The following is a 57,671-nucleotide window of genomic DNA, read 5'->3' on the forward strand; positions in this document are numbered from 1 at the left end:
TCCCGCTTCCTTCAGACTTGCAGTTACCTGCAACGCCCTTGCGGCTTGCTAATGGTTCAGGGTTCCACCCCTGCCCATAAGGGACTTTCACCCTCAAGATTTATGACTTACATTCATGTAAGCCAAGGCACCCATGCCGGGCACACACATACAGAAATTTAGCAATCAACCCCCTTCTCTTAGTACTCCGGCTAATCGCGCACTGTTAAGATTTCATCCCACCGTGTTGTATACCTCGGGCTCAAAAATTGCTGCTTCATCTGCCAGGACTGATCAATACCCGATGAAGCTGCATGTACTGTACGATTGCCGAATTTTGAGTTAATCAGGTCGTAACTCTCCATCAGCGATCTGTTCCTACCCAAATCTTTTACTCCAAAAAAAAGATCGGTTTGAAATTCAGATTCCGGAACTAATCCAGTCAGCATCACCCACGCTTTTTTATATTTTCGCCCACCTTCAAATAGATGCACCGTACATTTTTTTGCAACGGTGATAATCTGAGTCAAATCGGATGTAGGTGTTTTCAGGTCAACACACACTCCAAACTTATAGGGGTTACCGGGGTCTTTATATTTATCCGTTACCAGGGTTACTGTAATCATCCCCGCAAGACTCTTTTGATTTCGAAGTTTTGACGATGCTCTCTCCGTAAATGATGAAACGGCTTCTATCAGATCATCTAATTTGTAAACAGGATTCCCAAACGATCGCGAACTTAAAATTCCTTTTCGTTGATCGAGCGTCTGTTCAATTTCAAGACAGGAGTGGCCGCGAAGTTCCCAAACGGTTCGGAGTCCGGTTACTTTCATTGTTCTGCGAATCCAAGAGTCCGGGCGATGAATCAAATCCCATGCTGTGTAAATCCCATGTTTCTTCAATGTTTTTGAGTAGTTCCTCCCTACTCCCCACACTTTATCAACTCCTGTAGATTCCAACAAACGCTGATGCTCATGTTTTGTCCGAAGTGCCATGACCCCGCCCGAATCAGGATTCGATTTTGCCGTTTCATTGGCCAGTTTCGCAAGAGTTTTTGTACGAGCCAAACCAACGGAGACGGGAATTCCGGTCCAGCGCAATACCTTTTCTCTGATCTCTCTCCCTCTTTGAATAATCTCTTCATGATTCCGCCCTGAAATCTCTGCAAACGCCTCGTCAATACTATAAACCTCCATATTGGGAGTAACCGTCCGGATTGTATTCATCACGCGCCGGCTCATATCTCCATAAAGCGCATAGTTTGATGACCGAACCTCAATGTTTTTTTCCCGAACCAGCTTGCGAATTTTGAACTCCGGAACCCCCATATCAACTCCGCACTCTTTCGCTTCATTTGAGCGGGCAATCACACAGCCATCATTATTTGAGAGAATTACAACAGGACGATTTTGGAGTGATGGATTAAACACCCGTTCGCAGGAGGCATAAAAGTTGTTGCAATCAATCAGGGCAAAAGAGGAGGGCATGATAGTGCAGCGAACAGTTTAAACAGAGTGAACTACGTGTGTTACCTTCCCCCAAATCACGGTCTCATTTTCATCAAAGTTAATCGGACGATTCCGGCCATCGCTAAAAACCAGCACCCAATTATTCGGACGTTTTGTAACCCGGCAGACAGAAATGTTGCCGTCTACAACAGCCAGAACCATCGAACCGTCTTTTGGCGCCAGTGATCTGTCAATGATTAAAATATCTCCATTCCCTATCCCAAAACTGTTTTCTGAGTCGCCATCAAACCGGGCAAAAAAAGTCGAGGCCGGACGTTTTATCAAGTGATTGTGGAGATTAAGTTCATTCTCCAGGTGATCGGTTGCCGGTGATGGGAATCCCGTTTCACCTCGTTTTGCAGGTTCGTGATCGTGCTGAATTTGAGACGGATATGCAATTGCTGTATTCATAGGGGTTGTTCATATAGGTTATATGTTCAATATATGTGTAAAGAAATTAAAATCACAACTCTCACGGCTATTTTTTTCAGAATGTATATTCCATTGGCAGAACAGTATTTAAGTTAACTCAATAAATTTCCGGCAAATTCTTTCTACAAAATCATTCATTCTAAGCCCGGAAATAGACAGACACGCTCTTCAGAGATTTTATGCGCAGTTCGCCCAGATTTACCCTATTTTTTGGCATCCCAGAAACACCAAACTCCAATCCACTACAATGTCTCTGCTGCTTGTTTCAAAAAACAGAAATCTGAAACCTTATAAAGAGGCTCTTCTCGAACTCGATCCCAATTTGGATGTTGACATCTGGCCGGGTATTCAAAATAAAGAACGGGTTCAGTTTGCTGTAGCTTGGCGTCATCCGGCTAATCTGTTTGATGGTTTTCCCAACCTGAAAGTGATCTCCTCTCTGGGTGCCGGCGTAGATCATCTGTTGAGCGATAATACCATCCCCGATGACATTCAGTTTACACGAATTGTGGCGCCATCCCTCTCCGGTCAACTGGCTGATTATGTGCTAACCGCCGTTTTGAACATTATTCGAAAGACAGACCGGTACCTTGATCAGCAGCGAAGAGCTATTTGGAGACCTCTCGATTCCATCAAAAAAGATGCGATAGCCGTTGGTGTTATGGGACTCGGAGCAATTGGGGAGAAAACTGCAACGAGGCTTCGTGATAACGGCTTTAACGTAAACGGCTGGTCTAAGTCGCAAAAACAGATTGATGGAGTAAACTGCTACCGTAAAGATCAGCTCGGTTCATTTCTGGCTCAAACAAATATTATTATCTGCCTGCTTCCGCTGACACCGGAGACGGAGGGAATCCTGGATCTGGAACTTTTCAAAAGCCTGAAAAAACCTTCATTTCTGATTAATGTTGCCCGGGGCGGACACCTTGTGGAAGAAGATTTAATTTATGCACTCGACACCGATTTGATCTCTCATGCTACACTGGATGTATTTTCAGAAGAGCCGTTACCTGAGTCCCATCCGTTCTGGGGTCGAGATAAAATCACCATCACACCGCACATTGCGTCCGTTACCGATCCCAAAGAGTCAGCAGAGTTAATTCTGGAGAATTATAAGCGTATGCTCTCAGGGATGGATCTGCTGCATCAAGTAGATCGGGAGGCGGGCTACTAGTTCCCATCAGAACGCTCCGAGCGGTCAGATGGGTTGATCAATTCCAACTCGTAGCACGACTTTAAGGCGTGCCACGAGTAATTAGTTTCGATCAGAGACATCCGCCTGACCCCGGGGAGCGGTCTGACGGGGCTTACTTTCTTCGAATCACTCCGGACGGCCTCTCTTCATTCGGTTCTCCGTTTTCGATTACCGGAACACCATTCACGAAAACCCAGTCGAAACCCTGAGCCGGCTGATGAGGTTCTTCAAAGGTTGCCATATCCTGAACCAGATTGGAATCAAAGAGAACCAGGTCCGCCGCAAAACCCTCTTTTATCAGTCCGCGTGGAGTATCCACTTTTTGTGAATCGCTTAACCCCAATAGTTCTGCCGATTGTCCCGTCATTTTATGGATGGCTTGTTCGAGCGTTAGCAGATCGCCCTCTACGGTATAATTTTGAATGATCTTTGCAAAGCTTCCGTAGCCGCGCGGATGACGCATCGTCGGGCTGCCGTCTGAGCTAACCATCACAAACGGATCCTGCAAAAAACGCTTCATCACATTCTCATTCATCACAAAGTAGGCGGCACTTGCTCCACCGGGTCCGATATCATCAATCAGAACATCTTCAAACGGTTTGTTTAAGGAGTCCGCCACTTCAGCTAACGTCATGCCTGCCCATGGTGCCGTCCCAAACAGAGTCGCTTCCGGCCCATTTCTCATATTGACACGATTTCTCAGATATTCAGCCAATTCATCCCGCCGCTCGGCAACTACCTGTTCAAAATCTCCTTCGGTTGCCCATGCAGGAAATAGAATCGAGATTCCGGTAAAACTCGCTGCATACGGATAGACATCTGCAGTAATCTCGAGTCCCTGGTCTCTGGCTTCATTCATGATATGCAGAACATCCTCAGCGCGGGAGGGATCGTTGGCATAAACTATTTTGATGTGTGATACGTGCACTTTCACTCCAGACTGTCTACCCTGTTCAATTAACTCCATGATTGAATCCTCAACTTTATCATCATCTTCATTTCGAACATGGCTCATCACAACCCCGTCAAATTCTGCAACCGTTCGGCCAAGTGCCGAAAGTTCATTCATGGTTGTGTACCGCCCGAAACTATACTCCAACCCGGTCGTCATTCCAAAAGATCCGGCTTCCATCGAACTTCTTAGCAGACTGACCATCTCCTGCAGTTTTTCATCAGAAAGATCGGGCTGCTGTGGTGTTTCCGTCACCCGCCGAAGTGTGCCATGCCCCTGAAAATGCAGCACATTTGGGCCGGTTTGAACGGAATCCACGCGATCCATCCATCCGGAGACATCATCTGTGTTTGGGCTTCCGCCATCCTGCCCAAGGCTGATGGTGGTTACGCCCATAGCCAGAAAATTGTCGAATCGGGGGGTTTTGAGAGGATCACCATGAGAGTGTAGATCGATAAAGCCCGGAGCCAATACACGTCCGGCAGCATCAATAACACGCGCATCCGGATAGCTGCCGGGATTTACGGCACCAACTTCATCGATCACTCCATTCCGTATGAGTAAATCGCCGCGAAAACGATCCTCACCGGATCCGTCAATTATGTCAGCATTTAGAATGACTGTAATCTCTCCGTCGGTTTGAACCTGGGAACAGGATACAGCCATAAAGCTTAAAGTGATAACAAGAGCCTTGAGTAGGGATGGATAAATTTTCATTTGGAAAATCCGGTTAATTGAAGCACAAAATTATGGTAAAAGAATATTAGATAATTCTCAGTCTATCGAAAGTAAAACCTTGGCCGCAAAATAGCTCTCATCATTTCAATGAAAAACAGAAAGTTGATGACAAGAAGTTAGAAACCGCTATGAATAAAATAGGTAGTTCTAACAGGTTCCCGGCAACTTTAAAAGTCGTAAATTGTACGAACTATTCATTCCTGGTTTCTCAACATTTCATCGCCATATTCAAATGATCAAGCAACACGATTTATTAGACCGGGCACTGGCCACCGCAAAAATTGGTGTGTGGACATATCAAAAAGAGACTTCTGTTGTTGAATTAAGCAAAAATGCGAGAGATATTTTTGGAATTGAGAGTGCCACTCTTCATGGCCTGGAAGTACTCTTTGGGCGTTTTTCATCGCAGCAAGACAGCGATCGGTTCAATGCATGTATGAATGATATTTTAGAGCATAATGAGGCAAAATCGGATATCTACCAGATTCGATGTAACTCAAAAGACTCTAAATGGATCCGCTGCATCGGTCAGCCGGATATCGACCCGGATTTAAATAAAGCAATTTTTGGCACGGTACAGGATATTACCGACCACATTGAGACTGAGCGTAAGCTTGCGGATACCCAGCGCAAGTACGAATTGATGGCAAAAAACTCTTCCGACGGAATTATTATCATAGAGAAGGAGCGGACGTCGTTTGTTTCCCCGGCATTTTTACGCATGATGCGCTATGAAACGTTTGAAGAGTATATCAATGACACAAAGGGGTCTCTTCGGCCGGTTATTCATCCTAATGACAAGGCAAGAATAAAGAAAGAGTTTTATGCAAAGTTGAACGAAAAAGCTGATAGCGGCACCTACCAGTTTCGGGCACGCACCGGCGACGGATCGTATATCTGGCGGGAAGATCATGTAAGCTACCAATATAACCGAGACGGCGACCTGGAGACAACCTATGCCGTTTGCCGTGATATCACCGACCGGAAAGCGTCTGAACAGAAACTTCAAAAACTTATTGAGGAGAAAGACTGGCTTGTCTCGACCATTGCGCACGATATTCGAAACCCAATTTCAGCGGCCGTATCGCTCAACAGTGTTCTCATTGAAGAAACGGAGAGTAAGGAACATCGTAACTTGATGATCGCAGCCAATCAAAAACTGGAATCTGCACTTGATCTGGCAGCAGAATTACTTGAACTGTCGGCTATGGAAAGTGAGGACTTTATTCTTGAGACAGAACCGACAAACTTGAGCAGTCTTTTGGATCGGGTTCAAAACTCCTTCAAAGTTCGTGCTGAGAAAAACAACATTGAGTTAACACTAAAGAGTGATCCGTGTCTCCCTGAAATCAGATTAAATCGGGATAAGATCATTCGGGTATTGAACAATCTAGTCTCCAACGCCATCAAGTTTACTCCGGATGGCGGTAGTGTGTCAGTTCATGCCAAGCGGGTCAACGAGCATGCCGTGTTTGAAGTTATTGATACCGGTATCGGGATATCTGAAGAGAAGTTCAAAACCCTGTTTGATAAATTTACGGAAGCGAAGCGTGAAGGCATCCGCGGTGAAACCACAACTGGCCTTGGGCTGGCTATCTCAAAACAGATTGTGGAACTTCATAAAGGTTTAATTACTGTAGACAGTAAACCAGGCGTGGGAAGTACATTCCGAATTGAATTGCCAATTCAGTAACTTCCGTCTGTTTACCGGAGACGTTCTCCATAAAATCCACTCAACAGATATGCTTCAAAAAACAGTACTGCTTACCACTGCTATATTTCTGATATGCGCCTGTACCCGCACGGACCTTGGCCCGGAACCCCTGCCCGATAATTACCAGGCACAGTTTGATGAATGGCAGGAGAGCCGAATGGAGAGCCTGACAAATCCAACAGGATGGATGCGGCTTGCCGGTATGTACTGGCTGCAAGAGGGAGAGAACAGTTTTGGCTCCGGAAATGAGGTGGATATAAAATTTCCTGAAGGCTCGATTCCGGAGTACGCCGGAGAATTTATTTTACATGAAGGAACCGTCTTACTGCAAGCAGCAAATGGAATTGAGTTCATCCAGAATGGTGAATCGTTTCGGCAAAAAGAGATTTATGATGGAGAAGAGGCTCTTTCTGTTGAGTACGGCTCTCTCGAGTGGCTGATCATCGAACGGGAAGAGCTGACCGGGATTCGCCTTTACAATAAGTCTAATCCAAAAGTAGATGCATTTACCGGGTTTGACCGCTATCCGCTCAATCCGGAATGGCATCTCAAAGCTAAATTTCTCCCAGCTGATGAGGGAGAGACGATCTCCATCGTAAACGTTCTTGGGCAGCAGGTGGATACCCCCAGTCCTGGGACAATTGAATTCATGAAAGACGGTAAGCTCTACACTTTAGACGCCCTGGAGGGTACCGATCAGATGTTTCTGATTGTGGGTGATCTGACGAACAGAACTGAAACCTATCAGGCCGGGCGATATATTTACATTGACTACCCGGAGGAAGGGAGTGAATACACAGTCATCGATTTCAACAAAATTTATAATCCACCCTGCTCCTACAACTTGTTTACTACTTGTCAGCTGCCACCCGTTCAAAACCGGCTGGAGCTGGAAATCACAGCCGGCGAAAAACGTCCTCAGGATTGGGACGGGCTTGAGTAGAAAGAGTTAGTTCTCCCCGGCAACTTCAAATCGTACCGAACGGTTTTTCTGCTGTCCGGTTACCATATCCTCAACTGCTACCTGAAGATCATAGAGTCCGGGAGACAGCTCAGCCGTTTCAATTTCAAGATCTTCCACTACCCTTCTGTACTCATTTACAAAGTTTAATGTGAGAACAAACTCTGTTTGATCCGTCAGAACCTGGCCAAATTCATCCACAGGCAAAATTCGGTATGTCAGCTCAAAATGGGTAAATCCATCCTCTCTTGGTGCAATGTTATACACTTCGAAATGGAGAACCAGCGTCTCTTCAAACGGCACCACTCTCTCGTTTGCAACAATAAACGGGAATGGCTCGGTAAACTGGCCTGTCTTCTGATATCCAAGAATCAGATCTGCCATCTCCAGCGAGTCGGCATGAGATACAAGCGGTTCCGGCTGCCGGATCTGAACTTTACCCAAACCCCGAAGAGCGGGTGTGAATGGGGTTTCGTAAACCGCTCGTGTATCAGGGTTGAAGTTCATCAACTCGGCAGATGATGTTACATATTGCCTGCCGGTATGATGGGTCTCGATAATGGTTCGGGAGCTGCTTCTGTTTTCGTTTCTGTCCAGAATCAGCGGCGGATTGTGAGACTCCGTTTGAAGTGTATTCCAAGAATCATCATACAATTTGAATGTATGGGTCAGCTCATAGTAGTTAAATATTTCGCTGATATCTTTCCCATTTGTAAGCATCGACTCATCAACATCGTACTGTCCGCGGTTTCGGTAGTAGTCGATCATAAACGCTTCACGGGCCGAACTTTCAATAAACGTCATGATTACCGGCTCCTGATCCTCATTCAAAAATCGATACTGGTACATCTCCATCGGAATTTCAGGAATTTTCTCAGAATAGGTGGATTTGGTAACCGGAGAGACACCCAGTCTGCTGTTTAGTAAATCTGCGCTTTCAGCCCTGAAATCCGTGTCGAGTCCGCGAAAAGCTTGCCTGCCCTGCTCCAAAATTCGATTCCTGAGAGTATTCAACCGACTCTGGAAATATTCGTCGGCAGATGCAAGCTGTTCATAATACATTAACTGAAGCATCAGCGCCGGCGTAATTCCGGCCCTGGTAAACTCAACTGAATCACCTGATCGCTCCCGCTCAGGGTTATAGGCTCGTTCCGGAATAAAACTTTCCACTCCACGCTGAAGCCTGAACTCTTCGCTCTCGACATCCGTCCCGAAGATAAAAATCAGCGGCTCACTGTTTCCCTCCGAAACGCCTTCATAAAACCAAATTTCATATTCGGGATACCGATGAAACTGATAGATGGCATCCTGAAGGCGGTCGATCTGAATGTTTTCGGCAAAATCCCGTTCATGTTCATCCTGCCCCGACATCTCCTCGCGTTCGGTGCGGCTGTATGGATTTACCTGGTTTTGCAGCCACTGCCGAATATTACTGGTCTGCAGTGTTAAAATTCCATTTCGGGTTCTGTCGGGCTCCCCATAACGAATGTAAATCAGCGCACGGTCATCCGTATTGAATACTGTATTTCTGTTTTTTCTAAAGTTCTCCTGTGCGTCAGCAATTCGCTGCCAATGTTCAATCAAACGCTCATTGGCTTGTCGTGACGGTGTTGGGTCTGCCTGAATCCAGAATCCCCTCATATCAACAGCAAGCTGAGGATCTTCATCACCCCACCACTCATTCCACTGGCGGTAAATTCCCTCACCAATGATCGGTCGCATACGGTCAATTTCCCGGCGGATGGCTACCCGGCTGTCCATGCCGCTTCCATTCGTAATTGCCCTGTAGTAAAGCTCCGTCGCCTGATCGAAATAGTCTTCAAGGTTCCGCTCAGTCACCGTTTTGATGAACTCAATTCCCACACGGGAGTCGACCGGCCCCTCATCCTCATACGCCTGATACCAGATATCGAGTGCGCGGGTTACATTATTCCTGTAGAGCTCCTCAAGTCCGCGCTCGTATGCCCGCTGCGGCTGCGCACTGATGGTTTCGGCCATTGCCATCAAAAAGAGAAAGGCCGTGGTTAAAAGTATGTATAAATTATTTTGTCCCATAAGGCTGCACAAATTAACGGATTTTCAATAAAATACCACCCTCGCAAACCGTTTTCACACTTTATTTACATACCGGCCGGGTTTGAAGTCCTTGCCGGCTTACAATGGAATATATTCCGACAAAAGTCTCAAATTTTGTACCTTTCATCGAAATTAAAAACGAGCATCCATGGCCGATAATTACCGCGCACTTACCCGAAAGTACAGACCTCAATCTTTTGATGATATTGTCTCACAGGATCATGTAAGCAGTACGCTCAAAAATGCGATCAAACAAAACCGTATTTCTCATGCTTACATGTTTAGCGGACCGCGGGGCGTGGGGAAAACCACGATGGCTCGAGTTCTGGCGCGCACCATCAACGAAATTGACAACTCTATTGATGGCGAGTCTCTTAATCAAACGCTCAACATTGTTGAAATTGATGCCGCTTCCAATAACAAGGTTGAGGATGTTCACCAGCTTCGTGAAACTGTGCGCATTCCGCCTCAAAACGGCCGCTACAAGGTTTTTATCGTTGATGAGGTTCACATGCTGAGTAAACAGGCGTTTAATGCCCTGCTTAAAACTCTGGAAGAACCGCCATCGTACGCCATTTTTATTTTTGCGACTACAGAACCACACAAGGTTCTGCCCACAATTCTATCCCGTGTGCAGCGGTTTGATTTTAAGCGAATCAGCGTGGAGGAAATTGTTGCGCGCCTGAAAACGATCTGTGCCGATGAAAACATCACCATTGATGATGAGTCGTTGCACGTTATTGCCAAAAAAGCAGACGGTGCGCTACGCGATGCTCTCGGGCTGATGGATCAGGCGATTGCCTTTTGCGGAACTACCATTCAGCATACAGAACTGCTGCAGGCGCTCAATGTTGTGGGGCACGATCAACTGTTCGAATATACCGAGGCCATTCAAACACGAGATGCTAAGACCGGGCTGAGCCTGATTAACCGCCTCATCCAAAACGGCGTGGATATTCAGGAGTTTCTGGTCTCTTTGACGGAGCATTTGCGAAACCTTTATGTTGCTCGGCAATCGAAACAGATGTTCTTGGTGGAAGCAACAGCCGAGACAAAAGATCGATACAGAGAAGCTGCTCAACACTTTACTGATGAAGATCTGATGCGAATGCTCCATTTGGTTAGTGACGCACAGCTCAAAATTCGTGATGTACAGCAGCCGCGCGTCCATTTTGAAATTTTGATGCTGAAGCTCATCCATATGAGCCGCACCAAGGAGCTTAGCATACTCATTGAAGGCCTGGAGCAGTTAAAAAAAAACGGCAGTAACCAGATAGAGTCCCCTGAACCGGACTCATCCGATTCTAAACCTGCTCCACATAAGTCGGCAGATAAAAAACCTGAGAAACATCAGGAAAAGCCGAAAACACCCAACACACCTGAACAATCACAGGCAACTCCCGGTGAAGTGAAGAGAGGCAGTGAAAACCTGACGACCAAAGCTGCTTCCGGCTCCGCCCAAACCGATGGAGCGCCACACCCCGCAGATACGGCAACTTCCACGATGGTTGAAGACCGGCCGGAGGAGGATGAAGAGGAGGACTTTTTGACCATTAAACCGGCCCTTGGCTATGTAAAGGGCATTAGCTCCTCAAACGGCGTAAAACCTCAAAACAAAAAGAAACCGAAAGAGCAGACAGAATCGGCAACCGGCCAGATCAAATCTCTGGAGGATGTGGAAGAGTGCTGGAAATCATTTCTCAACGTGGTGAAAGAGAGTGCCCCTCAAATGCTCTACTTTCAGATTTTACGGTTCAAACTGAAAGAGTTAAAAGGCTCTACCTTGATGGTTGCGGTGGATAATGAGTTCGCCACAAACCTTGTAGAGGAGAATCAGCAGCTTCTTTCTTCACTGTTTAAGAGAATGACGGGATCTTTTATCCGTTTTAAATGTACAGTAGAACACTCCGACGAGAAGAAGAAAGAGACGATCAGTCCTTATGAAAGGTTTAAGGAGATTCAGAAGGAGGACCCGCATCTGAAAAAGATCGTGGAACTTTTTGGGGCCGAACTGGAGTATTAAATATCATTTAACAAATAAACGGGCACCCGTAAAACATTTTCAGCCCGATATGTGTTATTTTTGAACAAATCGAGATCAAACAAAACGAATTTCTGTTATGAGTCAATTTAATATGGCCGACATGTTCGGCAAACTGAACGACATGCAAGCAAAAGTGAAAGAGGCCCAGGAAAAGCTGGGAGACGTAACCGTGGAAGCGGATGCCGGCGGCGGGATGGTGAAAGTGAAAGCCAACGGAAAACGGGAAGTGATTAGTATAGAGATAGACAAGGATGTAATTGACCCTGAAGACAAAGAGATGCTGGAAGATCTTGTGGTAGCCGGGGTAAATAAAGCATTGACGAAAGCTGAAGATGCCGGCAAACAAAAAATGCAGGATGTGTACAAAGATATGATGCCCGGCGGCGGTATTCCCGGCATGGACATGAGTAAATTTGGACTATAATCTGATGCTACCGAAAATCAATCGGGTCACTTTCACACTCTATTTTAGCTGATGCAAATTACCTCCGAAGTTTTAGAGCGGGTTATTGAGGAGCTGGCAAAACTGCCCGGCACCGGACGAAAATCTGCCCAGCGAATTGCTATCCACCTTCTCAAGCAATCCGATGAGCGTGTCATGACCTTGGCCGATGCGCTTGTACAACTGAAGAAGTCTGTGAAACGCTGCTCTGTCTGCGGAACCATCACCGATAATGACCCCTGCTCCATTTGCAGTAACCCTAAGAGAAAATCCGGAGTAATCTGCGTTGTTGAGGAGTTTCAAGATGTCTATATCATCGAAAAAACGAACGAGTTTCGGGGACGCTATCACGTTCTGGGCGGAACCATCTCCCCGCTCGACAACATCGGTCCTGATGACATACGAATTAAGGAGCTGTTGCAGCGGCTTGCCGATGAAGAAGAACCGGTGGATGAAGTGATTCTGGCACTGAATCCCGATGCCGAGGGAGAGGCAACTTCCTACTACATCAATAAACTGCTGCTTAATTACGACGTAAACGTTACCCGTATCGCTTACGGAATTCCGATGGGAACGGAGCTCGAATTTATTGATGAAGCCACATTAAGCCGTGCATTTGCCAGCCGCACCTCATTTTAACCAACTCAATCCAACACAAACCGTCTACCTATTACAAAACCTGATACGATCATGCTTAAATTCAAACTTTTACTCTCAGCCACTCTGCTATTTGCACTATTTATGCCAACCAAGTCGACTGCCCAAAAACATGGCTATTGGCAGCAGGCTGTTGATTACGAAATGGACATCGATTTTAATGTTGAAACCAATCGATATCAGGGATATCAGAAACTGACATACCACAACAACTCCCCCGATACACTGGACCGGGTTTTTTACCATCTCTTTTTTAATGCGTTTCAGCCAAACAGCATGATGGACAAACGCTCCAGAACCATTGCCGATCCCGACCGCAGAGTACGCGACAGAATTTATCACTATGATGAAACAGAGATCGGGTATCAAAAAATTGACTGGATCAAACAGAACGGAGAAAATGTTGAGTTTACCGTAAAAGGCACCATTCTGGAAGTTCACCTGAACGAGCCGATTGAACCGGGCGAAAGCGTTGTTTTTGAAATGGAACACGAAGCGCAGGTTCCGCTTCAAACTCGCCGATCAGGTCGAGATAATGCAGAGGGTGTTCGTTATTCCATGGCACAATGGTTCCCAAAAATTGCCGCTTATGATGAGTTCGGATGGCATCCAAACCCATATATTGGCCGGGAGTTTTACGCACCGTTTGGTACTTTTGATGTGAAAATTCATATCGACCGCGACTATGTTGTTGCAGCAGGTTCCATCCTCCAGAACCCCGAAGAGGTCGGTTATGGGTACGAAACTGCCGACATGCAGGTAAACCGTCCCGATGGAGAAAAACTGACCTGGCACTTTCAGTCTGAAAATGTTCACGACTTTATGTGGGCCGCAGATCCGGATTACACACACACCACAGCTCAGGTTCCCGGTGGCCCGCTTCTTCGATTTTTCTACCAGTCGGAAACTGTAGCTGAAAATGCTGATGAAGAGCGACAGAGTGAGCTCCTGGCAAACTGGGAAGCTCTGCCGGAGTACACCGTTAAAGGTTTTCAGTATATGAGCGAAAATTATGGAGATTATCCCTACGATGAGTACATCGTCATTCAGGGGGGAGACGGCGGTATGGAGTACACCATGGGTACGCTTATAACCGGTAACCGAAGTCTTTCCAGCCTGGTTGGAGTAACCGTTCACGAATTTGTACATGCATGGTACGAGGGAGTGGTGGCCAATGACGAGACGAAAGATCAGTGGATGGATGAAGGATTCACAAGCTATGCGTCTGCTTTTATCATGAACCACCTGTTTAATGATGGTGAAGGAGATCCGATGCTCTCACGTTACAATGGGTATTTCCGAACGGTTGAAGCGGGCATTGAAGAACCCATGCATATCCATGCCGATCACTATGTAACAAATGCCGCCTATGGAATGGCCAGCTACACAAAGGGTGCCATATTCCTGCATCAGCTGGGGTATGTCATCGGCGAAGATGTTTTAAAAAGCACACTGAACAAGTTTTATGAAGAGTGGAAATATAAACACCCAAGCGGATACGATTTTATCCGCATTGCAGAACGCGAAAGCGGAATGGTTCTGGACTGGTACTACGAATATTGGGTTGAAACCACAAAAACCATCGATTACGAAATTCAGTCCGTTCAGGATGGTGAAAACGGCGCCGTTGCAACCTTAGGCCGGGTTGGATTGATGCCGATGCCGCTTGATGTTGAAGTTGAGTTTACCGACGGCAGCTTGAAGCACTACTACATCCCGATGCGAATTATGTGGGGACAAAAAGAGAATGAATTTCCAAATATTAAACGTGATGTAGCTGAAGACTGGCCATGGGTGTTTCCGGAGTATGAGCTGTCTATCGATCGTCCGGTTTCTGAAATTTCCAGAATTGAGATTGATCCTTCGGGCCGTATGGCAGACATTGATCGCTCCAACAATACCTGGGAACTGAACAGCGATGAGTAGTTCCTTCTGATTCATTCTTACTCTCTAAAAATAACCGGAGAGGTATTTGACCTCTCCTTCAAATCCGCCTATTCATACATCAAAATTTTTAAATAAATCGTACAAAACTGCCCTTCAGGGGCAGAATGATTATGTCTAACAAAACAGAAGATTACGGGAAAAAATCAGTTGATGCGCATAAAAAATATGGTGGAAAAGTGGCCATACAATCCAAAATGCCGCTTGATACACAAGAAGATTTAAGCATCGCTTACACTCCCGGGGTAGCGCAGCCGTGCCTCGACATTTCGGAGAACAAAGAGCTGGCGTACGACTATACCAGTAAACAGAATACCGTAGCTGTAGTCAGTGATGGGTCAGCCGTGCTTGGCTTGGGCAACATCGGCCCGGAAGCCTCCATGCCGGTCATGGAAGGAAAGGCCGTTCTGTTTAAAAAGTTCGCAAATGTTGATGCCGTACCAATAGTCCTCTCCTCTCAAAATACAGAAGAGATCATCACTGCGGTTAAAATGATTGCTCCCACATTTGGCGGGATCAATCTCGAGGATATTTCTGCACCGCGATGTTTTGAAATTGAACAGCGGCTAAAAGAAGAGCTCGACATCCCGGTGATGCATGATGACCAGCACGGAACAGCCGTGGTTACGCTTGCGGGCATGATTAACGCACTGAAAGTATCCGGGAAAAAGTTTGAAGATTTAAAGGTGGTGATTAACGGAGCGGGTGCTGCTGGGATGGCTATCATTCATCTTCTGCGAGAAGTTGGCGTAAAACAGATTATCATGTGCGACAGCCGCGGTATTATCCATAAAGAGCGCGGAGATCTGACCGATGTAAAGGAGCGGGTGGCAAATATCACCAATGAAGCTCAGCTTAAAGGGAAACTCAAAGATGCGGTAAAAGACACCGATGTGTTTATTGGAGTTTCGGTGCCGGGAGTGTTAACTCCGGATATGGTTCGAAGCATGAATAACGATCCGATCATCTTCGCCATGGCCAACCCGATACCGGAAATTATGCCGGCCGAGGCAACCCAGGCAGGTGCCCGGATTATTGCCACCGGACGTTCCGATTTCCCAAATCAGATCAATAATGTGCTGGCGTTCCCGGGTATTTTCAGAGGATTACTGGATGCAAGAGCTTCAAAGCTGACCAACAAAATGTATATTGCTGCTGCTTATGCTATTGCAAACGTAGTGGCAGAACCGAATGAGGATAAAATCATTCCGGGTCCATTTGATAAAGGTGTGGCTGAAGCAGTGGCCGCAGCTGTACGGGATACGGCAGTGAGTGATTAACGCCTATTGATTACTGTTAAAACAAAAGGCAGAGTTTAAGCTCTGCCTTTTTTGTTGATCCACTCAAAACTGATGAGAAGTGATTATTTCTTGAACATTGTGCTCAATACAAACCAAATATTCTCTTTTCGCTCCATCAGCCGGCGCTTAAAGTAGGGAAACCACATGGTTCCGTACGGAACATAAACCCGGGTATTGTACCCATCTTTTGTTAACTGCTCCATGGTCTCTTCTCTCAGTCCGTAAAGCATCTGAAATTCAAAACGGGCTTTCCCGATTTCATTCCCGGCAGTGTACTCTTTAACCCACTCCACAAGCTCATCATCGTGGGTGGCAATTCGAGGGTAGGAAGTTTTCTCAAACAGAATCTTTGCATACTCTTTAAACGCTTCGCGAATGGCCGGCATATTCTGCAAAGCTACACGTTCCGGCTCGCTGTACGCCCCTTTACAGAGGCGCACATCTGCACCGAGCTCTGCCAATTCCTTGATGTCATCCCTGGTTCGGTGTAAATAGGCCTGGATCACGATCCCAACGTGTTTTCCGTACTTTTTGAAAGCTTCCTTAAAGATTTCAATAGTTACTCCGGTATAATCTGATCCCTCCATATCAATCCGAACAAACGAATCAAGTTTTTGAGCTTCATCAAGAAGCTTATTGAGGTTCTCTCTGCAGTAAGCCTCATCAATATCGAGCCCAAGCATGGTCAGTTTAATGGAGATGGTACTTTTGAGTCCTGCCTGATGAATGTCATTGAGCAGACGAATGTACTCGTCCACGGTATCGTCGGCAGTAGATCGCTTGCTAACGTTCTCCCCGAGCAGGTCGAGTGTAACCCTGATACCTTTTTGATTCAGTGTTTTAATTTTTGGCACGGCCGATTCAAACGTCTCGCCGGCCACAAATCGCTTGGCAAAAATAAAGGGTAATTTCATGTCTGGATGTTTTGGTAGAAAAATCGACTCCAATAATAACGAACTCTGTGTTTCAAAACATCAGGGAAAGTCTGATTCGTTAAATTTCCCAATCGGTGAAACACTCCCCGGATTGAGTACGTAACAAAAATCAACTTCGAATTAAAATCAAGGAGCTATGAAAACCATGTTATCACTCAATCAAAAACAACTTTATCTCATAAAATTGATCACTGTACTTGTTGTTCTTTACCTGATCATCCTCCTCAACTTTTAAACTTCTTACCTATGTCCCATAAAGACATTCTTAAATCACTTCTTTCATTCTGGGCCGTTACAATGTTCGCAACTGCCGGGCTTTTTGCCCAGAGTGAAAGCGATGCATACAGAATTGAAACCTTTCGTACTTCAGAAACTCCCTCCGTTGACATTCGAACCTCCGGCGGATTTGTTCGGGTTCATGGCCACGAACGGGATGAGGTTCAGGTAGTAATGTATGTGCGGCGCGGCAATCGATACCTTTCACCATCTGATACAAATTTGTCCGATTTTGACATCGATATTTCTCAAACCGGAGATCACATTTCGGCCATATCAGAACGGAAAGGGAGCGGATTTAACATTTTCAACAGAGGCAGCAACATCTCTGTCTCTTTTGAGGTTTTTGTTCCCGAACGCTCTACCGTGGAAGGAAAAACCAGCGGTGGAAGTGTTTTCGCTGAAAACATCCACAACAACCTGATCCTAAAAACCAGTGGCGGCAGCGTTACTGCTAAAAACTCCTCAGGTGACATTGAGCTGAATACATCCGGCGGTAGCCTGAGTCTTGAAGATCTGCAAGGAACAATATCAGCCAAAACCAGCGGAGGCTCTGTTAATGTTGATCGCGTTCGGGGAGCGGCCGAACTTCGCACCTCTGGTGGGTCAATTTCAATCAATGATGGAGAAGGGCGTTTTACTGCCTCTACAAGTGGCGGATCGATTCGGGCCGGGTTTTTATCCTTTACCGATGATATTGAACTGAAAACCAGCGGGGGAAGTATTACCGTTACCTTGCCGGATGTATCCGATTTTGATCTCGATCTGAGCGGACAACGGGTTATAACTGAACTTCGAAATTTCTCAGGCAGCTCAGAGCGCAATTCAATCCGTGGCCGGGTTGGAAATGGCGGGCCAAAAATTGAGGCCAAAACCTCGGGAGGAAGAGTAACATTACGTTATGATTAATTTCAATTTATGAAAATAAATTAAATGGGTTTTGGACCCATATGTCTTTTTACTTTGACTTGTCTTTTCTATTACATTTATTGCACTTTATACAATAACACAAACTGGAGACGACATGGAGAATAAAGAGACAGAGCATGAAGAGGAATTCAAGCCGAAAGGAGCTGTTGCCTTCTTCATTTTACTGATCATTCTTTTTTCAATCATATGGTTTGGACTCTACTTCGAAATGTTGGGGAGGGTCTAAGCCATGGACAAATCTGAAAAACTAGCCCTATCACTTAGCGGACTGCTGCTGATTGTATTTTTTGGCGCGCTGATGTACGCCGCGGCAGCTGAGGATCTGGAAGTACCTACCTGCATAACCGACATGGATCCCTTCACTACAGATACGCTGTTTCAAACCAGTGAGGATACCTACGAACTGCACATGATTGCCAGAATGTGGGCATTTCAGCCATCTACAATCCGCCTGCCGGTCGGTTCAACAGTAGATATGTATGTTACTTCTCAGGATATCATTCACGGCTTTAAGGTAGAAAACAAGAATGTAAACCTGATGGCCGTACCCGGTGCAATCAACTATGTACGTGTTCGATTTAATGAACCCGGCGAATATTTCTTTGCATGTCATGAGTTTTGCGGTGCCGCACACCACACCATGGCAGGGCGATTCGTCATCGAAGAGAGTGTTGATGAACCTGAAACGATAGGAGGTTAAGCGATATGAGCGACTATTCTTTTCGTTTTACTAAATCATCTAAGTATCTGAATGCAGCGCTGATCATCATTCCGATGGTTTTGCTTTTTATCGGGATCTATGGCGGACTGATGCAAACCCTGTTCCGCGCGGGCATCATTCAGAGCGACCCATTTGTTGGCGGTGACTACTACAAAGGGCTTACGTTCCACGGTGTTTTAAATGCGATTGTCTTTACAACATTTTTTGCAGTAGCACTTGGCAACGCATTGATTCCTTACTCACTCAAAAAACCACTCAATACCAAAGTGGCATGGGCCTCCGGTATCCTGATGCTTGCGGGGTCGGTACTGGCCGCGATTGTTATTTTGATGGGTGAGGCAACCGTACTCTACACCTTCTATCCGCCGCTAAAGGCACACCCCGGTTTTTACATTGGGTTGACTCTTTTGGTAGTCGGTTCATGGGTAGCATTCTTCAACTGGATACCGATGTATCTGGAGTGGAGAAAAGAGAATGAAGGAAAAAAGACTCCGCTGGCCGTAGTGGGGATGATGACAACATTCATCATCTGGCTGGTTGCCACCCTTGCCGTTGCCGTGGAAATCCTTTTTATGCTCTTGCCGTGGTCACTCGGTCTTGTCGATCAGATCAACGTGATGCTGGCCAGAACACTGTTCTGGTTCTTTGGCCACCCGCTGGTTTACTTCTGGCTGCTTCCGGCATATGTGATGTATTATGTATTTATGCCAAAACTTGCCGGCGGAAAACTCTTTTCTGATATGGCCGGCCGACTGGTTTTTATGCTTTTTATCATCTTTTCCATCCCGGTTGGAACACACCACCAATACATGGATCCGGCCATCAGTTCGCAGTGGAAGCTGGTGCATGGAATTTTCACATTTGCGGTGGCGCTTCCCAGTTTAATTACCGCCTTTACTCTTGCGGCATCACTTGAACACGCAGGTCGTAAAAACGGCGCTACGGGACTGTTCGACTGGATGTGGAAACTTCCCTACTTCGATAAAGAAAAGTGGTTTTTCCCATTCCTTATCACCGGTTTGATCATATTCATATTCGGGGGAATTGGAGGTATTGTTAACGCTTCCTACTCAATGAACACCATTGTGCACAACACAGCCTGGATACCGGGACACTTCCACCTCACCGTGGCCGGACCGGTTCTTCTCGCCTTCCTAGGCGGAAGTTTATACATGGTAGGACAGTTCATGGGCAAGAAAATCCGGTTTAAAGGATTTGCCATGATATCACCCTATATCTACACGATTGGACTGCTCATCATGTCGTATGGGCTGAAAGTCGGCGGTTTGATGGGTATGCCCCGAAGAACCAATACGGGTGCCTCCTACGCAAATCCGGATAGTGTACTCTATCAGCCCGACTGGGTTGCATACATCGACATGAGCGTAATTGGCGGTTCAATCATGTTTATTGCTGTCGTGATCTACCTGGTCTCATTTTTCGGAACCGTGTTCAGCAAGAGTGATTCAACTGAAGAGGGCTCAGTTGTCACGTTCCCTATTTCGGAACCGCTGCACGATGAACCGTCTACATGGCTGAGAAACTTTAAACCATTTATCATCATACTCATCATCCTGATCGTTCTCTCTTACACACCGGTCATTTATGATGTTATTACAACAACGTATGATACTTCTCTGCCATATTCACCCAATAGTCCGGTTCCTTTAAGGTAGTCAGATCATGCAGAAACGTAATTTTTCATTCTACGTGTGGTTTATCATCACACTGGGGATTGTGCTCGGCACAATCTCCGGTTGCGACAGCCTCTCCATCAAACAGTCGTTAAGCGGAGAGGAGTTCACCCTGGCAGATCAGGACAGCAGCGCGGTCACTTTTCCCGAATCGTACAGGGGTAACGTAATGCTGGTCGGGTATGTCTACACACACTGCCCGGATATCTGCCCGATGATTACGTACAACATGCGTGATGTACAGCGCGCACTGCCCGGCCAAAGCGACTTTATGCTGGTAAGTGTTTCGTTTGACCCGGACCGGGATACTCCCGAAATCCTGAAAGATTACGCCCAAAACTATCGAATAGACGAATCGAACTGGAGGTTACTGACAGGCAAAAAATCCGATGTTGAAGAGTTGCTTGATGCCCTCAGTGTGACCACCATCAAAACACCCACCCGATTTACCGAAGAGAACAAACCTATATATTTTATTGACCACACCGATCGGGTTACCCTGATTGACAGAGAGGGAAATGTGAGGAAACATTATTTAGGAAGCGAGTTTAAGCCCGAAGAGGTAAAAGAAGATATCCTGAAACTTCTTAATGAATCGTGAATGCTATATCTTTCATTCATGTTCTACAAATGGATCTAACAACAATTAATCAAACATTACATAATAAAATGAAAAAAGTACTCATCAATTCATTTCTACTGTTATTTGTGGTAGCATTTGCCGCATGTGGCGGAGGGGAATCAGCAGAGCAGGCGCAGCCTGAACAAGAAGCTGCAGCACAGGATGATGGAATCCGAACAATCAACGTAATCGGAACCGATGACCTTAAGTTTGCTGTTGAAGGAGAGCAAGATGGCCTTGTAACCGGCGGAACAACCGGCCAATATGTTATTCTGGAAGCCATTGAAGCCGAACCCGGCGAAGAGATCAGAATCAACCTGAGAACGGTTAGTAACATGCCTCCAACGGCAATGTCTCACAACTTCGTCCTGGTTGAAATGGGCACAGACGTAGATGCTTTTGCACGTGAGTCTCTGAACGCAAGAGATAACGACTATCTCTCACCCAACTTCGAAGATCAAATTATTGCCGCAACGGCCATGCTGGGCAACGGCGAGTCTGATACCATCACATTCACGGTACCTGATGAGCCGGGCGAATATGACTTTATCTGCACCTTCCCCGGACACTTTGCCGGTGGAATGGTTGGTAAACTGATTGTTCAGTAACACTCATCTCGTATCACATTATAAAAGCTGCAGCTCTACCGGGTTGCAGCTTTTTTTATTCGTGATATTTTCGAAGATCTGCATTGGGTTCCCACTCAGAGTGAGGCTCAAAATGGCGATAGAGTATTGATGATAATTCCCTGATCATCACCCACGCCTCATTATCATAATCCCAGCTTCTATCCTCCTGATTTTTTGTGATAACGCTAAAGAGATAATCACCTGATGGTCCATTTACCAGCAGGACTTCAGACCTGGAGGCACTTACAGCTCCATTTTTGGACGCAACATTAATTACAGGATCAATTTGCGACAATGCCTCCCCGTCCCAATGGTTTCTGCTCATCACTCTGAACATCTGTTCTGATGCATGCTTATTTATAATCTCACCTTTATAAATTTTCTCAACCAGTGTGGCGATTTCCCTCGGTGTGGTTTGTCCCCAGCCATACATCTGAAAAGCCTCCGACCGTCCATCTGTTCTTGAATTTACCCGGGTATGTTCAAATCCCAGTTCCTCCATCAGAGAGTTAATCTCCGTCCCCGTTCCGGCCAAATACTGATTCCACAGGCTCCCGGTATTGTTTGAAACAGACATCATCAGGTGTACCAATAGGGATAGAGTTACTTCCGTACCTGATTCCAGATTACTGATAATATCTCCGGAGTATTCATATTCCGATTCCGGTCCGTATTCGAGTTTCATCTGATACTTTAGCTCACCTTTTTCAATTTTGTCAAAAACCCCAACCATAATAGGAATTTTGATCATGCTCGCAGTTGGAAAAACATCATCAGCACGAAATTCAAACTCCTTGCCGGTTTCAAGGTCCTTTACGAAGATGCCCACATCTCCGTTGAAACTTTCTGCCAGCGTACGAATGGCTTCTGTCGGGAGATCAGCACGAGTAGTTTCTGTTTCACAAGAGATCAACAAAAAAAGACACAGAGAAAGCGGTATAAGATGTTTCATTACATGAAAATTTAAAATTAACCGGTCACGATCTGTTAGGCTTCTTCAAATACTGCCAGAAAAACATGATCAACCCGAGGTAGAGGATTAGGGTAAAAAGAACTGCTAAGAAACCTTCATTTGGATCTGAAAAGTAGTGTACCGGTGCGTTAATCAGTATCAGTAGCGGAAACCCGAGAACCAGTGCCAGACCACTTCCATACACCAGATTAAAACTCACCGGAGATTTCATGGTAGGATCGAGTATTCGAAGCAGCACCAATCCAGACTGAAGAGTACCGGTCATATTGCCAAATATGGCTGCAAACCTTTCAAGCCTGAACTGCCTGAAGGCGCTTTTTGTCATCATCTTGATTAATATCCACGTTGCAATAATTGCAAAAACGGAGATACTCAAAAGTGGCACCCAGTATATGGCTACAACTGCAAAGCTTATTGCGGCAACTGAAGCAACAATCATAAAATCCATGAACAGGTTTGAGCAGCGGGTCATAGTCACATCATCCACATAGGCACTGACGCGGGTAGAATCGAACACTTTCCTCATGGCAATGGCCAGAATGGCCGCCGCAATAAAGTGAAATGACCAAAGGGTGGGAATCTCCTGTTCGGCACCGATCCAGATTAAGCCGGCCTCCATCATCTTCAAAAATCCATAGGTAACCACATATGTAAAGCCGATCAATCCGATGTGAAATGTAAACGACTCAATGGACTCTGATGAGGTGGTGATCTTCTCATCCGAATTTCCTTTCGGATTCTTCACCAAGCCCGACAAAACATCCTCCGACAACCCTTCATCCGCATCCACATATTTCGCTTCACCCCGGCGGATACCCAGCCTCACCAACCAGATACCCAATGTATAGGCTGCCAGAAATCCAAACGCGGCAAAGGTAAGCCCGACAATACCGCCATAGGGAAATCCGAACGGCTCCCAGTTCTGTCCAATGGAGTAGGCAATGCCGGGATTCATCCCAAAAGATAGAGGCGCCAGCAGACCGATACCGGCAAAGAGGTCCGGCATGATGGTATAAATCAGAACAAATGCGATCACCAGACCAATGATTGCCTGTACCAGGTAGGAGGCGATAAAAATCAGCCCAAACTTAATAGAGGAAAGCCCCAGCCGTTTTTTGGGAGCCCTCAGGCCGAGCGCAATAAACAGCAATGCCAGCAGGTGATAAACATATACGCCAAGCCGGTCAGAAGTGAGGTCGATCCAGCCGAGCCCGTTCATCCCAATCAGCAAACCTACCGTACCGGCCAGAAGGTTTGCCGGAATAAGATATTTCTGCAATATGGGGATCTTTTTTCGGAGTACGGTGCCGACAATCAACAGTGCACCCAGCCAGGCAAAATCGAGAAAAAATTCGCGCGCAGTAAATTCAAGTGCCCATGACTCCATTCTACACCTCACGAACCGGTTTCTCATCACGCTTCAGGCGCTGAATGTAGTGCTTCCACTGTAGCGCGCTATGCCCACCAAGGTTGATTTGAAGAGCCTTATCCGCGGTTGTGAGCGTTAGTTTATGATTCTGTTCGATGGATGTATAGAGAATATCTTCAACGGGGATTCTTTGATGATCCGCCCCGCAGTGAATCTCCAGATACTCGCCGTGCAGTTCTGCCACTGACCGCCCGAGTTTTACCCTCCGGTCATCCTCAACCCGGAAAAGCACCCCGCCTCTTTTGGCAAGCAACAGATCCTCGTTGATGAACTCCATCGGCATAGATCGAATCTGATCGTAAAAATCGATGATTGAATGCCGTTTACCGTGTGAATCAATAAGCCGGGACGATGCGTCCATTCTGAAATTCATGGATGAGGTTCGGCAGTATACATGTTCTCCGTCCGGAGTGAATACTGCGCCGCTTTTCCCTGTATCCGGGCATCGATAGAGTAAACGTTCAATCCCGGCTGCCGGCTTTTTTGCCTTCTTCGGATGAGCTTCCTCCGGTGGGTTGTATTCGTCAAAGCGAATTAAGTTTTTACATCTTTCCGCAAACTCTTCGTAGGAATCAAAGTCGGAGGCGTGAAGCGGCTTCATAAACCGGAGTTCCATGCTACATTTTCTGTAGTGATCGGCCCAGCGCGGCCAGCCAAGGTACGATCCATGCAGTTGTACCGGATGAACCGGAATCCGCATTTTCCAGAATAGCTTTAATGTAGTTTCAATCAGTGATTTTGGCCTGCCATCCCAGCGCCGGCCGCCCTCCGGAAAAATAACGATCATCCGGTTTTGATCAATCATCTTCATTACACTCCGGATAATACCCGGCTCCGGCACATATTTGCTTGTCGGCACAATCCCGATGCTGTCCATAAAAATTCGGGGAATCGGCTTGTGAAACTGATCACGGGTCATAACACCTGCCGTGGGCTCTTTCTCCATTCCAACGTTGATCAGAAATGGGTCGAAATAGTTTGAGTGATTGCCGTAGATAAAACATGGACCCGTTTGTGGTAAATATTCCGGGTTTACAATCCTCGGCCTGAAAAGATATCTCGTAGCCGGAATGATCGTCCGTCGCATAAAGGCGAACGATTTTTCCGAAAAACCGCGATCATTTTTCTTAAACGTAAAACCGTCTAACATATCCACACCAACCAATCTAAATCAACTCCTTTTTTAAACGAATACTTGTAAAAGCGCAACGCAAATACAGTTCCGCCCTATTGAAGGAAAAAAAGTTCACACAAAATTTCGCTGTAATCTAAAACTCACAGATCAACAAGTCTCCATTCATTACTCCACTGCCAATGGGTGATCCCGGTGGGGTGTACGGAGCAGGAGGGACAGAGAAAGACTCAGCATTTTTCTGAAAACGATCGATCATACCTGATGCTTCGCTGTAGTGAGCTTTCCAGATCATAGAATTATCCTCTTCCGCCTTTTCTGCCAGGTGGTTCTTCAGGTGGCTCAGCATGGTTCTTGTTAGCGCCTGCACATCCGGCGAGGAGTTCTCATTGCCGGCAAGCTGTATTAAATTGCGAAGCACTGCGGTATTTATAGCTCGCTGAATAGCACCGTGATATCCATCTTTGGTTTCACCCATAATGGTTGCATGAACCACCTCATGAATCACCTCATGCAAACCGGGATAGTTGCCGTTACGAGCCGACTGCAGTGATAAACGTGCTGCACGCTCCGGGTTAAAAATAAGTGATGCCACATGATCGGCAGCCACTTCAGCCATAGCAACAGGGTCGATAGCGGGATTTGTGTAACCCCTGAAGTTTTCGCGCGTTGCCGACATCCTTGCCGGTTTTGGCGGAATCAAGTCGAGCAGATATTCTGGAAGGGCTAATGTTTCACTATCCAGCGTTTTCAGTATCGCTTTTAAAGCAGCCTGCTGGGTTTCTGCACCCACCATTTCTGGACCGGATTGACCGTCACCGCGAAGCTGATATGCAAAGTCCATTCCGCCAATCAGTTTAACAGTTGCCTCGGTTTGATAGCGATGAAACAGGTAGATCGGAACGAGCACATCCTGCAGGTCCGCCATGGCACGCCCCATTCTTATGTTCTCTTCACCAAACGTTGATAATGCATTTTCGCGCACTTCCAGTATATGATCAAGCTGAGAAACCACATCGGTTCCATAATCCCAGAGGTGAGCATCGGGGTGTGAGCCGCCGGCCGGCCGGGCAACTTCATCCGACAGGAATAGGAATCCCTGATCAATCGTTTCCTGAATGATCTCATTGAGAGCCTCTTTCTCATTCGTATTCTGCGGAAAGTCCTCATACCCCCAGATCACAGCTCGTTTATCCCAATCTCCAATGCCAATATCATACGCATTTGCCAAACTCAACGATCCGTTCTCAGTAACATCCACCATCGGGTGAGGGTAGTCCATCACTGACGTCAAACCATTTACGCTTGCAGCAAAATTATGGGGAATGCCCAATGTATGACCAATTTCGTGAGCTGAAAGCTGACGAATTCGATTCAGTGCCATCTCCAGCATCTCCGGATCGGGATCCACGCCCTCTTCGTACGGTGCAAGAAGCCCTTCAGCAATCATATAATCCTGTCGAACCCGGAGTGAACCGAGCAGAACATTTCCTTTGATGATTTCTCCTGTTCGCGGATCTACCACAGATGAACCGTACGACCATCCCCGGGTAGAACGATGCACCCAGTTGATCACATTGTAGCGAACGTCCAGTGGGTGGGCATCATCGGGCAGCATTCTCACTTCAAATGCATTCCGGTATCCGGCCGCTTCAAAGGCTTCGTTCCACCAGCGCGCACCATCCAGCAGGGCTGTACGAACCGGTTCGGGAGTTCCGTTATCCAGGTAGTAAACGATTGGCTCAACCGGCTCACTCACTTCCGCATCCGGGTTCTTTTTCTCGAGTCGGTGCCGAACGGCATATCTCTTCACCATGTCCTCGCCAATCGGGGTGCTGTAATCCTGGTAGCTGATTCCAAAAAAACCGGATCTTGGGTCCAATTCTCGCTTTTTGTAGCCGTCATCAGGTAGTTCAACAAACGAATGGTGCAGCCGAACCGTCACGGCATCAGCACTGGGGGTAACGGAACGAAGATAACCTCCCGCACCCGATCCCGTAAATGTAAGTGTTGCTTCAAAATCAGAATTTTTAGGGAAGTTGAATGTACCCGGCAGATGAATAGCAGACCTGGTGTTATTAACTGAAAAGTTTCCCTGATTATTCCTGCTGAGTGTGCTGGCCACGCCGTGAGCATCCTGCATCAAAAAATCAGTAAGGTCAATCAATATACGGTCGCCCTCCTGCGCGGCAACTTCAAAACCAAAAATCACCGACTGTGCAAATGCCTCTTCAACTGATTTCTGTTCCAAGCGATTGTCTGAGGAAGCACGATAATCGTAATTGGGCTGAATCATCAACACTTTCGGGCCCACTTTTTCAAACTTTACAATTCGGGTGCTGCCCAATTGACTGCGATCCAGGCCAATATCATTCGATCCAACCCCGGCAGCCATGGAGTTGACGTAGATAAATTCCTCATCCAGATTTTCAATTTCGAGCCAGATTTTTCCGGTATCCTCATCCCACCAAAAATTAAAAAAACCCTCATACTTCTCCATTCCGGAGGTTTTTTCGGAGACAGACTCCTGGGCAATTAAGAGGGCAGGAAACAGAAAGGCAGATAGAATCAGTAGCAGTATTCGTTTCATTCAGCAACAGTTCGTTAACGGTTCCATTGAAGAAACGAAATGTTCGCTGTATTGGAAAGTCTGAATTGTCAAAGTTCGTTAGGAATCAGCCGTTGAAAAAAGGTTTTTAAAAGTATATTCGATGATTTCATCCCGAAACCGAAACATATCGTGTTTCCCGTCGGTATTGATTACAGAAATCACGGCCCTCCCTGTTTCCGGATGGATGTAAAACCACGAATAGTAAGAGAACTGGGTTCCGGTATGACCGATGACCTGCATTCCGTCAAATTCCTCAAGAAAGAAACTGAGTCCTACAGACGATCTAATCCCGTTTCTCTCCTCAATCTCAAGCTCTTCTCTCCACATCTCTTTTAATGATGAACGGCTTAATATCTGAGGTGAATCATCCTTTACGCCCAACAAAAATTGCACATACTTCACCATGTCGCTGATTGGGGCATTCAGACCACCATTTGATGTTGTAATTCCCGTGTGAAAATCAAACCCGCGTGCCACAGGCTCATCATCAACGAATTGATAGCTGTTGGAGCGCCTGGGAAGAAGATGAGGGGGAGTGTGATTAAAATAGGCGTGATGCATCTCCAGAGGTTTCAGGATCTGTTTATCCACATACGACTCCCACGAATCGCCGCTCAGTTGTTCAATGATTTTTCCCAGAAAAATGATGGCCGGATTGGAATAGCTGTGTTTTGTTCCGGGCTCAAATTCCACTTCGGTGTATGGAAACATCGCCACGAGCTGACTCCATTCCATCGGCTCAAATGGATGCCACTCTTTATCTCCTCCCCAAGGCCATGTAGAGTTCCTTAACCCCGTTGAGTGGTTCAGCGCCATGCGGATCGTAATTTCATCCATACTGCCATACGGATTGTGAATAGTCCGCAATTCCGGCAGGTAAACGGTAAGAGCATCATCAAGCGTAAGCAGCCCGCGATCTCTTAACTGCATGATGGCAACAGCCGTAAACGTTTTGGTGATGGATGCCCAGTGAAAAATCGTATGTTCATCAACCCGCCGTTCTGTCTCCATATCTGCATAGCCCTGAAATATCGACCGATTTTCTTCACCATTTTCCATGTAGAGTAATGCACCGCCCACAACATCAAAATCACGGAGCTTATCAGAAAAATGTTGTTCTAATTTATCCCATTCAGTTTGCGAAAAAGAGTCTTGAGCAGAAGCCTTCATTGTCAATGAGCCGGTTAGAATAAGCAGTAAAATAAATGTGTAATTGCGAAGTAAAGACATGGCAACAAGTAGATTAAGGTTCATATAAAATATCGAACCGAACCCACTTCAACAATCCTGATTGTAAATAAAGAAAAACCCCGAACTGCAGTGCAATCCGGGGCTTTCCATTCATCGGTCAGAATAGATGCTTATCGAGCTACATTCCCTTGTGAACTGCCTCTCAGCAGATCGGCTGTTTGAGGCTGGCCATGCCGGATCGCAAGATCGGCGGCCGTCAGTCCATCGTTGTTTGTCAGCATTCTGTCTGCTCCGTTTTCAAGAAGCTTTTCAACAATATGAACCTGCCCTTGCTCGGATGCAATCATCAGTGCTGTGTAGCCTTGACTATTTTTTTGATCAATCATCGGTTCGTGAGCCAGAATAATTTTCACCATTCTCGGATTTCCGATTTTAGATGCCAGCATCAGTGCTGTATTTCCATTTTCGTCAACCGAGTTGATATCCGCGCCTTCGGCAAGAAGTACATTCAAACTCACAATATCAATACTTTGAATTGCTTCAAAAATATTCTCTTTTACTACAACATCTGTCGTATCGGCTTGAGCGACTGTCATAAACAGAGTGGCCGTCAACACGAAACTCAAGATGAATTTACTTAAGAACTTCATTTTACGTCTTTGTTAGTTTTTAGATTTCCTGATTTATTATTCGTTATGCCGGGTTTTTCATCAGTCTGTTTTTTCTTATTTGACCGGCCTCTGATTGGGTAAATTGTAACGATTTAAAGATACGGAAGGTTTCAGATTCAGGGAGTTTTTTAGCCGATTCAGAGAAAGTAAAATGAAGTGAAATCGGGGGATAAAAAAGTAAGCCCCGGAAAACTAATAAATTAAGTGAGAATGGCAGTTAATTTGTAATGATTAAAGAATTTACCCTTCAATTCATCGACAACGACAAAATTATTTAAGAATTTGCGCGAATATCCTTGATTGTTGAGTTTAGAGTTAGCCACTTTCTGTAATGCGCAACTTTCTCCCTGTCACTTCTTCAAAAAGTGCTTTTTTCCGCATGGCTCCCCAAATTTCCAGATTTGGATCCGACTCTGTTATCAACTTCAATTCAATCGCGCCGTTTGCCCGTTCAAATTCAAAATCTCTCACGTTCTGATAGTGACTCCGGTCCAGGCCGTCGGCCACGCGCAGGATACCGCTCAGCTTCTTCACTTTCTCCCGGACAGACTTATCCAACTTTTTGAAATGTAAGTGCCTGTTCTTAGGAGTGGAACGCCTGTGATATCTCGCCACGTTGGCCATCACATCAATTTCCTCCTCTTTAAACCCCATCAAATCTGCATTATTTATGATGTAAAGCGCATGTTTGTGGTGTTTCCGGTGAGAAATATGGTACCCGATATCGTGCATCAATGCGGCATATTCGAGCAGCTCCCGGTCTGAATCGACCAGCTCAAGATCCTGCCGAAGTTCATCAAAAATCTTAAGAGCCAGTTTGGCTACATGCTGCGAGTGATCTTCATGCCAGTCACATTTATGGACCAGCTCCAGCACACTTCGCCTTCGCGGATTTTCCTCAAGATGAACCTTCACCCCCTCCGACAGCTCTTTTTTGATGTACCGGAGAACGATTCCCTCCCGAAGAGCTTGAGAAGAGATTTTAACTCGTTTGATCCCGAACTTCTTTAAAATAAAGTGTACCAAAACCAACCCGGCAGGCAGCAGGTCGACGCGCTTCTCGTCCAACCCCTTCAGTTGTGCCCGTTTTTTACGATTCAGCCCAATCACTTCGTCGTAAAACTCAAAAAATTGCTTTGCAGAAAACTCCATCTCATTGACTGTGAGGTTAGGAGTATTATTGTGACGATGAGCAATCATCATGGCGATATTTTCCATTGTACCGGATGATCCAATCAGGGTTTTCGACCGGTGGAGTGCAAATGCTTCAGCAACGTCGGTCAGAGACTTTTCAAAGTGGTTTTTTAGCTTTTCAATCTCATCCGGTTTGATTGGGTCGTGGTCAATAAATTGGGCTGTCATCCGTGCAACCCCAATCTTTTTGCTGCTTAGATGATAAAACTTCTCCTGATCGGCAACAATGAACTCAACACTTCCACCCCCGATATCCATAATCATTGATGGAGCTTCCGGCATCTGAATTCCGTGCTGAACAGCCAGCCCTATCAGCTCAGCTTCAATTCGTCCCGGTATTGCGTTTATTTTAACACCTACTTCATCAATCGCCCGTTGTATAAATTCGCCCCCATTTCCGGCTTCGCGTATCGCACTGGTTGCATACGCAAGTATAGTCTCTGCCTCGTAACTATCTGCAAGAACCTTAATTTTCTTCAAGGCACTAATACCGCGCTCCATCGCTGCATCTGAAAGGTCGTCACCCAGCCCTTTTTCTGCCAGCAATACCATCTCCTTCAGTTTATCAACGGTGTAGAAGCCGCCGTCGGGATAGATATCTACAATCAGTGCATGAAACGAGTTCGTACCCAGATCAATCGCTGCAATTCGTTTGATGGGGCGATGTGGAAATGATGGATTTATCATCAAAGATCTTTCCTTATCTTACTGAGGTTTAACAAAAATAGTGAATGAGAACCGCAAAGTCTCTTTAAAATGCAAGCAGAGCAAAAACAAAGCCTGGTCAAATCACATGTGGATGGTTTTAAATCTGCACCGTGGTGTATAAACGGGCATGTTCACACCATTCTCTGTTCTCTGTTTTTTCAGGCACCGAAAGTTCCAGCTATAAGAGTAAAAATTGAGACTCCGGATGATGATTTTCTTGAGTTGGACGTATCAACATCCGATGATAAAAACCCGGTTGCGATACTCTTTCACGGACTTGAGGGGCACTCCCGAAGGTACTACATCAAGCAGCTCTCAGAACATCTGATTAACAGAGGCTTTACCGTAATCGGTTTTAATTTCCGAAGTTGCGGGGATCAGATGAATCGAAATAAAAAGTTTTATCACTCAGGTGAGGTTGACGATTTAGAGACTGTTTTTCAGTGGGTGGAAAATAATTTCCCCAATGCCGGATATTATTGTGCTGCCGGTTTCTCACTGGGTGCAAGTGCCCTGCTAAACTATCTCTATAAACATGGAGAGCATCATCTGCTAGACCGAACCGCCGCAATATCCACTCCATTTGAACTTCGAAAAGGTTCACTCAATTTAAATCTTGGCTTTAACAAGGTATATGCAGGCAGTTTTTTAAAAACTCTGAAGAGTAAACTGCAGATCAAGAAAAAATCTTTCCCGGAGTTGCCCGATTTTAACGGCTCAACAATTTATGAGTTTGATGATCAAATTACGGCACCTATTCACGGGTTTGAGGGGGCCGACCACTACTATGCAAGCTGCTCCAGTGCTTTTTTTATGAGCCATATCCGGACAAAAACACTGGTACTTCACAGCCAGGATGATCCTCTCTGTCCGTTTCGATGGACACCAATCAACGATATTAATAAAAACAGTGTTTTTACAACCTGCTATCCGGATAAGGGCGGGCATGTAGGTTTTTGGAGTATACCTCCGGGGTGGATCAATAAAACCATTGGAGACTATTTCCTAAGAACATCAGACGAAAACTGAACAATTTTACTCAAATACATATGATTGTAATTATCGGATCGGGCCCGATTGGCCTGGCAACTGCCATTTCATTAAAAAATAGAGGAATAGAGTCGATTATCATTGAGCGTGGCTGTTTGGTCAACTCTATCTATAATTACCCAACAAACATGACGTTTTTCTCCACATCCGACAAATTGGAGATTGGAAACATTCCGTTCATTTCACACGGTTCAAAACCGACAAGAAAAGAGGCGCTGGAGTACTATCGGCGGGCAGCGGAACACTACAAGCTGAATATCAACCTCTATGAAAAGGTGACCGATGTAAAGGGTGAAGACGGACATTTTGAAGTTATTACCGACAAAGGTACCTACCGGGCTGAAAAAGTGATTGTTGCCACAGGATTTTATGGAAGGCCCAATATGATGAATGTTCCGGGCGAGAATCTTCCTAAAGTGCTCCACTACTACGATGATCCACATCGATATGCATGGCAGAATGTATTGGTTGTGGGAGGGGGTAACTCAGCGGCCGATGCTGCCCTTGAAACCTACCGGTGTAATGCAAATGTATCTATATTGGTGAAGCACGACACATTAAAGCCCTCCATCAAATATTGGGTTAAGCCCGATATCGAAAACCGAATTAAAGAGGGAGCAATTACCGGTTACTTTAACTCCGAGGTCTTGGAGATTCGCGAAAAAGAAGTTGTTATCAAGACTCCAGAAGGAGAGAAAACAATCCCCAACGATTTTGTACTTGCCATGACCGGCTACAGGCCACACTTCGATTTGATGAAAAAGTTTGGAATTGAGTTAACCGAGGATGAGAAAAAAATGCCCGTCTACGATAAAGATTCTCTCGAAACCAACCGTAAAGGTGTTTATGTTGCAGGTGTTGTGTGTGGCGGGCTGGATACCAGCAGCCTTTTTATTGAAAACAGCCGGATTCATGCAGAGCAAATTGCAAATCACATAGAGAAAAGCAGATAAAAAAAGAGGGCAAGCTACTCATATCACGCCGCTACGACCTACTACCGCTGCTGCCTTCCGACCCTGACGGAGTTCATAGGGAGCTGGCTGTATGAGACTTGCCCCGAGCAATTAAGATAAGGGGTTTTCAACTGAATATAAACACCAAATCGTCAGAAATTTACCTTTCAATTACACCGGTCCAATCACTTTCCGGCGGATGCTGAATCAGCCTTTCACAAATCTCTGCGTAAAATTGTGAGGGATTCAGATCATCATGCACATGAAAATAGTTTGGCTCCTGCTTTTTGAGTGCCTTAAAAATTCCCAGGGCTTCATCAAACCTCCTGCTAAAATAGAGATCCAGAGCCGTCTCGAACTTCGTGATAATCTCCTGTACTGAATGATCTGGGCTGTGATTAAAACCGATCAGGTGGTAGAGATTTACTGGCTGATTTCGTCCTTTCACTCGAACCTTCCCAAGCCGGCGAAACAGAAATTCACCCGCCTGTGACGCTTCATTTTTTGTATACTCTGAAACGACCGCATAGACGCCGAAAATTTTACAGGCTGTTTCGCACCTTGCAGCCAAGTTTACATGATCTCCCATCACGGTGTAGTTAAATCGGCGTTTGGAGCCCATATTGCCTACAAGCATTCTGCCAGTATTGATGCCGTACCGTGTCTTGATAATCTTTCCATCAACCTTATGGTCGCTCTTCTCCCATTTTTCCTCTGCCTTTAACACTGTTCGGCACGCGGCAGATGCCTGATTATCAATCGGAACCGGAGCACCGTAAATAGCCATAACCGCATCCCCGATGTATTTATCAAGGGTTCCTTTCTCCTCATTTATGATCTCAGTAAATGTATTCAGATAGCTGTTTATCAACAGAACTAATTTATCCGGCTGAACAGACTCTGACAGGGATGTGAAGTTTTCGATATCGGTAAACATCACCGTCAGTTCATCTTCCCGGCCACCCAGCGTGTACTCAATTTCCTGTGATATCATTTTATCCACAAGCTCCGGGGAGACATAAGAGGAAAACATAGATTTAATTTTTTTCTTCTCCTGCTCCTCATATATCACATTGTGAGTCACTGAACCGGTGTAACCGATAATAACAGCAATAACTACCGGAACAATTGGTACAAATAGGTTTCCATAGATAAATAAGAACCCGGATGCAGCGATCCACACAGTGCCGATCGCAAGTGCGGTTATCAATCCCGACCAGCCAACAAACTTGGTGGTAATTATAAAACTGAGAATCAGGATGCCAAATGTAATCAGCAGGCTATTCAGAGTGTTCACCTCCTTCAGAGAATTTTCATCCAGAATAGTCTGCAAAGCATGTGCATGAACCTCGACACCCGCCATTGAATTCTCTCCGCTTCGATCGGGAAAGGGGACCGGGTGGAAATCCTGCAGCTCCGGCATGGTAGTTCCTACCAGAACGATTTTATCAGTAAGAATATCCTGATACAACAGCCCGTAATCGGGGTCGTCAAACTCATTAATTTCAAAAGCCTCCAGTTCGGTGGTGGTTTGAAAATCGGCATCGTCAATTACCGACTCTAAACTTACATACTCAAAGGACCTGTACCCTCCGTAGTAGTTGATGAGCATGCGGTTAAATTCTGTTTTCGGAACCCGCCTGCCCGCTGCAAAGTATGCATCCTCGCGATTTTCCATAAGTTCCCCACCTCCCTCCAACGTATAGAGAAGCTGCAGGGCATACGAATAATAGACCTCATTCAGATAATTGAACTGAAAGGGATAGGTGCGAATAAAACCATCCAGGTCTGTCTGCATATCCACAAATCCTATATTCCATGGGGTTGCCTGCTGAAACATCTGACGCGGAAAGGAGGGCGTTCTCTGATCCGCAATCATTCCACCCAAAAAACGCCGTTCAGGCTCCTGCCTTACCCGGCCGGAAAAAATTACATTTCCTGCCTCTCTGACCGCATCGGCAAAAAGAGAGTCGTTTCGCAAATCGTAAAGATCCGGTTGATCAAACAGCACATCAAAAGCAATAACCTTGGCACCTGCACGATTCAGGTTTTCCACCAGTTTCGCATAAACGCTGGTAGGCCAGGGATACTTGTAGGGAATCTCATCGTCTGCCCTCGAACTGATTTCAACGATAACAATATCGCTGCTCGAAGTGTCTAAGGGCCCTCGAACCTGAAAAAGAAGATCACGAGAGTTCAAGTCTGCTATCTGAATTGGCGGCAGGTAGAAGAGAAATAGCATTATAAATGCCGCCAGCATCAAGGTAAGCAGTGATGAGACTCTTTTAGTCATATTGCAGATTAAAATCTGTGGATGTATCGAAGCTGTATGATACGATCATTTGGCAATGCTGCAAAATCAGATCCTCGTCTATGGATAGATGAGTAGTTAAACAATCCCTCCAGCGATCCATTTGTGAAGATCCGGTATTCAGCCCGCAACCGAATCAAATATGTATTAATCGTACTCGCTTCTTCCCCCGAAAAGTTCGGTTCGTAAATTGAATCTCTTCCGCTTTCCAGGTCACCTTCCATAACCGTTAACGGAATGTCCTGAAATTGTGACCGGGCAAATGACAACGTGCTATTAAGAATTAACCGGTTCTCCATCAACTGCCAGTTGACACCTGTATCAATTGATTGAATATTCGCCTCATTTAAACCGCTCAACGCAGTGCTGTTCGTTCTGTTCCACGCTAATCTGGTCTGAAACGGCCTTCCCTCAAAATTGGACTGAAGGGAAAATGAAAACGTACTGCTACTGTAATCTCCATAGCGGGTAACATCACTTTGCGAGTCGGTAATGTTCAATGAAATTCCGGCATCGTGCTCTGCCCCCATCAACGAAAAACCTTGTGAGATGGAGGTGTTGAATGCAATTAGTTTATCACTCCTGGGCAATGATGTTGAAACAGTATCGCCATCTACAACTGCAAAATTTCTGACAACTGTATTTTCAATATCCCTATCAACGTATGGGTTGAAACGATCTATGTTGTTACCCCTTGTCCTGTACCGTATTCCTGCATTCACGCGAGGCAGGTCAAATCGAAAAGGGTACCATCCGGCGGAAAATCTTAAGGTTCTTGTTCTAAGTGTAGAGTTTTTGTAGTTGTTAACATTATCGCGCAGAAGTTCAAAACCTCCGGTAACTATCAACCGGTTACTCAGCGTCCTGAACCGATCCGTAATGGTAATTCCTGAAACATCCCGGCGAATGGTACTATTTGTCAGTGATTGAAAATCGGGGCCCACCCATGTATAATTCGCTTCAATTCGATGACTGCCATAGTTCAGGTCTACACGAGTTTCGCTGGCAAATATTGATGTGGGAAGAAAAAGGTCAATTTCCGTAGTACCCGATTCTGTCTCCCGATATTTAAACGGCAGGGTACTCATTCTCTCATTGATGATAATGAGCCAGGAGAGGCTGTTAAACAGACTTTCAACATCACCATTTAGGTCAATTCCAAGTTCATCTGCCCTTTCCCGGTTTAGAACTCCGGCTGAAATATCCTCATTCATCAAACTCGCGGCAAATTCAGAATGAACCCGAACCCTTTGGTTATCAGCGGAAAACTCCACTTCAGTGCCAATTGTCAGATTATCCTTCGGCCTGGGCAGGGCGGTTGTCACCTGAAGTTCATCCGGATTATCCTCTAAAAATGATTGCTGCTGAATTGTAAGCGATGAAATCAACTCACGATTGTTGAGCAGTACATCCCGATAATCCCTGTATCGTGTCGTTGAAGTGGAATCGTCTCGTGCCCGTAGAGCGTTCAAAGAAAACCGGAATCTGTCCCGCTGGCCAATGTCCAGTCGGCCGCCTGTCAACACCCGCCGATAAGCCCCACGGCCATTCTCTTCAAGATTCAAATAGTAGAGCTCTTCCACACCCTGTTCCAACTCTCTCTCTACAACCTCGATCTGATCAAAGCGGTTTGAGATCGATCGCTGCAACGTTCCCCGAAGAGCCTCAAAACGAAATCGATCATCCCAGAACGATACTCCTCCGTAAACACCTCTCACCCTTCTTCCCCGAATTGAGTAGTTGCTAAAGTTTGGGTTTGCATCTCCGGCTTCAAGAAATAGACTTTGACCATAACGAAGGTCCAGATGAAATCTGTTTTGTGGCTGAAAGCGGCTCGATTCTCTTGTTGTGAGATAACCTCTTCCACGATACTGAAGCTTCCCTTCCCTCCCTCTGACATTCAGCCTGCCCGTCAGTTGATCTGTTGCCGAACCGGCAATGTATTGGCTGCCGGCACCCAGCTCAATATCCCCTCCAAACACTCGCGATCTCTCTGTGAAAACCGGATCACCGCCTGCCGTAGCTGATCTGAGCACATTGAACGACCAGCGTTCTGCCTGATAAAGTGTTCCACCCTCATCCAGTAGTATTTGAACCGTTTGCCGGCCGGAACTGATTTCATCCCTGCGAAATTTAATGAGATAGGGGGTAATTTCAGCCAGCTCCGTTACATCTTCTCCATTGATGTGCAACCGGATGTTATTTTCCAGGCCATCCCCATCATAAAAGAGTGCGGCTGTCAATAAATAGTCGTTGTTTGAAATCGTTTCGCCCGCAGCAGGTGTAATAATTGCGACATCCAGAAGGTCGGTCGTAGGGAATGCTTCAATTCTGGGTGATACTAACTCAACATAAACAGGCGGCTCATTGGCAATAATATCCGGATAGTGATACTGCCTTCCGGCAGCGGTTCGGAGAATAAAGTAATATTCCAGCGAGTAGGCATCAGAATCCTCAATCAAAATGGGAATTTCAGCAGCTCCCGATTCAAACCGAACTTCTCTTTGGGAGTAGCTCCCGCTCTCTTGGGTTCTATAAAAGAGAAGTGCTTCAATCACTTCCGATTCAGCTATTTCCAAAGCTTCAAACCGTAAAATCACCTCCTCATGCTTTTCTATAAATGAGGGCGGAATATGGCGGATAACCGTTTGGGCAGTAACCAAATCATAGGAGGATCCAACCAGGAGAATAAAGAAAACTCCCAAATAGAGACCCTTTGATTGTAAATTATATACCCCTGCCAATCTATTCAGCTATTGGTTTCAGTTATCGTTTTGCTCAAAAAACTCAATATCCTCTTCAATAATCTGCCCGTTTGAATCCCGAAAACGCAAAATAAGTCTGCGCTCAATAAGCTCTTCATCTAATGTTTTATACTCTGAGTTTAACCGCTCAATCTCACCATCACTTAACTGTCCGGTCGTTAAATCCGACCCGGATTCGTCTGCCTGGGCAAACATCCCCTCCGTTAGTAAAACCGATTGACCGGATCGCAAAGCCATCACCTCAACTTCACCTGTTTCAACCCAATAGTACCCTTCCGAAAGGGCGCCAAACGTCGTGCCTTTCACACTTGCAACCGTTGTAGAGGTGGTAACTTCAAACTCATTGGTTACCCTTCGGTTTACATTCAGAAATATTCCACCCCGGTTTAAATCAATCCTGGTGCTCGCATTTTGTCGGCGGTCAATTTCACCACGAATAATTAATTGTGATCTTGGCCTCACTTTAGCTACACTCTGGTCCAAGAACATCACTAAAGCATACCCATTTTCATCGGTCGTTAATGTGTCTCCGCTAAAGAGTGATGTTCCCGTTTCCACCACTGTATCTCTGACAGCACCTGTTATATCTACATTGGGTATGTATCTGCGAACAATAGCTATCTCACGATCGGGATCGATACTATTTTCAACTCCTTCAACAATCAAACCGAACAGGAAGAGTGCCAAAAACGGAACGGGGGTCAATTTTATAAACTTCTTCGTCATTGCATTACATTTTATTCAGGCAGTTTGATCTTGTTACTCCTCATTTTTTCAAGGAGTTCCATTAATTCTGCTTTAGCAGCCTCACCGGTAAGCACCCGGCCATCCAATTCAATTTCAAACAGAGTAAATCCACTTCTGATCATACTTTCGGTTTGCTCAACACCTATGAGCGGAATCAGCAGTTCCCGCATATCACTATCTATTTTAACCGTTGCTGCAGCCTGATGATCATCCCGCAGGGTAAAAGACCAAATCTCTGAAGCCCTCTCTTGCGTGCCTGATGTAGTTTGTAATTCTGAAAAGACCTGCCAATAGTATGTATTGCCTTCTCTGAGCGATTTGGCGCCAAATGAAGGATAAGTAAAACTTGTACCGTTTATATTGACATCCAGAAATTCGTGTTCAAGTAACACACCTGAGGGTTCTGTGGGCGGTGTGCTTCTGGCGCTCTCAACCATCGCCTCCGGATCTTCGTCTCTTGAGGCCTCAACCACAATCAATCTGTAGCTCTGCTGAAACAGTCCATCCCACCTGAATTCAGGATTTGGGTTTGAAATGGTCACATCAACCCCAACTGCATCCCCCGGAGTCAGAAGCGTTATCGTCAAATTTTCATCGATGATATTACTGCCAAATGTCACACTTGAAGATCCAAGAAGCAGCCCTCCATTTACGCTGTTATTCCTTTTATACAGTTTGATCTGAATTGTGTACTCATCTGCAGGTAACGTTGAAACCCCTTGCAGTTTATTGAGTAAAGCTCGCCCATTTTCAGTTAATCTGCCATTGAAACGGACAGGCACCGGTGCATTAGGCAACCGTTGACGGGAAATATCTACATTGGAAAAAACGGCCGATTCACCCGCTCGCAATCCAAACGGCAACTCGTTACGCTGATGAGAAACCATCAACAACCCTTCGCGCTCACTGATAACTTCAATATCGATATAAAGATCATCTGCCGGTTCATTGCTTTCATTGGAAACATAGACGGTAAAAAGGCGGGTAGCTAAGTTTCCTTCACCGTTTATCAGTGTTGAAAGCTCTACAATCTGTGCACTGCTCATCAACGGGTCAGCGGTAATATCTATGGAAAAACCGGTTGACTGAGAAAGGACATTTTCCAGCGGAACAAGTAACCAAAAAATTAGTAGTAAGAGTTGTTTCACAATGATCTGTTTAATTTGTTTCCATTATGAATAGATGTGGAAATATAATTTGACACATATTCAATCAAAAGAAACATCATTTATGGAGAATAGACACTATATTAAACGAATCACACAATTCGGGGCGACCTCTCTCTTAACCCCCGCCGAAACACTCTCTTTCACTTATAAAAAATGTGGAGCTACGGGGATTCGAACCCCGGACCTTCGCGCTGCCAGCGCGACGCTCTAGCCAGCTGAGCTATAGCCCCGTCGAGGCAGAATATATCACCTTTCGTAAGCATTTGTCAAAAAACATTTTTGTTTGCGATTGTTGGTTATGTATTTTTTGTTGAAGTGGAAAAATTTCTAACTTAAAACCTCACACTAACTGTACAGGAGAATAACAATGTTTAAATCACCTACTTACTTATTCATTGGTTTACTTGCCTCTCTGCTTGTTTTTCAGGCATGTGGCTCCAGTGAACCAGAAGGGGATCCGGATCCGCTAACACTCGAATATCTAATGAGCCTTTCTGATGAAGAGCTTATGGAGCGAGATAGTGATGGCGATGGACTTTCCGATTATGATGAAATTTACGTACACGGAACAAATCCGCTCGATCCTGATACGGATGGCGACGGACTAACCGATTACGAAGAAGTAAATACTTACGGAACGGATCCGCTGAATGAAGATACAGACGGTGACGGACTCTCTGATGGAGATGAAGTAAATGTTTATGACACTGACCCACTCAACCCAGACACCGATGGTGACGGGCTGACTGACGGCGAAGAAGTAAACATGTACGACACAGACCCAACCGACCCGGATACTGATGGTGACGGTCTCTCTGATGGAGATGAAGTAAATACACACGGAACCGATCCTCTCGATCCCGATTCTGACGGCGATGGATTTACCGACGGTCAAGAGATTGAAATGGGAACCGACCCACTCGATCCGAATGATCCTCCATATATCAACGAGCTGAATACAATCAACTTCAACTTTGACAGATCTGACATTCGTGACGGAGATGCTCAAAAGCTCGCTGAAAACGTAGAGCGATTAATGGAAGTTGAAGCATTCCGAGTTCGCGTAGATGCTTATACTGACCACGTAGGTGGAGACCAGTACAACCTCAGACTCAGCTTGAGAAGAGCGAATGCTGTTGTAGACTTCTACAAAAACAATGGAATTGCTGAAGATCGAATTGAATTCAGAGGTTTAGGTAAAGCTCCGGTTCGCTGCTCCGAAGCAGAAATGGACCGTAACACACCCGGTTGTGAGAAAAATCGACGTGCAGAGTCTCATCCTCTGAACCCATATCCATTTTCTCCGAGAAACTAATTCAAATTAGTTTTTAGTGTAAAGCGGGCTGAATTCTTTCAGTCCGCTTTTTTTATTTCTGAAAATTCATTCTGAGTAGGGTGCAAAACTACCTGTCAACAATCCTAAAAATGCTGATCGTGAGTTTTGAAGATTTGCTCTTACTGCAACTTGATTGAAAGCAGAACCAGTCGTAAAAGTAAGAAGACAAGAGAGGTGGGAATGTGGTCTTACCGGGAAACTAATCAATCATCAGAGAGAACCACTGCCGGCTCAAGCGGTTTAACCAAAACTTCATCGTTGGGTTCAAACAGAACCCGATTATCTGTATGGACGATATAGCGTTCGCCCTGACAATTTACGTGATAGGTAATATCGTGACCTTTGAATTCTCGCCCCACAATAATACCCCGGCTGCAGCCATTTACAACTCCATTCGGCCGCTCGATCGTCAGGTGTTCGGGACGAATTGAACATGTTACCCGGCCTTTTGCCTTGCAATTTAAACGAAGGCAGCCAAGATTCGTATCAATATATTCGGCATCGTTCACTTCACCTTCAAATAGGTTGGTACGGCCAAGAAACTGAGCTACAAATTTTGTTTTGGGTTTATAATACACCTCTTCGGGTGTTCCAATCTGCTCAATCCGGCCATTATTCATCACAGCAATCCGATCCGCAAAAGAGAGAGCTTCTTCCTGATCATGAGTTACGAGAACAGCACTCATTCCCGCTTTTTTAATAATTGAACGGACCTCTTTTCGGGTTGTATCACGCAACATTGCATCCAGATTAGAAAACGGCTCATCAAGAAGAACCAGTTTAGGCTCCGGTGCAATGGCACGCGCCAAGGCTACTCTCTGCTGTTGCCCGCCCGAGAGTTCTGCCGGACTCCGATCTTTATAATCTCCCATGCCTGTCCGGCACAAAACCTCTTCAGCAAAAACTTTGCGCTTAAACTTAGGTAAATCCGTAAGGCCAAACGCAACATTATCTAAAGCTGACATATGAGGGAAGAGTGCATAGTCCTGGAAAACGAACCCAATCCCTCTGTTTTGAGGAGAGATTTGCACTTTATTTGATGATATAATATTGCCTTCCAGTTCAATCGTACCCTTATCAGGTTTTTCAAACCCTGAAATCATTCGAAGTGTGGTAGTTTTACCGCAGCCACTTGCCCCTAAAAGAGCAAATATCTCGTTTTCACCGACAGAGAATGACACATCCTGAACTACAGGAACCCCCTTTTCGAACGATTTTTCAATATTATTGACTTGAAGCAGCATATTCACCTGAATAAAGAGACTTATTGAACCTTATTTAAATTCAGTCTATTTAAATTAAGGATTTTTTATATCCAATTAAAGAGTTTTTGTATTTAAAAAGTTCTAGCTGTTGTTAAAAAGAAAGTAATGAATTATGTTTTTTACATTCATAGTTCTACAGATAACTACAAAGGCGCTTTCAAAAAAGATCACATTATGAAAACACTACTAACATTTATGGGTACAGCCATTTTAGCTATCAGCTTATTGGTTGGCTGCGGACCCAGCGAAGAAGAGTTACGGCAACAAGAGCTCCAGCGTCAACAAGCTGAACGCGACTCCCTTGAAAGAGTCTATGAAGCTCAGATGGAGCAAATGAGACAGGATAGTATTGCCCAGGCGCGACAGGACAGTATTGCTGAAGCAGAAAGCCGAAGCCAAATAGAATTTTCAGAAACCGGAAATTATGCCGTACAGGTTCAGTCGTGGCGATCTGAAGAGAAAGCCAACAATGAACTCCACCAGTGGAAAGAACGAGGGTATGAAAATGCTTTTGTAGTTAAATTCGGCAACGAGGACACTGGAAATGTTTGGTACAGAGTACGAATTGGCCGAGTAGAAAGTGAGGAAATGGCTCAGAATCTAAAAGAAAAGCTAATGGAAGATTATGGAGCTGAATCCTGGATCTCTCAACTGAATTAAAACTCGGCAACAAAATTAAAAAAGGGTTCCTGATTTTGCTCAGGAACCCTTTTTATGTGTCTGATTCAGTTTTTTTAAAACCTCAGAGAAAGCCCAAATGCAAACCGGCTCACATTATCAAAGTCAATTTCTTCGGCGCCGGAAATGTTGCTGATTCGATACTCTATAAAAGGTCTCAGCATTGGCAGAAGCTGAAGTTCAACACCACCAAATCCGTTCCAAAACAGGTTGTTTTCATCAAACCCGCCACCTGAGTCTCCTTGAAAATCGTACGTTTCGGCTCCGATTCCCAAACCCACGTATGGTTTTACAAGTGCGATACCCACACCGGCTGTCAGTGCCAATCCATAATCATATGCCTCAACTTCGCCGCTAAACTCCTGTTCATCTCTTGTGATTAATGCATCATCATTAAAAAAGCTGAAGTGGGCTCTCATATTAAAGTCTACTACCGGAACAGCCGAGAGAATGCTTCTTTCAACCCTCAATCCAAACCCGTTGGTAGGGTCTTCATTCCTTGTTTCGTAACTCGCACCGATTGACCACTGAGCATCTGCACGGTCGGTAGCTGTAAAAAGAAATCCAAGTGTAAGTAGTACAAATAGTAGATTTTTCATAGTTCTGTCATTTTGGGGCTTTTGTTTGAAAGATATCTGTTGTATTCGTTCTCTGACTCTAATCAGATTCGGATAATAAAGTTTCAGTCTGATCTAACCGATCTAAAACGTAGGCTTTTCTTGTCTCTCTAACAAACTGTTTATACAGTAATTTTCTTGAAATTCACTCTAATTTCAAGGCTTTTTCAATAAACGTTGTGCATTTACAATCATTTTTGCTAATATTCTATTGCGCTCAAGTAGCGTCTCTCTTGATGAATAGTCAGGGCATCACACCGGATACGTGTGATGCCTTATTTTTTTGAAACCGGCTTATCTTATTTTTCGTAATCTATATTTGCACAACCTTTCCTAACTTCTATCTTTGAAGTGTCCATCAAATATGAAACCAATAATGTGATGAAGAATTTTAAAATCAACCATCGGGAATCATCCGGATTAGATGTTTTGGATCTTCATGGAGAGTTAGATGCCCATACCGCCTCGCAGCTGGAGGAGTCCTTAAAAACACTCATCAGCAGCAATAAGTCGAATATTATCGTGAATTGCAGTAAGCTGGAATATATTGCCAGCGCCGGCCTTGGAGTTTTCATGGCCTACATTGAAGATGTGCGGTCCAGCGGCGGCGATATTAAGCTTACGAACATGAACGAGCGCGTTTACAATGTTTTTGACCTCCTTGGATTCCCAACTCTCTATGACATTCTTGACGACGAAAGAGAAGCTATTGATCGATTTTCTAATGAAAATTAAGTCTTGTTGAATAAGACGGCTACATATCGAATAACGGTAAGTGCTTCCACTGAGAAACTCTCAGAGGTACGCGAATTTGTTGCGCTTCATGCCAGAAAACAGGGTTTTTCAAGCAAGCAGGTGTCCGACCTACAGCTTGCCGTTGATGAAGCCTATACGAATATCATCAAACATGCATACCAGAATAATTCTGATGAAAGTGTAGAAATCAACCTCTCCTTTGACCCCGATAAGCTCTGCATTAGCCTGTTTGACTACGGCAACAGTTTTGAACCTGAGAGTTATAATCTTCCTGATATCCGAAAAAAAATCAAAGAGAAGAAGAGAGGAGGAATGGGTGTCTACTTAATTCACCAGCTAATGGATAGTGTTTCATATCATCAAAATCCGGACAAAAATGAGATCCGGCTCTGTAAAAAAAGAAATGAAACAGTGTAATGCCTGCAGACGAGAAAGAGCTACAAAACCGATTCGAAATTAAAACTGTTCTCGAAACAAGCAGGATGCTCATTGAGTCGCGCAACAGTGATTTTGTACTGAACAATCTGTTGCTGATCATTATGGGAAAGCTGCTTTCGGGCAAAGCGGCAATTCTCTTTTACAATCCTGCAAAAAGGGTTTACTCTGTTGAAAAAACAAAAGGTCTAAAAAGTATATCCGAAGGAGATTCGGTTGAGATCAAACTGGAAGAGTCTGAAAAAAGCTGTTCTCATATTTTCTATAACGATAAACCTGAGGCATTCCCCAGGCTTGCGGATGACATGAAAAACAGTGTGTTTTTTCCACTCAGAACAAGTAACCAGCATATTGGGTTTCTGTTCCTCGGATCAAAAGTGACTCAAAAAATGTTTGCCGCTCATGAGCTCGAGTTTGCCGAAAGCCTGTGCATCATATCCTCAGTTGCCCTTTCAAACTCTCTGCTGTTCGATGAACTGAAGAACACAAACCGCAAGCTCGACAGGCGAATTCATGAACTGAATACACTTTTCGATCTGTCTAAAGAGTTTAATCTGCTTACCGACAGGGATAAAATTTCCAACATCTTTAAATTTGCCCTTCTTGGTCAGCTTTTTATCCGCACATTTTTTCTGATTTATAAAACCCCTGATGGAATCTCTCTGCTTACACACAGCGGGATAAAAAAACCATTCACTCAGGATGATATCAACACACTTTTTGATCTATGCCCATTGGAAGTTAAAGCCATGGACGACCATTGCTATGGGGAAGTGCCCGCTCTAAAAACAAATCTGATCACCAATATTATCGGGATTTCAATTCAGGGTGAAAAAGTTGCTGTAATCGGTGTTGGTGAACGCGTAAACAAAGAGACTTACTCAGAAACAGATTTCAATTTTCTAAAATCACTCGCAAACCTGGCCATAGTATCGTTACAAAAAACCTACCTGCTCGAAGAACGCATTGATAAAGAGCGAATGGAAGAGGAGCTTTCAATTGCAAAATCAATTCAACGCGGATTGCTACCCGATCCGGTTCCAGAAGTGCAGGGAGTTGACCTTGCCGCCAGTACAATCTCTTCGCGCGAAGTAGGCGGTGACTATTTTGATGTTGCCCAAACACCCGACAACAACACCATTTTTGCCATCGGTGACGTCACCGGAAAGGGGGTGCCCGCCGCTCTTTTAATGGCTAATCTTCAATCGATGTTGCACGTTCTTTTACCGGTTGAAATATCGTTGGCCGAAGCCACCGAACGCATAAACGATATTATTTTCAACAACACTCCAAGTGATAAGTTCATCACATTTTTCTGGGGAAAATACCTTCACAACCAACGCATTTTCCGCTATGTGAATGCAGGTCACAATCCGCCACTGCTTTTAAGAAAAGGGGGGGACACACTGGATGAACTGAGTGAAGGTGGACTTTTGCTGGGGGCAATGGAAACACTTTCGCCTTACGAGCAGGCAGATATACAGTTGGAAAGCGGGGATATGATCGTTTGTTATACGGACGGCGTGAATGAAGCAATGAATAAACAACGGGAAGAGTTTGGTGAAGAAAGACTAAAAAGCCTGATCCTCCAGAACCGGAATCTCGCTTCTGAAGAGCTTATGGAGACAATTATTCGGGAAGTTCGGCAATTCAGCAACCACAATCTCGAAGACGATCTCACCCTGCTGATTATCAAAATTCGTTAGACCGGCCGGTGCTGATCATTGCGTTTGAGATTCCTCCCCTTTGTTGGTTTTCAGCCAATGCAATAATTGCCTCATAGGTTCTGTACCTGTTCATAATCTCTTTTACATACTGAACCGGTTCAATACCTCTCGCAAAGCCGTATCGTGCATCCTGGTAGTATCTTCTCTGCATCAACATCAAAAGTGCCTGCGATACATTTTCCCACTCATTCGGATTCTTGTTCTGATCTATCACCAACCTTCGGGCGTCAGCCATGTGCCCCAAACCAACATTATAGGTTGCCAGTGCCATCTGCCACTGATTGGTGCTGTCCATGTATGAGTAGTGATTTAGGTGCTCTTTAATTATTCTGGCACCCTCTTTAATATTAGTTACTGGATCGTATAGCTGCTCGTACTCCGTCTCAACAAACCTTGGGATTACCTGCATCAAACCAACTGCACCGGCCCAGCTTTTACTATTTGGATTGAAACTCGATTCCTGTGCAATCATTGCGGTTAGCATCAGCCAATCCAGTTCCATCGAGTCGGCAACGGCTTTTACTATGTCATCGTATGGAGAGATTATACCTATAGTTTGAAACTGCCATTCTGGATTATAAAATTCCGCAATTTGTCTGCTCTCTTCAAAATACCGCTGCCTCAAAACATTCAGAAACGTAGATCGGCGAGGACGTTCCCGATCTTCTGTAAATCGAAAATGTTTATAAAGAAAACGGTTCATACTCGATTCAAGGTCAGGGGCGTTACTTCGAATTGCCCATGCAATGGTATCTTTTTCTGCAATTTTTGGCCCCGGGAAAAGTCCATCCATATACCGGTTAGCCGCATCAAACATATTGTCATCCGCAACTGTTGCAAGAAGGTCTCCCTCGGCAACCTGAACCAGAGCCGCCTCGGTATCGATTGCGTCTGAAATGGTATCGATATTGATTTCAAAACCTTCGTCAATAAAGCTCTGCAGGCGTGCATAATAAGAACTGTTTCGCCGTACGGAAATCGGAATGCCTGACTCGGCAAGCTCTTCGAGGGTTTGTGGCTGTTCAGGAGAGTTTGCAGAATAGACCAAAAGTTGATCCACAAGGTTGTATGGCCGGGTGAACTTTACAATTTCTCTTCTTTCGGGGGTGATAGTGTAATTCGCCGCAATTACGTCTCCGCGCCCGCTATTTAATAGGTCAAAAGGGTTTTCATCTGCACCTACAATTACCACCTCAAGTGCCAGATCATTTTCACGGGCAAACTCCTTTACAAGCTCATACTCAAAACCAACCTCAATTCCCTGATTCAAAAAATAGGTATTTGAGCTGTAATAGGTGATCATCCTCAATACACCGCTCTCTTTAATTTCAGCTAAATCCCGCTGAACAGGCTCAAGCACGGAAACGGGGAGAGATTGCTCTTCAGAAATTTCCTCCTCATCTGTAACAGACTGCTCACCGGCACATCCGGATGAGATGAGTATTACTGACGACACAAGAATCAGGCTGTACATAGCCCTGATTTTTTTCAATTTTTCTAAGATTGCATTCATTAATTACAGGTTCGTTCCTGTTCTTTATACAGCGGTTCGCATCTCTTTCCTAATTTTCCGCTGCAGAAATCATCAATTTAACGCTAAAATGCTGCAAATCGTTTATTTTAGATGATTCCATTTTCTATAAACCCCTGATATATATTTGTTTAACTAACTTTAATTAGTCACTAAAACCGTTAAATTTATTATCTAACACTGCCAAATTACCTCATTTTTCCTTGATGACCAAACTATGGGGACACTGTTAGGTTTATTTAAATCTACTCCCTTTTTGTTGGTAAAAATTTAATTAAGTGATTCTGCCGGCCTGGTCATTCGTTTAGTCCATGTAAGCGCAACGCCGGCAATGATGACCAGCATTGCTATGATAGAAAAGTTTGAAGGGGTTTCGCCAAATATGAAAAATGCGGCTATTGCGGCAACGATTGCCTCGGAAAGTACCAATGTTGAGAGCAGAGTGGGCGAAATATATTTTACTGCATAATTCATTGCCCCATGCCCAAGCACCGTTGGTCCAATGGCAAGACCAAAACCAACTAAAATGGATGTAGCTGTAATTATTGGTATACCACCGACCCACAGAATCGTCAAAATCAGACAGGTGATAGTTGCATACGAATAGACATAGAATACATAATCGATCCACTCTGTTTTTTGTCTGATTTTACGCCCCAAAAGAAAGTAAACCACGAAAATAGCTGCAGAGAAAACGGCTAATGTATTACCCAAAAGGGCCTGGGGAAACTGAGCCATATTAGAATCATCTGCCATCCCAAGGAGTGCAGATCCCGTAAAAGCTACTATCACACCGAGCCATACAATGGGTCTGAATCGAGCCTTAAAAAGTATACTTTCTGCAATAATGAGCATCACAGGGTGCATGGTAACCAAAACAGAGGCAGAGGCAACCGATGTATAATGCAGCGAAGCGATCCACAAAGTAAAGTGAAGTCCCAAACTCACCCCGGCCGCAATGAGTAAGTAGTTCTTGATACCGGCTTTTTTCAGTTTTTTCAGGGACACTCGTTTGGGATACCAAAACGGAAGAAGTACCAAAGCCGAAAAACCGGTTCTCATAGCTGCAAGTGCAAGAGGCTCTACCTCTGTAGCAAAACGTACCAATATGGGTGCAAAACCAAATGTGAGCAACCCTGCAACAAGAAGTGTTACAACTTTGGTGGTGGGCACGTCGTGTTGTGAAGCACTATTCAAAACAGTTATCGAATTCGGTCCATCGACTGAACCAATTCTTCATCTTTTTTGATAAGCCGGCCAGCCTGCCAAAGTGAAATGAGTGATAAAACTATTAACCCCGAACTCAAAACTTCTCTCCATAAAAATTTTCCGAATCCGCCGAGAGAGAACAAGGTCCCCACAGCAAACCCTAATGCAACTATTTGAATATAGGTTGCCAATTTCACCCACTTAAGCTGATTTGACCTGTTATTATATAAAAAGATGGAAATAAGGGCCAACAGCATGGGGACTGTCAGTGAAATCGCCATACCCATCCCAAACCAGGCCGCCGGATCCTGCACGGCGTGGCTGTAAATCGGGGTAAAAAATACAGCGAGATTAAATATTACTGTAAGTGCTAAGAATAGAGTTTGTGGTCTCTGAATCACGGTATCATGTTTTGCTTCGATTTTTGCCAAAAATAAGAATATTCAGGCAGATCTCATGTTTAAAAATTATCTGCCTGAATCGATCTATTTAAGACTTCAATTTTGAAAGTCGCTGTGCAAACGAATCAAATGCGGAGTAGAGTACAGGTACAACAATTAAGGTGAGAAAAGTTGCAAATGTAAGACCACTGATTATGGCAATTCCCATTGGACCCCAGAAGGCAGTACTCTCTGAACCAAATTGCAGGTTTGGATCGAAATTTGCAAACAAGTTTACAAAGTCCACGTTTATTCCAAAGGTAAGGGGAACAAGCCCCAGAATCGTGGTCAATGCAGTCAGAATTACGGGCCTGAATCGAATCAGACCGGCTTCAACAATCGCATTTTTCTTTTGAAGTCCCTGCTCTGTAAGCTGCTTTACATAGTCCAGTAGCACAATATTATTCACACACACAATTCCAGCCAGTGATATAATGCCAATGAATGTCATAAGTCCGAATGAGGTACGGGTAAGAATCAAGCCTAACAATACCCCAATCAAACTAAGACCTACCGCTACCATAATAATAAATGGAGAAACAACACTGTTGAATTTAGCCAGCATCACCAGAAATATAAGTGCAAAACCAACCATGAGTGCTGTTGTCAGAAATCCGAATGCTTCTCCCTGTTCCTCGTTTTCACCGGTATATTCAATAGAGTAGCCGGTTGGAATATTTTCGCGATAGTCGCTCAATAGTTCTTGTACATTTGCCAGAACTTCCGGACCGCTAAAACCGGGGGCTGCCTGACCTTCGATTGTTGCGGTTCGCTGAAGATTTAAACGAGTTATGGAACCGAGACCTGTGCCTTCTTCAAAGGTAGCTACAGATACCAGCGGAATGGATGCTCCGGTTTGAGTAACCACATTCAATCCGCGCAGGTTTTCCAGATCCTGCCGGTCTTCGGGGCGAAGCCTTACAACAATATCGTATTCATCTTCGCCATCGCGCCATTTACTCGTTTCCAGGCCGTTATTTGCAATTCGAATGGTTTGGGCTATATCGGCCATACTTAACCCAAAACGACTCGCCCTCTCATAGTCAGCCAGTATTCGATACTCCGGAGTCCCACCGCTTACATTGTTTCTGACATCTACAAGGCCGGGAACCGATTGGGTTACGGAAGCCTCAATAAGCATCTGAGTAATCTCATCAGTGATCCTCACAATCTCATCGAAATTTTCACCTGAAACCTCAATATTAACAGGTGCTCCGGTTGGCGGGCCCTGCTGCTCTCCTTCAATCCGAACATCGATATCGGGTATATTTCTCACAATTTCCCGGAGTTTAGTCAGAGTATTTGACGATGGTTCGGCCCTTTCTCCGTAATCAACCAGGTTCAGAGTTAATCTGGACAGTTCCGGACTTTGGCCACCACCGCCAAAAAACGGATCGCCGGATACTCCAACATTGATCTGAATATTTTCGATGTTAGCCTTTACAAGTGGATCTTCATCAATCAGAGCATAAATACGCTGCTGTACTTCTTTTGCAATTTCATCGCTGGCTTCCACATTCATTCCTATCGGCCCTTCGAGCTCGATATTAATACGGTTTGGATCCGTTTCGGGAAAGAACTCAACACCCGTTGGTGCCAGGCCAAACATTGCAAAAATTGCAAAGAGCGCACCCATAACGGAGTTGAGCAGAAGTGCTCGGTTATCTGTTAAAATAAGTGGTTTTCTTGATCTGCGAAAAAGGCCAATCGCACCGATTATGATCAGAAGCGTCGGCACAGACATAAGTACCATCCAAACTTCCAGACTTACAGTGTTTGAAATCGAAACAAGGGACAGAATAACTCCATTTAAAAGCCCCAGAACCAAACCTGAAATAATGGAAATTTTTCCGCCCACAAAAGCGGCTTCAAGCGTATGAATAATCACAAGAACTGCACCTACAACACCAAATACTCCCGCAATAAAGTAGAGTATGGATGATGCCGGTGAAAAAATCCCAATTATCGCACCAAAAACTCCGAAAATCAATGCCAGTGCGAGGCTCGAGAGTGACGCTGCATTCCTCAACATGGAATATTTACCGGAGTAATCTCTTTTGAGAAACGTGCGGAGCATCACTTTATAATATTTCAAGATCCGCGGCAGAGTGTATTCATTAAATCGCTCCGATACCGGTTTGATGATAAATTTAAACGATAGAACAAAAAAGAGGATCGTCAGAATGGTAACAACCAGCGTCGTGAAGTTTGCCATTCCAATTGCAACAGTCATAAAGATGCCGAGTGCTATCAGAATCCCTTTCACATAAACCGACATCGGCTTCTTCTCTTCCCCATCAAGCCGAACAAGATACGCCGTAAGTACAGGGTAAAGTACAAGCGCCACAAAAAGTGAACTGAGAAGAACCACAATCAGTGTCATTGGCAGATAGCCCATAAACTGCCCAATAATACCGGGCCAGAATGTCATTGGAACAAACGCCGCCAACAGAGTAGATGTAGCCGCAATCAGGGCGTATCCAACTTCATCGGTTGCAAGCTTTGCCGCTTCGAAACGGCCGTACCCCATCTCCCGATAGCGGTAGATATTTTCAACCACCACAATGGAGTTATCAACCAGAAGGCCAAGGGCAATAATTAAGCTAAAAAGAATAATAAAGTTAGCCGAGTATCCCAATGTGTAGAGCACGATAAATCCGACCAAAATGGATAGAGGAACGGCTGTACCCACTAAAAGCGCATTGCGCACACCCAGAAAAAAGACTAGTACCAACACCACAAACAGCATACCGCTGATGATACTGTTCTCAAGATCTGAAATGAGCTCCCTCACATCCTCGCTCTGGTCACCTGTTATGACCACACTGGTTCCGCCGGGTATCGGGTAGTCGTTCACAATCGCCATCACCTCTTCAACCGTGTCAAGAATATTCGCGCCGGGCCGCTTTTTCACATTCAGGCTAATAACCTGATTATCCTGAATTTCAGACTCATCCAGTTCTCTTTTTCCGCCGTTCTCATCAACTTTGTAGGCCCGGAGTCTTGCAAAACTTTCGCGGTCTTTGAACCCGAAAATCACCTCTGCAACATCACGCATATAGACCAATCCGGCACTTTGGTTATTCTCACCCATTGGACGTGCTACAACCAGGTTCTCAATTTCTGCAGGATCATCAAACTCGCCGCTAACCCGTAGCAGATAGCTCATCATATCTACATCAACCGTACCGCCCGGGATAGTAAGATTTTGTGCCTGAATGGCGTTGACCAACTGGCCAAATCCCAATCCATAACCGTTGAGTGCGCCCAAATCTACATTAACCTGAACTTCACGTTCAAGGTCGCCGACCATCTCTACTTCGCGAATTCCCGAACCCGTCTCAATGGCATCCTTCATACGGTCGGCCACCTCGGTCAGTCGGGAGAGGGGATAATCTGCGGCCAGGTTCACCGTCATAATCGGGAAGTCATCGAGGTCGATCTCTACGATAAACGGCTCTTCTGCATCCGGCGGGAGTTCATTCCGCGCCAGATCTACTCGCTCTCTTACCCGTTGGCTCGCCTCCGTGATGGGTACATCCAAATCGAACTCCACTACAATACTGCTGAAGCTCTCCAGCGTATTGGATCGAATCTCTTTCACCCCGTTTATTCCCTGCAGTTCACGCTCAATAGGCTGCGTAATCAATGATTCCATATCTGACGGGGAGATACCGGGATAAATGGTATTAACGATAAATATCGGGATCTCAATGGAGGGGTTGGACTCCTTCGGGATGGAGCTATAACTAAATGCACCGGCCATAATCAGAATTGCCGTCAATACAACAATTACTGTACGGTTCTTAATGGTTAGTTCTGTTAATTTCATGCTGTCCTTATTCAGATCGAAATTTGAGGAAAATCGTAATTCAACTTAAAACGAGACGACAGGGCGGTCTGCCGATCGAAGCTTTTGCGCTCTCTCTGTACTCGACTCGGTATGTAAAATATTGAGCTCATCACCTTCACTCAGATTTCTCACGCCGGATATAACCATCTCATCACCGGTCTCGAGTCCATTTACAATTTGAATTAACGGACCTGATGAAGGGCCGGTCTGGACATCCACCATTCTGGCAACTTTTGCACCATTCTGTTCAGCAGCCACAAAAACAGCCACGCCGGTTTCATTTCTCAATACCGCTGTTCTCGGTACAATAATCACATCATTAAGAGTAGCCCGATCCAGCAGCAGATCCACAACCATTTCCGGTTTGATAATTTGTCCTGAATTGTTCAGCTCTACCTCTATAGCAAATGTTCTGGTTTCAGGATCAAGCACATTACCTGCATAGGTTACTCGGCTTGTCCGGGGCTCTTCATTCAATGCCCTGAAATTGAGCTCCACACGCGATCCCTCGGTAATTTCTCCGGCATACCTTTCCGGTACTCCAGCCTGGATCCGAACCCGGTCGGTATTAACCAGTCGCACAACCGGCATCCCCGGGTTAATCAACTCACCGGTTCTGATAAACCTCTCTTCAATTCTCCCGGAAAATGGCGCCTCAATTCGTGAATCTTGAAGTTGTTTCTCGGCCTGATTAAGCTGTGATTTTGCCTGATCCCGTTGTGCCCGCGCACTGTTATAATCCTGTGTACTCACAATCGAGTCGGCATAGAGTGACTCCAGCCGGTTAAACGTGTCTTCTGCCAGTTCGTAGCCGGTTTTTGCCGCTTCATATTGAGCCTGGATCAGCCGGTCATCAATTTGAGCAATCACTTCCCCCTTCTCAACACGCTCACCCCGCTCTTTAATGGACATAATCCGTCCTGATATCTCAGCAGAGATCATTGCGTCCTCTATCGCTTCAACAGTTCCGGAAACTCGTACAAAATCTTCAAAATCATCCGATTCAATCACGATCGTTTCTACCGGCATCAGCCTTGCACCGGCGGGTCCGTTATCTTCACCGTTTTCTTGTGGCTCCCCGCAGGCGATTACCAGAAGCGAGAGCATTCCAATGGATAATAATTTCTTTACGTAGTTCATCATTTTATTCATTCGATAAGTTATTCAGTATCTAAAACAGGTTTTCCAATTGATTTTTCGTACTGGCTGAGTGCCGTTAAGTAGTCATATACGGCAGAGAGGTAGTTGAGCTTACTTTGATCCAGCAAAGAAGAAGCCTGACGCTCCTGAAGCGAAGTTCCTGCTCCCTCCTGAAGTCTTTTTAAAGCAAACTCGTAGTTCATCTCAGCCTGCTCAAGATTGCGCTCCTGACTGCGAATTCTTTGCAGCGCCGTTTCCAGGTTTTTCAGCGTCTGGTCAATTTCCAGATAAACTGCATTCTGTTGCATCTCTCGGTCGATTTCTGCCTGACGCACATCAATCTTGTTTTGCTGTACCTGCATTTTGGTCTGAAATCCGTTAAATATTGACCAGTTCATTCTCAAGCCAACCGATACCGCCTCATTCCAGTAGGAATCATCAAAAAAGCTCCGATCGGACGAAGTAAACGAAAACTCCTGACCCTCTACCGGCGAAATGGATGTGCGATTGTTGGGTACCGACCCGATGTATGCAAAATTCGCAAATGCATTCAGAGTGGGTAAAAACCTTGATCTTGTCACATCACCCTCAATTTTTCGCAACTCAAGCAGCGATGCCGTCTGTCTGATATCGGGTCGCTGTTGAAGTGCGATTTCATATGCTATTTCGCTGTCGCTCACATCCGGCTGAAGTGAGTCGTCGTACTCAAGAGAACCGCGCAGCTTCACACTCTTCTTTGTGGAGATACCCAACTGAAGTGCCAGATTTTTGGCTGCCAGTTCGGCTTGGTTTTCGGCTTCAATAAGGTTTGTTTCCAGGTTTACAAGCTCCACCTCCGCACTTACACGATCATACTTCGAAAGTACACCCGCCTCGACAGAACGCCGGGTCTCCTCAACAGTTTTCCTCAGCCGCTCCACACTTGTACGAAGAACTTCCACCTGCTCTTTTGCCAAAAGTGCAGAGTAGAAAGAGTTCTTTACTTCGTTTACCACTTGCTGACGGTCGGCCTGAACCTGATCCTCATTCAGCTCTCTGAACTGCCTTGCAGCTTTGATGGCAGAAAACGCGGCTCCGTTATAGATTGCCTGCGTAACTGACAGGCCAAACTCGAACTGATTTTCAACCGCAAATGGATTATCTCCGCTCATTCCGGGCGGTGTTATACCGGCATCCCGGTATCCCTGCATCTGGCGGTCAACATATTCATCCAATGGAATCGGCTCTGTATTAGGGTCATTATCGGTTCTGGCCGATTCGTTGTAAGCGAGCCAATCAACCGCTCCGAACGACTCAAATAAGCCGCCGGCGTCAGATCCGGCAAAAGGGTTGGGTGTTCGAAGGTTTCGTGTATAGCTTCCGGAAGCATTTACCTGTGGATACACTGTTCCCCAGGCCTCCCGAATTTGCGCCTCTGCGCGATCGAGATCCAGAATTCCCTTGCGAAGCATATAGTTATTAACCAGTGCAATCTGAATAGCCTCATCCAGGGTGATAACTATTTCGTCGCCCTCAGTCAGCTCAGCCACATCCTGCGAGATGGCAGGGAGTGCAGCAAATACAATAAAAAGAAGCGATAGCCCCCCGGCTGCTGCAATTTTAGTTAGATTCATATTTCTGTCTTTAACTGTCCTTAAAATTTTATTGCGGTTTTGTACGAACAACCCATTATGTTGTTACACTTTTTCTGACTGCCGGTCATTTTTTATTCCACTGCTCATCAACTGGATAAAACTCTCCATTAAGCTGTCAAAACTGAACTCAACATCATCCAGGATAGCCATGTGCCTCCTCTTGTTTTTAAGCAGCGCCACATGCACCACGCCCTTCGATGCTCCCCACATAACCAGCCCCAGTTCTTTCGGGTTGATTCCTCCATCAATTGAGCCATCCTGTATCCCGATCTGCATAGCTCTTACGATGTAAGTCATCGCCTCACGGGCATTCTCCTCACAAACCTTAATCATCGGGCTGTCATTGTATTTATCGTCATCCAGTATATTTTCATAGTAGTTGAATGCCGAAAAATA

At 45.2% G+C, this 57,671-nt stretch carries 45 protein-coding genes, 1 tRNA gene, 1 other RNA gene and 2 pseudogenes (1 of these 49 running past the window's edge); 22 read left to right on the top strand and 27 right to left on the bottom strand.

Going from position 1 to position 57,671, the window contains the following annotated elements:
* Window positions 1-191 precede the first annotated feature (191 nt).
* Together BG260_RS05970 and BG260_RS05975 are read right to left on the bottom strand one after the other, a co-directional pair.
* Window positions 192-1,466, bottom strand: coding sequence for a Y-family DNA polymerase (locus BG260_RS05970; protein WP_069131056.1), 1,275 nt, complete (start codon window positions 1,464-1,466; stop codon window positions 192-194).
* A gap of 18 nt (window positions 1,467-1,484) precedes the next feature.
* On the bottom strand, window positions 1,485-1,898 hold the full coding sequence (locus tag BG260_RS05975; RefSeq protein WP_083750126.1) for a LexA family protein: 414 nt from the start codon (window positions 1,896-1,898) through the stop codon (window positions 1,485-1,487).
* 268 nt (window positions 1,899-2,166) lie between these two features.
* Between BG260_RS05975 and BG260_RS05980 the strand changes: the two genes are divergently transcribed.
* On the top strand, window positions 2,167-3,093 hold the full coding sequence (locus BG260_RS05980; RefSeq protein WP_069131057.1) for a 2-hydroxyacid dehydrogenase: 927 nt from the start codon (window positions 2,167-2,169) through the stop codon (window positions 3,091-3,093).
* Between the two features lie 133 nt (window positions 3,094-3,226).
* On the opposite strand, the gene BG260_RS05985 is transcribed toward BG260_RS05980, so the two are convergent.
* Complete coding sequence (locus BG260_RS05985) at window positions 3,227-4,783, bottom strand: N-acyl-D-amino-acid deacylase family protein (RefSeq protein ID WP_083750127.1); 1,557 nt, start codon at window positions 4,781-4,783, stop codon at window positions 3,227-3,229.
* Between the two features lie 253 nt (window positions 4,784-5,036).
* Here BG260_RS05985 and BG260_RS05990 point away from each other — a divergent pair, with 253 nt between their 5' ends.
* On the top strand, window positions 5,037-6,497 hold the full coding sequence (locus BG260_RS05990) for a PAS domain-containing sensor histidine kinase (protein WP_069131058.1): 1,461 nt from the start codon (window positions 5,037-5,039) through the stop codon (window positions 6,495-6,497).
* 49 nt (window positions 6,498-6,546) lie between these two features.
* Window positions 6,547-7,461, top strand: coding sequence for a DUF1684 domain-containing protein (locus BG260_RS05995; RefSeq protein ID WP_069131059.1), 915 nt, complete (start codon window positions 6,547-6,549; stop codon window positions 7,459-7,461).
* Window positions 7,462-7,467: 6 nt separating this feature from the next.
* Here the strand turns inward: BG260_RS05995 and BG260_RS06000 are convergent, their stop codons facing one another.
* The gene (locus BG260_RS06000) at window positions 7,468-9,534 is read right to left on the bottom strand and encodes a GWxTD domain-containing protein (RefSeq protein WP_069131060.1); all 2,067 of its coding nucleotides are present in this window, start codon (window positions 9,532-9,534) and stop codon (window positions 7,468-7,470) included.
* 169 nt (window positions 9,535-9,703) lie between these two features.
* Here BG260_RS06000 and dnaX point away from each other — a divergent pair, with 169 nt between their 5' ends.
* The 5 genes from dnaX (at window position 9,704) to BG260_RS06025 (ending at window position 15,922) form a co-directional block, all read left to right on the top strand.
* A complete protein-coding gene (gene dnaX / locus BG260_RS06005) occupies window positions 9,704-11,578 on the top strand; it encodes a DNA polymerase III subunit gamma/tau (protein WP_069131061.1) in 1,875 nt (624 codons plus the stop codon).
* 97 nt (window positions 11,579-11,675) lie between these two features.
* Window positions 11,676-12,023, top strand: coding sequence for a YbaB/EbfC family nucleoid-associated protein (locus tag BG260_RS06010; protein ID WP_069131062.1), 348 nt, complete (start codon window positions 11,676-11,678; stop codon window positions 12,021-12,023).
* 51 nt (window positions 12,024-12,074) lie between these two features.
* Complete coding sequence (gene recR, locus BG260_RS06015) at window positions 12,075-12,680, top strand: recombination mediator RecR (RefSeq protein WP_069131063.1); 606 nt, start codon at window positions 12,075-12,077, stop codon at window positions 12,678-12,680.
* A gap of 51 nt (window positions 12,681-12,731) precedes the next feature.
* Window positions 12,732-14,624, top strand: a complete 1,893-nt coding sequence (locus BG260_RS06020; protein WP_069131064.1) for a M1 family metallopeptidase — start codon at window positions 12,732-12,734, stop codon at window positions 14,622-14,624.
* Window positions 14,625-14,755: 131 nt separating this feature from the next.
* Window positions 14,756-15,922: an NAD(P)-dependent malic enzyme gene (locus BG260_RS06025; RefSeq protein ID WP_069131065.1), complete on the top strand. Its 1,167-nt coding sequence runs from the start codon at window positions 14,756-14,758 to the stop codon at window positions 15,920-15,922.
* 83 nt (window positions 15,923-16,005) lie between these two features.
* Here BG260_RS06025 and BG260_RS06030 read toward each other — a convergent pair whose 3' ends face one another.
* Complete coding sequence (locus tag BG260_RS06030) at window positions 16,006-16,857, bottom strand: proline dehydrogenase family protein (protein ID WP_069131066.1); 852 nt, start codon at window positions 16,855-16,857, stop codon at window positions 16,006-16,008.
* 267 nt (window positions 16,858-17,124) lie between these two features.
* Here BG260_RS06030 and BG260_RS06035 point away from each other — a divergent pair, with 267 nt between their 5' ends.
* The 6 genes from BG260_RS06035 (at window position 17,125) to BG260_RS06055 (ending at window position 21,729) form a co-directional block, all read left to right on the top strand.
* A complete protein-coding gene (locus BG260_RS06035) occupies window positions 17,125-18,063 on the top strand; it encodes a DUF4097 family beta strand repeat-containing protein (protein ID WP_069131067.1) in 939 nt (312 codons plus the stop codon).
* Between the two features lie 115 nt (window positions 18,064-18,178).
* Window positions 18,179-18,310, top strand: coding sequence for a hypothetical protein (locus BG260_RS14445; RefSeq protein WP_281179584.1), 132 nt, complete (start codon window positions 18,179-18,181; stop codon window positions 18,308-18,310).
* Window positions 18,311-18,313: 3 nt separating this feature from the next.
* On the top strand, window positions 18,314-18,784 hold the full coding sequence (locus BG260_RS06040; RefSeq protein WP_069131068.1) for a cytochrome c oxidase subunit II: 471 nt from the start codon (window positions 18,314-18,316) through the stop codon (window positions 18,782-18,784).
* Between the two features lie 5 nt (window positions 18,785-18,789).
* Window positions 18,790-20,481, top strand: coding sequence for a cbb3-type cytochrome c oxidase subunit I (locus BG260_RS06045; RefSeq protein WP_069131069.1), 1,692 nt, complete (start codon window positions 18,790-18,792; stop codon window positions 20,479-20,481).
* A 7-nt stretch (window positions 20,482-20,488) separates the two neighbouring features.
* Window positions 20,489-21,100 carry an SCO family protein gene (locus BG260_RS06050; RefSeq protein ID WP_069131070.1) on the top strand — a complete coding sequence of 204 codons (612 nt, stop codon included), beginning with the start codon at window positions 20,489-20,491 and terminating at the stop codon, window positions 21,098-21,100.
* A gap of 68 nt (window positions 21,101-21,168) precedes the next feature.
* The gene (locus tag BG260_RS06055) at window positions 21,169-21,729 is read left to right on the top strand and encodes a plastocyanin/azurin family copper-binding protein (RefSeq protein WP_069131071.1); all 561 of its coding nucleotides are present in this window, start codon (window positions 21,169-21,171) and stop codon (window positions 21,727-21,729) included.
* 55 nt (window positions 21,730-21,784) lie between these two features.
* Here the strand turns inward: BG260_RS06055 and BG260_RS06060 are convergent, their stop codons facing one another.
* The 7 genes from BG260_RS06060 to BG260_RS06090 form a co-directional block, all read right to left on the bottom strand.
* Window positions 21,785-22,702 carry a serine hydrolase gene (locus BG260_RS06060; protein WP_069131072.1) on the bottom strand — a complete coding sequence of 306 codons (918 nt, stop codon included), beginning with the start codon at window positions 22,700-22,702 and terminating at the stop codon, window positions 21,785-21,787.
* 25 nt (window positions 22,703-22,727) lie between these two features.
* Window positions 22,728-24,110, bottom strand: coding sequence for a sodium/glutamate symporter family protein (locus BG260_RS06065; RefSeq protein ID WP_069131073.1), 1,383 nt, complete (start codon window positions 24,108-24,110; stop codon window positions 22,728-22,730).
* Between the two features lies 1 nt (window position 24,111).
* The gene (locus BG260_RS06070) at window positions 24,112-25,302 is read right to left on the bottom strand and encodes a lysophospholipid acyltransferase family protein (RefSeq protein WP_069131074.1); all 1,191 of its coding nucleotides are present in this window, start codon (window positions 25,300-25,302) and stop codon (window positions 24,112-24,114) included.
* 118 nt (window positions 25,303-25,420) lie between these two features.
* A complete protein-coding gene (locus BG260_RS06075; RefSeq protein ID WP_069131075.1) occupies window positions 25,421-27,874 on the bottom strand; it encodes a zinc-dependent metalloprotease in 2,454 nt (817 codons plus the stop codon).
* 78 nt (window positions 27,875-27,952) lie between these two features.
* Window positions 27,953-29,125, bottom strand: coding sequence for a serine hydrolase domain-containing protein (locus BG260_RS06080; protein ID WP_176719445.1), 1,173 nt, complete (start codon window positions 29,123-29,125; stop codon window positions 27,953-27,955).
* A 131-nt stretch (window positions 29,126-29,256) separates the two neighbouring features.
* The gene (locus BG260_RS06085) at window positions 29,257-29,682 is read right to left on the bottom strand and encodes an ankyrin repeat domain-containing protein (protein ID WP_176719446.1); all 426 of its coding nucleotides are present in this window, start codon (window positions 29,680-29,682) and stop codon (window positions 29,257-29,259) included.
* 390 nt (window positions 29,683-30,072) lie between these two features.
* Window positions 30,073-31,638, bottom strand: a complete 1,566-nt coding sequence (locus BG260_RS06090) for a Ppx/GppA phosphatase family protein (RefSeq protein WP_069131077.1) — start codon at window positions 31,636-31,638, stop codon at window positions 30,073-30,075.
* A gap of 69 nt (window positions 31,639-31,707) precedes the next feature.
* Between BG260_RS06090 and BG260_RS06095 the strand changes: the two genes are divergently transcribed.
* The gene (locus BG260_RS06095; protein WP_069131078.1) at window positions 31,708-32,688 is read left to right on the top strand and encodes a YheT family hydrolase; all 981 of its coding nucleotides are present in this window, start codon (window positions 31,708-31,710) and stop codon (window positions 32,686-32,688) included.
* A gap of 20 nt (window positions 32,689-32,708) precedes the next feature.
* Window positions 32,709-33,662 carry a YpdA family putative bacillithiol disulfide reductase gene (locus tag BG260_RS06100; RefSeq protein ID WP_087148687.1) on the top strand — a complete coding sequence of 318 codons (954 nt, stop codon included), beginning with the start codon at window positions 32,709-32,711 and terminating at the stop codon, window positions 33,660-33,662.
* Between the two features lie 4 nt (window positions 33,663-33,666).
* Here BG260_RS06100 and ffs read toward each other — a convergent pair.
* The 6 genes from ffs to BG260_RS06130 all read right to left on the bottom strand — a co-directional run bounded on the left by ffs (window position 33,667) and on the right by BG260_RS06130 (window position 40,884).
* An RNA gene (ffs, locus tag BG260_RS06105) (signal recognition particle sRNA small type) lies at window positions 33,667-33,766 on the bottom strand.
* Window positions 33,767-33,822: 56 nt separating this feature from the next.
* Window positions 33,823-35,955, bottom strand: coding sequence for a CHASE2 domain-containing protein (locus BG260_RS06110; RefSeq protein WP_069131080.1), 2,133 nt, complete (start codon window positions 35,953-35,955; stop codon window positions 33,823-33,825).
* 8 nt (window positions 35,956-35,963) lie between these two features.
* Window positions 35,964-38,678, bottom strand: coding sequence for a hypothetical protein (locus BG260_RS06115; protein WP_141691529.1), 2,715 nt, complete (start codon window positions 38,676-38,678; stop codon window positions 35,964-35,966).
* Between the two features lie 57 nt (window positions 38,679-38,735).
* Window positions 38,736-39,464, bottom strand: a complete 729-nt coding sequence (locus BG260_RS06120; RefSeq protein ID WP_069131082.1) for a FecR family protein — start codon at window positions 39,462-39,464, stop codon at window positions 38,736-38,738.
* 11 nt (window positions 39,465-39,475) lie between these two features.
* Window positions 39,476-40,633: a hypothetical protein gene (locus tag BG260_RS06125; RefSeq protein WP_069131083.1), complete on the bottom strand. Its 1,158-nt coding sequence runs from the start codon at window positions 40,631-40,633 to the stop codon at window positions 39,476-39,478.
* Between the two features lie 177 nt (window positions 40,634-40,810).
* Window positions 40,811-40,884: transfer RNA gene (locus BG260_RS06130), tRNA-Ala, on the bottom strand.
* A 281-nt stretch (window positions 40,885-41,165) separates the two neighbouring features.
* Between BG260_RS06130 and BG260_RS14645 the strand changes: the two are divergent.
* A pseudogene (locus BG260_RS14645) lies at window positions 41,166-41,573 on the top strand (OmpA family protein); the annotation flags it as partial.
* Window positions 41,574-41,633: 60 nt separating this feature from the next.
* Window positions 41,634-41,969, top strand: a pseudogene (locus tag BG260_RS14650) (OmpA family protein); the annotation flags it as partial.
* 224 nt (window positions 41,970-42,193) lie between these two features.
* Here the strand turns inward: BG260_RS14650 and BG260_RS06140 are convergent.
* Entirely contained in the window at window positions 42,194-43,234 is a 1,041-nt protein-coding gene (locus BG260_RS06140) for an ABC transporter ATP-binding protein (protein WP_069131085.1), read from the bottom strand.
* 195 nt (window positions 43,235-43,429) lie between these two features.
* Here BG260_RS06140 and BG260_RS06145 point away from each other — a divergent pair, with 195 nt between their 5' ends.
* A complete protein-coding gene (locus tag BG260_RS06145; RefSeq protein WP_069131116.1) occupies window positions 43,430-43,915 on the top strand; it encodes an SPOR domain-containing protein in 486 nt (161 codons plus the stop codon).
* Window positions 43,916-43,989: 74 nt separating this feature from the next.
* Here the strand turns inward: BG260_RS06145 and BG260_RS06150 are convergent, their stop codons facing one another.
* On the bottom strand, window positions 43,990-44,532 hold the full coding sequence (locus tag BG260_RS06150) for an outer membrane beta-barrel protein (protein ID WP_069131086.1): 543 nt from the start codon (window positions 44,530-44,532) through the stop codon (window positions 43,990-43,992).
* Between the two features lie 399 nt (window positions 44,533-44,931).
* Here BG260_RS06150 and BG260_RS06155 point away from each other — a divergent pair, with 399 nt between their 5' ends.
* From BG260_RS06155 to BG260_RS06165, 3 genes are read left to right on the top strand one after another with little or no spacing between them, the layout of a single operon-like run.
* Window positions 44,932-45,285 carry an STAS domain-containing protein gene (locus BG260_RS06155; protein WP_069131087.1) on the top strand — a complete coding sequence of 118 codons (354 nt, stop codon included), beginning with the start codon at window positions 44,932-44,934 and terminating at the stop codon, window positions 45,283-45,285.
* 6 nt (window positions 45,286-45,291) lie between these two features.
* Complete coding sequence (locus BG260_RS06160) at window positions 45,292-45,723, top strand: ATP-binding protein (RefSeq protein ID WP_069131088.1); 432 nt, start codon at window positions 45,292-45,294, stop codon at window positions 45,721-45,723.
* Window positions 45,723-47,447, top strand: a complete 1,725-nt coding sequence (locus tag BG260_RS06165) for a GAF domain-containing SpoIIE family protein phosphatase (protein ID WP_069131089.1) — start codon at window positions 45,723-45,725, stop codon at window positions 47,445-47,447. The genes BG260_RS06160 and BG260_RS06165 overlap by 1 nt, the downstream gene beginning before the upstream one ends.
* Here the strand turns inward: BG260_RS06165 and BG260_RS06170 are convergent.
* The 7 genes from BG260_RS06170 to BG260_RS06200 form a co-directional block, all read right to left on the bottom strand.
* The gene (locus BG260_RS06170) at window positions 47,434-48,942 is read right to left on the bottom strand and encodes an MltF family protein (protein ID WP_087148689.1); all 1,509 of its coding nucleotides are present in this window, start codon (window positions 48,940-48,942) and stop codon (window positions 47,434-47,436) included. The genes BG260_RS06165 and BG260_RS06170 overlap by 14 nt on opposite strands.
* A 327-nt stretch (window positions 48,943-49,269) precedes the next feature.
* Window positions 49,270-50,196, bottom strand: a complete 927-nt coding sequence (locus tag BG260_RS06175) for a DMT family transporter (protein WP_069131091.1) — start codon at window positions 50,194-50,196, stop codon at window positions 49,270-49,272.
* 5 nt (window positions 50,197-50,201) lie between these two features.
* Window positions 50,202-50,639 (bottom strand): DUF4293 family protein, encoded by a 438-nt coding sequence (locus BG260_RS06180; protein WP_245683909.1) that lies wholly within the window; start codon window positions 50,637-50,639, stop codon window positions 50,202-50,204.
* Window positions 50,640-50,697: 58 nt separating this feature from the next.
* Complete coding sequence (locus BG260_RS06185; RefSeq protein WP_069131092.1) at window positions 50,698-54,480, bottom strand: efflux RND transporter permease subunit; 3,783 nt, start codon at window positions 54,478-54,480, stop codon at window positions 50,698-50,700.
* 45 nt (window positions 54,481-54,525) lie between these two features.
* Complete coding sequence (locus BG260_RS06190) at window positions 54,526-55,653, bottom strand: efflux RND transporter periplasmic adaptor subunit (RefSeq protein ID WP_069131093.1); 1,128 nt, start codon at window positions 55,651-55,653, stop codon at window positions 54,526-54,528.
* 8 nt (window positions 55,654-55,661) lie between these two features.
* On the bottom strand, window positions 55,662-57,254 hold the full coding sequence (locus BG260_RS06195; protein ID WP_069131094.1) for a TolC family protein: 1,593 nt from the start codon (window positions 57,252-57,254) through the stop codon (window positions 55,662-55,664).
* A 63-nt stretch (window positions 57,255-57,317) separates the two neighbouring features.
* Window positions 57,318-57,671, bottom strand: the 3' portion of a protein-coding gene (locus BG260_RS06200; protein WP_069131095.1) for a TetR/AcrR family transcriptional regulator. Its footprint extends 318 nt past the window's final position; the window shows 354 of its 672 coding nt (coding positions 319-672); its start codon lies beyond the right edge, outside the window; its stop codon occupies window positions 57,318-57,320.

It is taken from the genome of Rhodohalobacter halophilus (assembly GCF_001715195.1).
Lineage (GTDB): Bacteria > Bacteroidota > Rhodothermia > Balneolales > Balneolaceae > Rhodohalobacter > Rhodohalobacter halophilus.

Coding starts and splice junctions, on each gene's coding strand:
- BG260_RS05970 (WP_069131056.1), bottom strand. CDS start 1,466: ATGCCCTCCTCTTTTGCCCTGATTGATTGCAACAACTTTTATGCCTCC.
- BG260_RS05975 (WP_083750126.1), bottom strand. CDS start 1,898: ATGAATACAGCAATTGCATATCCGTCTCAAATTCAGCACGATCACGAA.
- BG260_RS05980 (WP_069131057.1), top strand. CDS start 2,167: ATGTCTCTGCTGCTTGTTTCAAAAAACAGAAATCTGAAACCTTATAAA.
- BG260_RS05985 (WP_083750127.1), bottom strand. CDS start 4,783: ATGAAAATTTATCCATCCCTACTCAAGGCTCTTGTTATCACTTTAAGC.
- BG260_RS05990 (WP_069131058.1), top strand. CDS start 5,037: ATGATCAAGCAACACGATTTATTAGACCGGGCACTGGCCACCGCAAAA.
- BG260_RS05995 (WP_069131059.1), top strand. CDS start 6,547: ATGCTTCAAAAAACAGTACTGCTTACCACTGCTATATTTCTGATATGC.
- BG260_RS06000 (WP_069131060.1), bottom strand. CDS start 9,534: ATGGGACAAAATAATTTATACATACTTTTAACCACGGCCTTTCTCTTT.
- dnaX (WP_069131061.1), top strand. CDS start 9,704: ATGGCCGATAATTACCGCGCACTTACCCGAAAGTACAGACCTCAATCT.
- BG260_RS06010 (WP_069131062.1), top strand. CDS start 11,676: ATGAGTCAATTTAATATGGCCGACATGTTCGGCAAACTGAACGACATG.
- recR (WP_069131063.1), top strand. CDS start 12,075: ATGCAAATTACCTCCGAAGTTTTAGAGCGGGTTATTGAGGAGCTGGCA.
- BG260_RS06020 (WP_069131064.1), top strand. CDS start 12,732: ATGCTTAAATTCAAACTTTTACTCTCAGCCACTCTGCTATTTGCACTA.
- BG260_RS06025 (WP_069131065.1), top strand. CDS start 14,756: ATGTCTAACAAAACAGAAGATTACGGGAAAAAATCAGTTGATGCGCAT.
- BG260_RS06030 (WP_069131066.1), bottom strand. CDS start 16,857: ATGAAATTACCCTTTATTTTTGCCAAGCGATTTGTGGCCGGCGAGACG.
- BG260_RS06035 (WP_069131067.1), top strand. CDS start 17,125: ATGTCCCATAAAGACATTCTTAAATCACTTCTTTCATTCTGGGCCGTT.
- BG260_RS14445 (WP_281179584.1), top strand. CDS start 18,179: ATGGAGAATAAAGAGACAGAGCATGAAGAGGAATTCAAGCCGAAAGGA.
- BG260_RS06040 (WP_069131068.1), top strand. CDS start 18,314: ATGGACAAATCTGAAAAACTAGCCCTATCACTTAGCGGACTGCTGCTG.
- BG260_RS06045 (WP_069131069.1), top strand. CDS start 18,790: ATGAGCGACTATTCTTTTCGTTTTACTAAATCATCTAAGTATCTGAAT.
- BG260_RS06050 (WP_069131070.1), top strand. CDS start 20,489: ATGCAGAAACGTAATTTTTCATTCTACGTGTGGTTTATCATCACACTG.
- BG260_RS06055 (WP_069131071.1), top strand. CDS start 21,169: ATGAAAAAAGTACTCATCAATTCATTTCTACTGTTATTTGTGGTAGCA.
- BG260_RS06060 (WP_069131072.1), bottom strand. CDS start 22,702: ATGAAACATCTTATACCGCTTTCTCTGTGTCTTTTTTTGTTGATCTCT.
- BG260_RS06065 (WP_069131073.1), bottom strand. CDS start 24,110: ATGGAGTCATGGGCACTTGAATTTACTGCGCGCGAATTTTTTCTCGAT.
- BG260_RS06070 (WP_069131074.1), bottom strand. CDS start 25,302: ATGTTAGACGGTTTTACGTTTAAGAAAAATGATCGCGGTTTTTCGGAA.
- BG260_RS06075 (WP_069131075.1), bottom strand. CDS start 27,874: ATGAAACGAATACTGCTACTGATTCTATCTGCCTTTCTGTTTCCTGCC.
- BG260_RS06080 (WP_176719445.1), bottom strand. CDS start 29,125: ATGTCTTTACTTCGCAATTACACATTTATTTTACTGCTTATTCTAACC.
- BG260_RS06085 (WP_176719446.1), bottom strand. CDS start 29,682: ATGACAGTCGCTCAAGCCGATACGACAGATGTTGTAGTAAAAGAGAAT.
- BG260_RS06090 (WP_069131077.1), bottom strand. CDS start 31,638: ATGATAAATCCATCATTTCCACATCGCCCCATCAAACGAATTGCAGCG.
- BG260_RS06095 (WP_069131078.1), top strand. CDS start 31,708: ATGCAAGCAGAGCAAAAACAAAGCCTGGTCAAATCACATGTGGATGGT.
- BG260_RS06100 (WP_087148687.1), top strand. CDS start 32,709: ATGATTGTAATTATCGGATCGGGCCCGATTGGCCTGGCAACTGCCATT.
- BG260_RS06110 (WP_069131080.1), bottom strand. CDS start 35,955: ATGACTAAAAGAGTCTCATCACTGCTTACCTTGATGCTGGCGGCATTT.
- BG260_RS06120 (WP_069131082.1), bottom strand. CDS start 39,464: ATGACGAAGAAGTTTATAAAATTGACCCCCGTTCCGTTTTTGGCACTC.
- BG260_RS06140 (WP_069131085.1), bottom strand. CDS start 43,234: ATGCTGCTTCAAGTCAATAATATTGAAAAATCGTTCGAAAAGGGGGTT.
- BG260_RS06145 (WP_069131116.1), top strand. CDS start 43,430: ATGAAAACACTACTAACATTTATGGGTACAGCCATTTTAGCTATCAGC.
- BG260_RS06150 (WP_069131086.1), bottom strand. CDS start 44,532: ATGAAAAATCTACTATTTGTACTACTTACACTTGGATTTCTTTTTACA.
- BG260_RS06155 (WP_069131087.1), top strand. CDS start 44,932: ATGAAGAATTTTAAAATCAACCATCGGGAATCATCCGGATTAGATGTT.
- BG260_RS06165 (WP_069131089.1), top strand. CDS start 45,723: ATGCCTGCAGACGAGAAAGAGCTACAAAACCGATTCGAAATTAAAACT.
- BG260_RS06170 (WP_087148689.1), bottom strand. CDS start 48,942: ATGTACAGCCTGATTCTTGTGTCGTCAGTAATACTCATCTCATCCGGA.
- BG260_RS06185 (WP_069131092.1), bottom strand. CDS start 54,480: ATGAAATTAACAGAACTAACCATTAAGAACCGTACAGTAATTGTTGTA.
- BG260_RS06190 (WP_069131093.1), bottom strand. CDS start 55,653: ATGAATAAAATGATGAACTACGTAAAGAAATTATTATCCATTGGAATG.
- BG260_RS06195 (WP_069131094.1), bottom strand. CDS start 57,254: ATGAATCTAACTAAAATTGCAGCAGCCGGGGGGCTATCGCTTCTTTTT.